This window comes from Campylobacter concisus, from assembly GCF_003048835.2.
GTDB classification, from domain to species: domain Bacteria; phylum Campylobacterota; class Campylobacteria; order Campylobacterales; family Campylobacteraceae; genus Campylobacter_A; species Campylobacter_A concisus_D.
Window position 1 is genome coordinate 1,955,239 of sequence record NZ_CP060705.1, and the last position, 43,275, is coordinate 1,998,513.

The 43,275-nt window shown below is 40.4% G+C and carries 40 protein-coding genes and 2 pseudogenes (1 of these 42 only partly in view); 12 read left to right on the forward strand and 30 right to left on the reverse strand.

Features of this window, described 5'->3' with window-relative positions; all coding sequences use genetic code 11:
- Window positions 1-178, reverse strand: the 5' end (the start) of a protein-coding gene (locus CVT08_RS09865) for a ribonucleoside-diphosphate reductase subunit alpha (protein ID WP_107856313.1). It extends 2,198 nt beyond the left edge of the window; only the first 178 of its 2,376 coding nucleotides appear in the window; it begins with the start codon at window positions 176-178; its stop codon lies beyond the left edge, outside the window.
- Between the two features lie 360 nt (window positions 179-538).
- Window positions 539-1,870, reverse strand: coding sequence for an adenylosuccinate lyase (gene purB / locus CVT08_RS09870; protein ID WP_107856314.1), 1,332 nt, complete (start codon window positions 1,868-1,870; stop codon window positions 539-541).
- A gap of 186 nt (window positions 1,871-2,056) precedes the next feature.
- Here purB and CVT08_RS09875 point away from each other — a divergent pair, with 186 nt between their 5' ends.
- Window positions 2,057-2,980 carry a pseudouridine synthase family protein gene (locus tag CVT08_RS09875; protein WP_107856315.1) on the forward strand — a complete coding sequence of 308 codons (924 nt, stop codon included), beginning with the start codon at window positions 2,057-2,059 and terminating at the stop codon, window positions 2,978-2,980.
- Between the two features lie 295 nt (window positions 2,981-3,275).
- On the opposite strand, the gene rlmN is transcribed toward CVT08_RS09875, so the two are convergent.
- Genes rlmN through CVT08_RS09895 form a run of 4 tightly spaced genes read right to left on the reverse strand, consistent with a single transcriptional unit; the run spans window position 3,276 to window position 9,134 of the window.
- On the reverse strand, window positions 3,276-4,421 hold the full coding sequence (gene rlmN, locus CVT08_RS09880; RefSeq protein WP_103636738.1) for a 23S rRNA (adenine(2503)-C(2))-methyltransferase RlmN: 1,146 nt from the start codon (window positions 4,419-4,421) through the stop codon (window positions 3,276-3,278).
- Window positions 4,418-5,098: a purine-nucleoside phosphorylase gene (locus CVT08_RS09885; protein WP_107856316.1), complete on the reverse strand. Its 681-nt coding sequence runs from the start codon at window positions 5,096-5,098 to the stop codon at window positions 4,418-4,420. Before CVT08_RS09885 ends, rlmN begins: the two co-directional genes overlap by 4 nt.
- Window positions 5,098-5,853: an imidazole glycerol phosphate synthase subunit HisF gene (gene hisF, locus CVT08_RS09890; protein WP_021087091.1), complete on the reverse strand. Its 756-nt coding sequence runs from the start codon at window positions 5,851-5,853 to the stop codon at window positions 5,098-5,100. The genes CVT08_RS09885 and hisF overlap by 1 nt, the downstream gene beginning before the upstream one ends.
- A 2-nt stretch (window positions 5,854-5,855) precedes the next feature.
- The gene (locus CVT08_RS09895) at window positions 5,856-9,134 is read right to left on the reverse strand and encodes a DEAD/DEAH box helicase (RefSeq protein ID WP_107856317.1); all 3,279 of its coding nucleotides are present in this window, start codon (window positions 9,132-9,134) and stop codon (window positions 5,856-5,858) included.
- Window positions 9,135-9,240: 106 nt separating this feature from the next.
- Between CVT08_RS09895 and rsmA the strand changes: the two genes are divergently transcribed.
- From rsmA to CVT08_RS09920, 5 genes are read left to right on the forward strand one after another with little or no spacing between them, the layout of a single operon-like run.
- The gene (gene rsmA / locus CVT08_RS09900; protein ID WP_107856367.1) at window positions 9,241-10,083 is read left to right on the forward strand and encodes a 16S rRNA (adenine(1518)-N(6)/adenine(1519)-N(6))-dimethyltransferase RsmA; all 843 of its coding nucleotides are present in this window, start codon (window positions 9,241-9,243) and stop codon (window positions 10,081-10,083) included.
- Complete coding sequence (locus CVT08_RS09905) at window positions 10,049-12,202, forward strand: ribonuclease J (protein ID WP_230855938.1); 2,154 nt, start codon at window positions 10,049-10,051, stop codon at window positions 12,200-12,202. Before rsmA ends, CVT08_RS09905 begins: the two co-directional genes overlap by 35 nt.
- A 9-nt stretch (window positions 12,203-12,211) precedes the next feature.
- The gene (locus CVT08_RS09910; RefSeq protein ID WP_107856318.1) at window positions 12,212-13,165 is read left to right on the forward strand and encodes a KpsF/GutQ family sugar-phosphate isomerase; all 954 of its coding nucleotides are present in this window, start codon (window positions 12,212-12,214) and stop codon (window positions 13,163-13,165) included.
- A 1-nt stretch (window position 13,166) separates the two neighbouring features.
- Window positions 13,167-13,940 (forward strand): pseudouridine synthase, encoded by a 774-nt coding sequence (locus tag CVT08_RS09915; RefSeq protein WP_009295179.1) that lies wholly within the window; start codon window positions 13,167-13,169, stop codon window positions 13,938-13,940.
- Between the two features lie 58 nt (window positions 13,941-13,998).
- Complete coding sequence (locus CVT08_RS09920) at window positions 13,999-14,829, forward strand: tetratricopeptide repeat protein (protein ID WP_107856319.1); 831 nt, start codon at window positions 13,999-14,001, stop codon at window positions 14,827-14,829.
- 47 nt (window positions 14,830-14,876) lie between these two features.
- Here the strand turns inward: CVT08_RS09920 and CVT08_RS10345 are convergent, their stop codons facing one another.
- Window positions 14,877-14,999, reverse strand: coding sequence for a hypothetical protein (locus tag CVT08_RS10345; RefSeq protein ID WP_265094281.1), 123 nt, complete (start codon window positions 14,997-14,999; stop codon window positions 14,877-14,879).
- A 54-nt stretch (window positions 15,000-15,053) separates the two neighbouring features.
- Here CVT08_RS10345 and CVT08_RS09925 point away from each other — a divergent pair, with 54 nt between their 5' ends.
- On the forward strand, window positions 15,054-15,638 hold the full coding sequence (locus tag CVT08_RS09925) for a tetratricopeptide repeat protein (RefSeq protein ID WP_107856320.1): 585 nt from the start codon (window positions 15,054-15,056) through the stop codon (window positions 15,636-15,638).
- 10 nt (window positions 15,639-15,648) lie between these two features.
- Here the strand turns inward: CVT08_RS09925 and CVT08_RS09930 are convergent, their stop codons facing one another.
- The 17 genes from CVT08_RS09930 to pyrE form a co-directional block, all read right to left on the reverse strand.
- A complete protein-coding gene (locus tag CVT08_RS09930; RefSeq protein ID WP_107856321.1) occupies window positions 15,649-16,158 on the reverse strand; it encodes a hypothetical protein in 510 nt (169 codons plus the stop codon).
- Window positions 16,155-17,108, reverse strand: a complete 954-nt coding sequence (locus tag CVT08_RS09935; protein WP_107856322.1) for a hypothetical protein — start codon at window positions 17,106-17,108, stop codon at window positions 16,155-16,157. Before CVT08_RS09935 ends, CVT08_RS09930 begins: the two co-directional genes overlap by 4 nt.
- On the reverse strand, window positions 17,105-17,773 hold the full coding sequence (locus CVT08_RS09940) for an ABC transporter ATP-binding protein (RefSeq protein WP_107856323.1): 669 nt from the start codon (window positions 17,771-17,773) through the stop codon (window positions 17,105-17,107). The genes CVT08_RS09935 and CVT08_RS09940 overlap by 4 nt, the downstream gene beginning before the upstream one ends.
- Window positions 17,770-18,879, reverse strand: coding sequence for an ABC transporter permease (locus tag CVT08_RS09945; protein ID WP_107856324.1), 1,110 nt, complete (start codon window positions 18,877-18,879; stop codon window positions 17,770-17,772). The genes CVT08_RS09940 and CVT08_RS09945 overlap by 4 nt, the downstream gene beginning before the upstream one ends.
- Window positions 18,869-19,054 carry a hypothetical protein gene (locus CVT08_RS09950; RefSeq protein WP_021092472.1) on the reverse strand — a complete coding sequence of 62 codons (186 nt, stop codon included), beginning with the start codon at window positions 19,052-19,054 and terminating at the stop codon, window positions 18,869-18,871. Before CVT08_RS09950 ends, CVT08_RS09945 begins: the two co-directional genes overlap by 11 nt.
- A gap of 1 nt (window position 19,055) precedes the next feature.
- The gene (locus CVT08_RS09955) at window positions 19,056-19,514 is read right to left on the reverse strand and encodes a nitrous oxide reductase accessory protein NosL (RefSeq protein ID WP_107856325.1); all 459 of its coding nucleotides are present in this window, start codon (window positions 19,512-19,514) and stop codon (window positions 19,056-19,058) included.
- Complete coding sequence (locus CVT08_RS09960) at window positions 19,511-20,053, reverse strand: hypothetical protein (protein ID WP_107856326.1); 543 nt, start codon at window positions 20,051-20,053, stop codon at window positions 19,511-19,513. The genes CVT08_RS09955 and CVT08_RS09960 overlap by 4 nt, the downstream gene beginning before the upstream one ends.
- Entirely contained in the window at window positions 20,053-20,772 is a 720-nt protein-coding gene (locus CVT08_RS09965; RefSeq protein WP_107856327.1) for a tetratricopeptide repeat protein, read from the reverse strand. The genes CVT08_RS09960 and CVT08_RS09965 overlap by 1 nt, the downstream gene beginning before the upstream one ends.
- Before the next feature lie 8 nt (window positions 20,773-20,780).
- Window positions 20,781-23,399, reverse strand: a complete 2,619-nt coding sequence (gene ccsA / locus CVT08_RS09970) for a cytochrome c biogenesis protein (RefSeq protein WP_107856328.1) — start codon at window positions 23,397-23,399, stop codon at window positions 20,781-20,783.
- A gap of 16 nt (window positions 23,400-23,415) precedes the next feature.
- Window positions 23,416-24,345, reverse strand: a complete 930-nt coding sequence (gene nrfD / locus CVT08_RS09975) for an NrfD/PsrC family molybdoenzyme membrane anchor subunit (protein ID WP_107856329.1) — start codon at window positions 24,343-24,345, stop codon at window positions 23,416-23,418.
- Between the two features lies 1 nt (window position 24,346).
- Window positions 24,347-25,018 (reverse strand): 4Fe-4S dicluster domain-containing protein, encoded by a 672-nt coding sequence (locus CVT08_RS09980; protein ID WP_107856330.1) that lies wholly within the window; start codon window positions 25,016-25,018, stop codon window positions 24,347-24,349.
- A gap of 20 nt (window positions 25,019-25,038) precedes the next feature.
- Window positions 25,039-25,797, reverse strand: a complete 759-nt coding sequence (locus CVT08_RS09985) for an FKBP-type peptidyl-prolyl cis-trans isomerase (protein WP_107856331.1) — start codon at window positions 25,795-25,797, stop codon at window positions 25,039-25,041.
- Window positions 25,798-25,842: 45 nt separating this feature from the next.
- Complete coding sequence (locus tag CVT08_RS09990) at window positions 25,843-27,909, reverse strand: cytochrome C (protein WP_107856332.1); 2,067 nt, start codon at window positions 27,907-27,909, stop codon at window positions 25,843-25,845.
- A gap of 95 nt (window positions 27,910-28,004) precedes the next feature.
- Entirely contained in the window at window positions 28,005-29,432 is a 1,428-nt protein-coding gene (locus tag CVT08_RS09995) for a c-type heme family protein (RefSeq protein ID WP_107856333.1), read from the reverse strand.
- A complete protein-coding gene (locus tag CVT08_RS10000) occupies window positions 29,422-30,111 on the reverse strand; it encodes a response regulator transcription factor (protein ID WP_002940643.1) in 690 nt (229 codons plus the stop codon). Before CVT08_RS10000 ends, CVT08_RS09995 begins: the two co-directional genes overlap by 11 nt.
- 168 nt (window positions 30,112-30,279) lie before the next feature.
- On the reverse strand, window positions 30,280-31,992 hold the full coding sequence (locus CVT08_RS10005) for a methyl-accepting chemotaxis protein (protein ID WP_413784346.1): 1,713 nt from the start codon (window positions 31,990-31,992) through the stop codon (window positions 30,280-30,282).
- 198 nt (window positions 31,993-32,190) lie between these two features.
- Complete coding sequence (pyrE, locus tag CVT08_RS10010; protein WP_002940584.1) at window positions 32,191-32,799, reverse strand: orotate phosphoribosyltransferase; 609 nt, start codon at window positions 32,797-32,799, stop codon at window positions 32,191-32,193.
- A 118-nt stretch (window positions 32,800-32,917) separates the two neighbouring features.
- Here pyrE and CVT08_RS10015 point away from each other — a divergent pair, with 118 nt between their 5' ends.
- The 5 genes from CVT08_RS10015 (at window position 32,918) to thyX (ending at window position 38,170) form a co-directional block, all read left to right on the forward strand.
- Window positions 32,918-34,285: a Na+/H+ antiporter NhaC family protein gene (locus CVT08_RS10015; RefSeq protein ID WP_107856335.1), complete on the forward strand. Its 1,368-nt coding sequence runs from the start codon at window positions 32,918-32,920 to the stop codon at window positions 34,283-34,285.
- A gap of 38 nt (window positions 34,286-34,323) precedes the next feature.
- A complete protein-coding gene (locus CVT08_RS10020; protein ID WP_107856368.1) occupies window positions 34,324-34,614 on the forward strand; it encodes a formate dehydrogenase in 291 nt (96 codons plus the stop codon).
- Window positions 34,614-34,886 carry a type II toxin-antitoxin system RelE family toxin gene (locus tag CVT08_RS10025; RefSeq protein ID WP_107856336.1) on the forward strand — a complete coding sequence of 91 codons (273 nt, stop codon included), beginning with the start codon at window positions 34,614-34,616 and terminating at the stop codon, window positions 34,884-34,886. Before CVT08_RS10020 ends, CVT08_RS10025 begins: the two co-directional genes overlap by 1 nt.
- Before the next feature lie 117 nt (window positions 34,887-35,003).
- Window positions 35,004-37,448 (forward strand): flagellar hook protein FlgE, encoded by a 2,445-nt coding sequence (gene flgE / locus CVT08_RS10030; protein ID WP_107856337.1) that lies wholly within the window; start codon window positions 35,004-35,006, stop codon window positions 37,446-37,448.
- Between the two features lie 92 nt (window positions 37,449-37,540).
- Window positions 37,541-38,170 (forward strand): FAD-dependent thymidylate synthase, encoded by a 630-nt coding sequence (gene thyX / locus CVT08_RS10035; RefSeq protein WP_107856338.1) that lies wholly within the window; start codon window positions 37,541-37,543, stop codon window positions 38,168-38,170.
- Window positions 38,171-38,215: 45 nt separating this feature from the next.
- On the opposite strand, the gene CVT08_RS10040 is transcribed toward thyX, so the two are convergent.
- The 6 genes and pseudogenes from CVT08_RS10040 to ruvC all read right to left on the reverse strand — a co-directional run bounded on the left by CVT08_RS10040 (window position 38,216) and on the right by ruvC (window position 43,153).
- Complete coding sequence (locus CVT08_RS10040; protein WP_107856339.1) at window positions 38,216-39,322, reverse strand: DNA adenine methylase; 1,107 nt, start codon at window positions 39,320-39,322, stop codon at window positions 38,216-38,218.
- A gap of 1 nt (window position 39,323) precedes the next feature.
- On the reverse strand, window positions 39,324-39,839 hold the full coding sequence (gene luxS, locus CVT08_RS10045; protein ID WP_107856340.1) for an S-ribosylhomocysteine lyase: 516 nt from the start codon (window positions 39,837-39,839) through the stop codon (window positions 39,324-39,326).
- Window positions 39,840-39,936: 97 nt separating this feature from the next.
- Window positions 39,937-40,308: pseudogene (locus CVT08_RS10535) on the reverse strand (methyl-accepting chemotaxis protein); the annotation flags it as partial.
- Between the two features lie 819 nt (window positions 40,309-41,127).
- Window positions 41,128-41,862: pseudogene (locus tag CVT08_RS10540) on the reverse strand (cache domain-containing protein); the annotation flags it as partial.
- A 105-nt stretch (window positions 41,863-41,967) separates the two neighbouring features.
- Window positions 41,968-42,657, reverse strand: coding sequence for an MOSC domain-containing protein (locus tag CVT08_RS10055; RefSeq protein ID WP_107856342.1), 690 nt, complete (start codon window positions 42,655-42,657; stop codon window positions 41,968-41,970).
- 16 nt (window positions 42,658-42,673) lie between these two features.
- A complete protein-coding gene (gene ruvC / locus CVT08_RS10060; RefSeq protein WP_103567041.1) occupies window positions 42,674-43,153 on the reverse strand; it encodes a crossover junction endodeoxyribonuclease RuvC in 480 nt (159 codons plus the stop codon).
- Between the last annotated feature and the right edge of the window lie 122 nt (window positions 43,154-43,275).

A 43,275-nucleotide genomic window follows, 5' to 3' on the forward strand; every position in this document is an offset into this window, starting at 1 on the left:
TTATAAGAGTTTGCTGAATTTCCTCAGTCGTTATCATATCTCTAAACTGGATTTTCGCATCTACCTCAAGCTCGCTAAGACTTACGTTGCTAAGCCCCAGAACCGCTTCGTTTGTGTATTTTTTGATCTTGCTGATATCAAGCTCTTCTGTTCTGCCATTACGTTTTATAACTTTCAAAAATATCTCTCCGTTTTAAATTTTAATTTGAGATTTTATCCAAAAAGATATAAAAACTCTCTTTGCCAAAAACTACTCATTAAATATAAAATTTACAGCCAAAATGAGAAAGATAAAGGCTTTTAAAACTATCGTTTTTTTAGTCTGAGAGAGCGACGAAGGCGTTAAACATGATAAGCTTTTGTGTTAGCTTTGGCGCCCAAAAGTTAAATGCGCCAACATTGCCGATAAATTTTGCTGATGCTTGTAAAAGCTACTTGAAAAGTGTTGCTACCAGCTGATAAATTTTGCGAGCTAAATTTAATGTGGTTTTGTGTTAGGGTAGTTGCAAGAGGCTAAATTTACCCCTTGCGTTTAAATTTATTTGCCAAAGACTCTAGCAAAAATTTTATCTACATTTTTGGTGTAGTAGTTGTAGTCAAAACACTCTTTGATCTCATCTTTGCTAAGGCTCTTAGTTAGGTCCTCGTCGTTTAGCAAATTTTGTAAAAATAGGCTGTGACCTTGCTCGTCAATCGCTTTTTTGCCCTCTTGCAAGTCCGCCCAGACCTTCATGGCGTTGCGCTGAACGATCTTGTAGGCATCCTCTCTAGAAATTCCACGTTGCGGCAGCTGCAAAAGCACACGTTGCGAGAAGACTAGGCCGCCTGTTAAATTTAAATTTTTCATCATATTTTCTGGATAGACGACTAAATTTGCTATCAAATTTTTGATACGAACCAGCATAAAATCAGCCGTGATAAACATATCTGGCAGGATAAATCTCTCAACTGAGCTGTGGCTGATGTCACGCTCGTGCCAAAGGGCGACGTTTTCAAGAGAAGGCGTGACGTATGAGCGTAGCACCCTGCAAAGGCCTGTGATATTTTCGCTAAGGACTGGATTGCGTTTGTGCGGCATAGCACTTGAGCCCTTTTGTCCTGGGCTAAAGTACTCCTCCGCCTCGTAAACTTCGGTTCTTTGGTAGTGTCTAATGGCAACTGCGATCTTCTCACAAGTAGAAGCCAAGATAGCCATGGCACTCACCACGTGGGCATAGCGGTCGCGCTGGATCACTTGATTTGACGCTGGAGCGGCTTTTAGACCTAGCTCTTCGCATGTTAGCTCTTCAAATTCCATCGGAGCGTGGGCTAAATTTCCCATAGCGCCTGAGAGTTTGCCGTAGCTGATCGTATCTTTTGCGTCTTTGATGAGCTTTAGCGCTCTTGCGATCTCGTCATACCAGATGGCAAGTACGAGGCCAAAAGTTATCGGCTCGCCGTGGATGCCGTGGCTTCTGCCGACCATGAGCGTATGCTTGTGCTCGTTCGCTCTGTTTTTGACCGCTCGCATAAACTCCTCTACGTCGCTGATGATGAGCTCTAGGCTCTCTTTCATCTGAAGTGCGACGGCTGTGTCGATGCAGTCGCTTGAGGTCATGCCGTAGTGTACGAACCTGCTCTCCTCGCCAAGGCTCTCGCTGACGCTTGTTAAAAATGCGATGACATCGTGCTTTGTCGTCTTTTCTATCTCGTCGATACGAGCTATCTCAAATTTAGCGTTTTTGCAAATTTTCTCGCAGTCGCTGTCGCTTATGAAGCCAAGCTTATTCCAAGCTTTAACAGCAGCTTTTTCTACCTTGAGCCAAGCGTCGTATTTTGCTTGTATGCTCCACTTTTCAGCCATCTCTTTGCGTGAGTATCTTTCGACCATTGTTGAACCTTTTATGTTAGTTTGCTTTTGTCCTGAAAGTATAAATTTGGCTTTTTGAGCCAGAAATCACGTCGTGTAATTTCTCTAAATTTAAGTTTTGATTATATAAAATCCGGGCTGAAATGTCGGTTATGCGCTTATAAATTTGGACTTAAGATAGCTCGCTCGTTTTTCAAAGGATCATTTTTGCCCTACGTAAATAAATTTATCATTACTGCAGATCATCAAAAAGCCTACGAAATTTTGCTGAAAAATGGCTTTAACATGAGCCAAACCCAGCGCCTCATCGATAAAGGTAGGCTGATCTGTGGTGGCAGTGTCGTGAGCGAGAAAAATGCCATTTTGTGTGGTGATGTCTTTTTGATCGACTATGAGGCCAAGCCAAAAGGACTAAGGCCGATCTTTGAGTGCGAGAGCTTTGCGGTATTTGACAAGCCAAGTGGCGTGCTGAGCCACCCAAATGGCAGACACTGCGACTACTCGCTAAATGATGAAATTTACACACTTTTTGGGCGAGATGCGAGCGTGGCACATAGGCTAGACTGCGAAACAAGCGGCGTAATAGTCGTTGGCAAAGATAGAAATTCTACGATAAAGCTAAAGAAGATCTTTGAAAACAGAGAGGTTTCTAAAAGTTACGTCGCGATGGTGCAAGGCAAGATCGAGCGAGAATTTACGATCGATGCTAAGATGGATCTTGCAAACAACTACGACGATGTGAAAATGCGAATGCAAATTTGTGAAAATGGAAAAAGTGCGGTGACTAAAATTTTGCCGATAAGATATTTTGACGATATCGATACGACTTTAATTCGAGCTATCCCGCTCACTGGCAGGCAACATCAAATTCGGTTGCATTTGTTTCATGTGAAACACAAGATCATTGGTGAACTACTTTATGGTTTGTCGCGTCCGCAGATCGAGAAAATTTTAGATAAAGAGATGAGCGAGAGTGAACGGATAAATTTAACCGGAGCAAAAAGGCTATTACTTCACTCAGATGAAATTTCATTTAAATTTGATGAAATTTTTTACAAGATAAAAAGCGAATTTGACGCCAAGAGTGAGTTTTATAAATTTGCAAAAGAAGCAAATAATCAAACTATTTAAATTTCAAAAAGTTTTTCTAGCAAAAATAATCTATAAAAATTTTTCCTAATTTTGCTTTTAAATTTGACATAGAATTTCCATTAAAAGATAGAATTAGATTTTTAGTGTCGCCACATTGTGATTTAAATTTTGGCAATCGACTTTGCGTTTTTGTTTTCCACTCACAAAATTTCATGCCAAATTTTTAGAATTTATTTTAAAGTTTTATTTTCCTCTTTCAAAACTTTTAGGATCAGCCCAAGCCCAGCGCTAGCAACCAGCACTATAAAAATTATCTCAGAGATATCAAGAGCTGTCATTTTTTACTCACGTTAGTTTTATCGTTAGTTGGTTTTTCTTCTGTTTTAGCTGCACTCTTATCGCTAACGTTAGCTCTGAATTTAGGATTTTCATTTCGCTGTTTTAGCTGTCCACAAGCAGCACTTATATCAAGTCCTTTGCTCTGTCTGATCGTGCAAGTGACACCATGATCCCTTAGATATTCTTGAAATTTTAGCATGCTAGCAAGCTCAGGCCGTCCAAATTCACTACCTTCATGCGGGTTAAAGTAGATCAAATTTACTTTTGCCTTGATACCATGCAGCAGTTTAACCAGCTTTTTCGCATCACTAACACTATCGTTTAGGTCTTTAATAACAAGGTATTCAAACATCACACGCTTTCTCATATCGATAGGAAATCCCCTAACAGCATCCATAACAGCCTCGATATTATAGGCCTTATTTATTGGCATCAGGCGACTTCTAAGCTCATTAGTAACAGCGTGCAGCGATATAGCCAGCAAGACCCCAAGGTCCATCTCGCCAAGCTTTTTTATCTGACTGCCAAGGCCACTTGTTGATACGGTTTGACGGCGTGGCGATATGGCTAGACCCTCATTAAGAGCTAAAATTTTAATCGCTTTACTAACGTTAGCAAGGTTATCAAGCGGCTCGCCCATACCCATATAAACGACATTTATGCGCCTTTCATATGGTATATTATTCTCTCTTTTTATCCACAAAATTTGCCCCACAATCTCGCCAGCAGTCAAATTTCTAACAAGTCCGCCCTTTGCTGTTAGGCAAAAAGCACAGCCCATTTTACAGCCGACTTGCGAACTAACACAAACAGTGTAACGAGCATGGCGACTAACCTTACCATCCTCGTCGCTAATCTCCTCTTTCATCGGCAGCAAAACGCTCTCTATCTTTAACCCGTCTTTTAACTCAAAAAGATACTTGATCGAGCCGTCGCTACTTTGCTCAAATTTCACACATTTTAAAGGATCGAGATAAAATTTCTCGGCTAGATCCTGGCGCATATCCTTTGGTAAATTTAGCATTTGGCTAAATTCAGTAGCATTTTTTTTATACACCCACTCATAAATTTGCGTCGCTCTAAAAGAGGGAGAGACCAGCTCTTTTAGCTCTTCGATACTAAGATCAAGCAAATTTTTCACATATTTTCCTTTATATATTTTGTTAGTAGCTCTTTGGCCTTTGTGTGATTTTTTATAAAATCAGCATGCGCATTTTCATCACAAAAATTTGTCGCTACGAAAATTCCATAAGCTGGAATTTTAAAAATTTGAGCCACTTTTAGAACAGAAAAAAACTCCATATTTTCTAAAAAATAACCTTTTTTAAACATTTTATGAGCCAAATTTTTGTCTGTCGTTATGAAATTTGATGAATTTGTTTTGATAGTTCCACGTGAAACGATAGAAGAAATTTCACACTCGATAGGCGAATAAGATCTATTTTCTATGCTAGAAATTTCAACATTTGCCCCAACCGAGCTTTCATAAATTTGCAAAATTTCACCATCTTCATAAAGACCTGCCGAGCCAACAAAAACTATCTTTTTTGGCATCTGGTATAAATTTCGCTCAGGATTCTTTGATAAATTTTGGCTCAAATTTTGCAGTTCAGGGTTTGATGAGTTTGCAAATTTAGCCTCGATCTTTGCAAGATAATGTGGGTCAATATTTTTTAAATTTACGCCCTTTTCATCTGCTCCCACGCATGATCTTTTTTGCAAAAACTTTGTCAAATTTATCGCCATATCGACTAGCCCCACACCCATCGGCAAGGCAAAGTCAAAAATTTCATTTTTTCCAGCGGATATAACTAACATCAAAGCCTAACCTCAACGCCGTTTGCTTTGAGATACTCTTTTAGCTTTTTTATCTCTATCTCGCCAAAGTGAAATATCGAAGCAGCAAGGCACGCATCAGCCCCAGCCTCAAAAGCATCTTTAAAATGCTCCATTTTCCCCGCACCACCGCTTGCGATAGTCGGTATAGAAAGCGCGCTAAATATCTTTGTTAGCTCCAAACTAAAGCCCTGCTTGACGCCGTCGTTGTCCATAGACGTTAGTAAAATTTCCCCTGCTCCGCGCGACTCGACCTCTTTTGCCCAAGCAAAGGCATCTTTTTTGGTATCGATCCTGCCGCCATTTATAAAAACACTATAACCATTTTCGATCTTTTTAGCGTCGATCGCCACGACAACACATTGCGAGCCAAATTTCTTAGCCGCTTCGTCGATCAAATTTGGGTCTTTTATCGCCGATGAGTTTAGACTCACCTTGTCGCAGCCTGCATTTAAAAGGCGAGAGATGTCGTCGATCGTGCGTATGCCACCTCCAACGGTTAGCGGTATAAAAAGCTTGCTTGCGACCTTTTTTACGACATCAACAATCGTATCACGGCCAAGGTGAGAGGCTGTGATATCCAAAAAGCAAAGCTCGTCAGCGCCCTCGTCGTTGTATCTTTTAGCTATCTCGACTGGGTCTCCAGCATCTACAAGTCCTACGAAATTTACACCTTTTACGACCCTACCGTCTTTTACGTCGAGGCATGGGATTATGCGTTTTGCGAAATGATTCAAATTTATCCTTTGTCTATCTTTCTGGCTGCTACCTCAAAGTAGGGCAAACTCGCCCAATTTTCTCGGTTTCCAACTATGTAAATAACCTCTTTTGCCCTTGTTAGCGCCACGTTTAGCAGGTTTGGCTTGCTAGCAGCCCACGCCCTAGCGCCCTTTGTCGCACCGCCTAACACAAAGACGATAACATCAGCCTCTTTGCCCTGCATAGTGTGGATAGTGCCAGCACCTTTTAAATTTCTACAAACATCCTTAAATGGCGTTATTATCCTGATGTTATAATTTTGGCTAGCTAGCTCACCTGCCAAGAGTTCTTTAACCACCCGACCTTCGGCTTTGTTGTAGTTGCCTATCCACTCCCCAGAGCTAACGTCTATCCACTTTGTTTGCACGTTAGTGTTTGCAAATTTACTAGCCCCATCTCGCCCAAGTATCATCATATCGTCATATGTAGTCTCGTTTGAGATATCAAACATAGGGTTAGCGCACCTTCTATGCACAATGAGTGGCGAGCCAACCCAGATACTCTCGCCACTACCTTTTATATATGTGCCGATCTTTTGCGCTTTGTCGGCTCTTAGCTGTACTGATGATTTTAGTAGGTTAAACTCATCTTTTGCCTCGCAGTAACTAAGGATTGCGTTATTTAAACTAACAGGTAGTGTTACGACTGGCTCAAGTTGAAGCGGATCGCCGACCACGACAGCCATCTTTGAGCGAAGTAGTGCGCCTAACGCGTTAGTTAAATTTGCCTGCCCTGCTTCATCTATCAAAAGCATGCCTATATCGCCATTTAAAAGGTCTTTAAAGGTGTTATTAAACGAGGCAAAAGTCGAGCTAACAACTGGCATTAGTAAAAATAGCCCCTTGATGATCTCACGTCTATGTTTTGCATCAAGGCCATTTTTCTCTGCCATCTTTTCATCGTTAAAGATAACACTAAGGGCACGCAAATTTGTCCTGACAGCCTCTTTGCAGGCAAATATCGCTGCCTTGTGTAAATTTAGTGCCTCTTTAAAAAGCTCTATCCTAGCCTTAAAAAGCTTTGTCTTGTGAAATTTCTGATCTATGCCAAATTCCATCATAAATGGCATACCCTTTTGCATCTCTTCGTTGCTCTGGCTAAAGCTGCCGTTTAGAAAGGTATCTAGCTCCTCGCTCCTACCAAGTATCTTTTGGCGTCTAGCAAAGTCGCTTTGCAGCCTTTTGTAAAGATTTATCTTAGTATTTAGCTCTGCTGCCCTGCTCTGCTGCCCTGCTATCTCGTTTTTTAGCTCATTTAGCCTTGCCTCGTTTTTCTCTTTGCTCTCGCCATTTTGCCTGCTAGCTTTTAAATTTTGCTCAGCTATCTGGCGGTTTATCTCGCCGACCTTTAGCGCCTCGTCATTATACTTTTCAAAGGCCTCTGTCTTAAAGATTTGCTGAAAGGCAAAAAATGCTGGCTTTTGCGGTAAATTTAAATACTCCTGCAAGGCCTCATTTTGACTAACAAGCCTTGTTAGCTCGCTAAATTCAGCCTTTTTAGCGCTAAGCTCGTCACTAACGCTAGCAAATTCGCTCTCAAGCGGAGATAAAAACTCCTCTATCTGCTTAGCTGAGTTATAGCTCTCTAGTCTTCTATCAACATCAGCTAGCTCACTTTTTAAGCTCTTTAGCTCCTCTTCTTTGATCCTGATCTCACTAAAAAGTAAATTTATCTCGTGAAGTGCAAGGTTAAATTTCTCCTTTGCCACGTCAAAGTCATCTACGCCCTCACCCACTGCAAGGTACTTGCCAAGCCCCATCAAAAAGCCATCTTGCTCCAAAAACTCGCCGTACTCACTTGCGATCTTGTCAAACTGGCTGTGAGTTGGCTCGATCTTTACGCCGTTAATCGCATTAAAAACAAAATTTGACTTGTTTTGCTTTGAGCCAAGCGCCACGCAAAATAGCCCCCAAGCTGGCTTTGAGATAAAGGACTTCTCGCCATATTTACTCTTTTCATCAGCCGAGAGCAGCCTTGTGGCTATAAATTTAAAATAATCAATCTCGTCCTTATAATCCCCTATGCTCTTTAACTGGCTTAGCTCCTTGCTTAAAATCTCAACCGCGCCGTTATTGCAAGAGCTAACGACCATCTCGTAGCCTTGTAGCTCGTCATTTAGCCTAAAATAAAGCGCCTTTTCATCGCTGTCATAAACTGGCTCAAAGATATCATGCCTGCTCATTTGCGCGAGTTTCATCGCCCTAAGCGTCACCACTTCAGCCATCACATCCTTTAAAAGCGTCGTTTTTCCAGTGCCTGGAGCGCCATTTACGCTGTAAATTCCACCATTTCCATCTTTAAATTTCTCAATTATATTGTTTAGAGCCATTTGCTGTGAGAAATTTAAGGCAAAATCACTTGCAAAGGCCGATCTTGGGTAGCGCTCAGCACTAAAAAAGTCCCTAACCGCCCTTTGATTTAGCTCATCTCTAACATCAAGCCGCTCAAATTTATTCTCACCGCCCTCGTCTAAAAACTGATCCGTTAGCTCGTGCGTCCTGCCTGACTCATAAAATTTGATAAGCAAATTTATATCATCTATAAAAAAGCTATTTAAAAGGGTGTCGTTCTCTTTAAAATTTGGATCAGCGATCCTTACTTCAAGCCTGATCACGTCTTTACAAAATGGTGTCTTTAGCGAGCTTTTTAGCTCCTCATGGACTACTTTTACATAGTCGCTAAGCCGCATTTTCTCTTTGTGGATAGAAATTTTATCCTTGATGTGCTCGCACTCTTTGTTAAAGTCATTTTGGCTGATCTCTTTTAGGCGGTTTAGGCGCACCATCGCCCAAAGAGCCGTTGGGATGAAAAGCTCATTTGATGAGTTTGGCGTGAAAAATGAGCTTAGCTCATCATCTAAATTTGCATCTTTTAAAGCAAAATTTTGCTCATTTTTGCAAAATACTAGATCGCCAGAGAGCTTAAGCTTATAACAAAATGCCTTTTCAAAGCTCGTTTGCTCAGACCTCAGCTCATCTAAAATTTGCTCTTTTTCAAATTTCACCTTTGCTAGCTTTGATATCGCAAGAGCGAGCAAGTCAGTCTCAAAAATGCCGCCATAAATCGAAATTTCTACACCATTTTTTAAAAGTGACCTGTCAAATGCTCTTAAAATTTGCATAAATTTCTCATCGAAATTTGCGATCTCAATATCCATTGATTTTTTAAATTTGCTATTTGTCTTTTTTGGCTCGTCTAAGGTTTTTGGCTCTAAATATTGTGATAATAAAAAGTATTTTAAGGTATTTGCCCTACTCAAATTTGCGCCTTATTTTGTTGTTATTTAGCGATTATAGTCCATTTTATATATGATTAAACTAAACTTGTAATCATAGTATAAGTAATCTTTGGCTAATATCGCGGCTATGATAAAGGCAAAAAAGCACTTTGGACAGAATTTTTTACAAGACAAAGCGACACTAGATAAGATCATCCAAGCGATACCCAAGGACGTAGAAAACGTCGTTGAGATTGGGCCTGGCTTAGGTGATTTGACATTTAGACTTTTGCAAATTTACAAGACGACCTCTTTTGAGATAGATTGTGAGCTGTTTCAAATTTTAAAGGTCAAATTTGCAAATGAGATCCAAAATGGACAATTAAAACTTTTTTGTAAAGATGCTTTAGAGCAGTGGCAAGAAGAGGGCGGACTAAGTAGCGAGAACTACTTTTTGGTCGCAAATTTGCCCTATTACGTTGCTACGAAGATGATACTAAATGCGATAGATGACGAAAAATGCCTTGGGCTTATTGTGATGATACAAAAAGAGGTTGCTCTTAAATTTAGTGCAAAGAGCAAGGATAAAGAATTTAGCGCTTTATCGATCCTCGCATCACTGCAAGGCAGGTGTGAGCTTTTGTTTGACGTGGATGCAAAGCTTTTTAATCCACCTCCAAAGGTCACATCTTCAGTCATCAAACTACAAAAAACAAAAAAGATTTTTGGCAAAGACGGGATTTTCAAAGATGCAAAACAATACGAGGCTTTTAAAGCATTTTTAAGAGCCGCGTTTGCTTCGCCAAGAAAGACGCTTTTGAAAAATTTATCCACAAATTTTGACAAAAAGGCGTTAGAAGAAATTTTTGAAGACCTAGGTTTAGCTCAAAATTTACGTCCACACGAGCTAGATGTCGATTCTTATCTAAAAGTATTTGAAAGATTAAAGGAAGATAATGAACGACAAAAACGAAGAGAAAGTTGTAACTAACCAAAGTAAAAACAATAAAAGACGAAGATTTAGACCAAAAAATAAGCCAAAACAAGAGGGCGAAACTACCGAGCAAACCTCACTAGCAAGCAAAAGCGTGATAGATAACTTCTTTGCAGCAGAGCAAGCTGAAAATGAAGCGCACGCCGAGCCAAAGAGTCAAAATCCTCGCCCAAAAAAGCAAAGAAACAACAAAAATCAAAACAAAAATGGCGAAAATAATAAGCCAAAAGAGCAAAAACAGCAAAAAGAAAAGCCAAAACAAGAGCCAAAAGCTGAGGCTAAAAACGAGGCAAAAGAGCAAAAAGAAAAACCTAAAAAGGCTAAAAAACCAAAGAAAAACTTGCCTGCAAAGCTAAATGGCAACGAGCAGTGGCAGCAAGACATCGCAAGCGCGATGGAGGCAAACAAAGCCACTCACGAGCTAAGACTTGAGCCACTAAAATATCTAAATTCAAGCGAGCATAAAATTCGCATAACACCACTTGGCGGTCTTGGCGAGATCGGCGGCAATATGACCGTCTTTGAAACAGAAACCAGCGCCATCATCGTTGATATCGGCATGAGCTTTCCAAGCGAGAGCATGCACGGCGTGGATATCCTCATACCAGACTTTGACTACGTTCGCAAGATAAAAGATAAGATAAAAGGCGTCATCATCACTCACGCACATGAGGATCACATCGGCGCGGTGCCTTACTTTTATAAAGAGTTTAAATTTCCTATCTACGCCACACCGCTTCCGCTTGGCATGATAAATAATAAATTTGAAGAGCACGGCCTAAAGCAAGAGCGCTCACTCTTTCGCTCAGTCGAAAAGAGAAAACCATATCTTATAGGCGACTTTGAAGTCGAGTGGATACATATAACCCACTCTATAATCGACGCCTCAGCACTTGCGATCACGACAAAGGCTGGCACGATCATCCACACAGGCGACTTTAAAATCGACCACACGCCGATAGATGGCTACCCAACAGACCTTGGCAGACTAGCGTATTATGGCGAGCGTGGCGTGCTCTGTCTATTAAGCGATAGCACAAACAGCTATAAAGAGGGCTTTACAAAGAGTGAAAGTAGCGTTGGCAAGACCTTTGACGCGATATTTTCAAAAGCAAAAGGTCGCGTCATTATGAGCACATTTAGCTCAAACATCCACCGCGTCTATCAAGCGATCGAATGGGGGCTAAAATACAACCGCAAAGTCTGTGTCATCGGCAGATCAATGGAGCGAAATTTATACACAGCTATGGAGCTAGGCTACATCAAGCTTGATAAGAAAATTTTCATCGACGCAAACGAGGTTGGTAAATTTAAAGATGACGAAGTACTTATCGTCACTACTGGCTCTCAGGGCGAGACTATGAGCGCGCTTTACCGCATGGCGACAGATGAGCACAAATATATAAAGATAAAGCCAAGCGATCAGATCATAATCAGCTCAAAAGCTATCCCAGGCAACGAAAACAGCGTCTCAACGGTGCTAAATTTCTTACTAAAATCAGGTGCGAGCGTCGCTTACCAAGACTTTAGCGAGATCCACGTCAGCGGTCACGCAGCACAAGAAGAGCAAAAGCTGATGCTTCGCCTGATAAAACCAAAATTTTTCTTGCCAGTGCATGGCGAGTACAACCACATCGCAAAGCACAAAGAGACAGCCATTAGCTGTGGTGTGGATGAGCGAAATATCTATCTAATGAGCGACGGCGATCAGATGGAGGTTTGTCAAAAGTACCTAAAACGTGTAAAAACTGTAAAAACTGGCAAAGTCTTCATAGATAATCAAATAAATAAACAAATTTCAGACGACGTCGTGATCGACAGACAAAATCTCGCTGAAGCAGGTGTCGTCATGATAATCGCTCAAATTTCACGTCACGGCGCAAAGCTCATCAACAAGCCTCGCGTCATCAGTTACGGCCTTGTGGGAGACAAGCAAGACGCTGAGTTTAGAAAAGAGATGGAGGGCGTGCTAGAGCAATACCTAAGCAACGTCAAAGAGGAGCTTTTGAAAGATAGCAGGCTGCTTGAGTCACAAGTGCGTCAAGTGATCAGAAAGCACATATTTAGAAAGGTCAAAAAGTACCCAACTATCGTGCCGATCATCTATCTAATGTAAGGGAAATTTATGCAGACAATGAACCAAATCGCAGCTAGAGTTTTAGAGATAGAAGCAAACGAACTTTTAAGACACGCTAAAAATTTAGCCATAGAAGACGCTGTAAATTTGATATATAACGCAAAGGGCAAGGTCATAGTCACAGGCGTAGGCAAGAGCGGTCATGTGGGCGCAAAGATCGCTGCTACGCTTGCAAGCACTGGCACGCCAAGCTTTTTCTTACACCCAACAGAGGCTATGCACGGCGACCTTGGCATGATAGAAAAGGACGATGTTTTGTTAGCCATTAGCTTTAGTGGCGAGAGCGATGAGCTTATCAAAATTTTGCCTCACGTAAAGCGTTTTGGCGTGAAAATCATCGCAATGGCAAGAAGCATATCAAGCTCGCTTGGTAAATTTAGCGACGCGTTTATCACTACCGACGTAGAGAAAGAGGCCTGCCCACTAAATGCCGCCCCAACAGCATCAACCACGCTAACGTTAGCTCTTGGCGATGCGTTAGCTGTTTGTTTGATGCAAAAGCGCGGCTTTAAAAAAGAGGACTTTGCAAATTTTCATCCAGGTGGCAGCCTTGGCAAAAGGCTATTTTTAAAGGTCAAAGATGTGATGAGAAGCGAAAATTTACCGATAGTTCGCTGGAATGCAACACTAAAAAGTGCGATCGATACGATGACGCATGGCAAGCTTGGCACGGTTCTTATCGTTGATAAAGATGGCGTGCTAAATGCCCTTTTAAGTGACGGCGATCTTAGGCGTGCGCTTATGAGAGAGGACTTTGACTTAGACGAGCCAGCGATGAAATTTGCAACACTGCATCCAAAAGAGATAGATAACAAAGAGATGTTAGCAGTAGATGCGTTAGCCCTCATAGAAAAGTATAAAATTCAGCTTCTAGCCGTCGTAGAAAATGGCGTTCCTGTGGGCGTTTTACACATCCACGACCTTGCAAATTTAGGACTATAAAATGGAAAAAACAAGACTAAACAAATTTATCTCACATAACACAAACTACTCACGCCGTGAGGCAGATGAGCTGATAAAAGCTGGCAAGGTTAGCATAGCAGGGCGTGTGGTTAGCGACCTTGCTACGAGCGTAGACGAAGATGACAAAGTGCGTATAAATGGCCGTTTGATAAAGCTGAAAAAAGAATTTACAGTTATCGTTTATCACAAACAAAAGGGCGAGCTAGTTAGCAAGAAAGATGACCGCGGACGAAAAACGATATATGACACGTTAGATAAGAAATTTGCCAAATTTGTTAGCGTAGGACGCTTAGACTACGCAAGCGAGGGGCTACTTTTACTAACTGACGCCCCAGCGATCGCCACAGCGCTAATGAATAGCGACTTAGAGCGCGAATACTACCTAAAGGTAAAAGGCGAGGTAACAAAAGAGGTGATAGAAGCTATGACAAATGGCTTTTTCGCCAAGGACGCCACCAAAGGCGCTCACGCAAAAACAACTATAAAATCAATGGAATTTAAGCCATTTCTAGCCTACAAAGTCTTTGGCTCAAGTGGCGGCTATACAAAACTAAAGGTCATCATCAACGAGGGTCAAAACAGGGAGCTTCGTCGCTTCTTTGGCTACTTTGACCTTGAAGTGATGGATCTAAAACGTGTTAGTTTTGGGCGTGTTAGCCTTGATATGCTAAAGCCTGGTAAATGGCGCTATTTCGAAAATAGCGAATACGAAGACCTAAGAGACTTTTTAAAGGTTAATAACGTTAGATACTAACATTTTGGCTTGTTTTTCTAACGAAGAGGCAAATTAAATTTATAAAAATGAAGAAGAAATGAAAAAGATTGTTCTTTTATCTGTGATCTTACTTACTACTGGCTTCTCTAAAGATCTTTTTGAGCTTGGGCTTGAAGCTTACGATAAGGGCGAGTTTGATAAAGCCGCCAAGCAATGGCAAAGAGGTTGTAATGATGGAAATATTGATAGTTGCACTAATTTAGGAACTTTATATGAAAACGGTCAAGGTGTGGCGCAGGACTATAATAAAGCAGCCGCCTTGTATAAACACGCTTGTGATAGTAAAGATGCTATTGGTTGCTATAATCTAGGTGGTTTTTATGAAAGAGGGCAAGGAGTAGAGCAAGACTATACCAAAGCTGCCAAACTATACAAAAAAGCTTGTGATGGCAATGTTGCCCAAGCCTACCATAATTTGGGAGTTTTATATATAAACGGTCATGGCGTAGAGAAAGACTATTATAAAGCAGCTCAATTATGGCAAAAAGCTTGCAGTGACAAATATAGCATAAGCTGTTATAATTTAGGGATTTTATACAATATTGGTCAAGGTATAAAACAAGACTATTATAAAGCAGCCGATCTATACAAACAAGCTTGTGATGATGGAGTTAGTGATAGCTGTTCTAGTTTAGGAATTTTATATGAAAACGGTCAAGGCGTAAAACAAGACTACAGCAAATCAGTAGAATTGTATGAAAAAGCTTGCAATAATGGATACAATCGTGGTTGTTTTAATTTAGGAGCTTTTTATCTAAAAGGAAAAGGCGCAAAACAAGACTATCACATAGCAAAAGAATATTTTGGTAAGGCTTGCAAATTAGGGTTTCAATCAGGATGCGATTTTTACAAAAAATTAAACAAATAGCGCCTTAATACTAAAAACAACCCAGTGAGCTCTAATAAATTTATATCTTATTTTATAAAAAGTAGGATCTTTATAGGTTTTATGAGCATTTCTCCGCGTGCTGCGTAGAGCAAGACCTCTTTAAAGTAGTTGTCGTTTATACAATAGGTGTGAAATTTATACACTAACATTAGGCTTGTTTCTCTAACAAAGAGGCAAATTAAATTTATAAAAATGAAGAAAAAATGAAAAAGATTGTTCTTTTATCTCTGATCTTACTTACTACTGGCTTCTCTAAAGATCTTTTTGAGCTTGGGTTTGAAGCTTACAACAAAGGCGAGTTTGATAAAGCCGCCAAACAATGGCAAAAAGCTTGCGACGATAATGTTACTCGAGCTTGTCATAACTTAGGAGTTTTATACGAGGATGCCAAAGGCGTAAAACAAGACTATCGCAAAGCAGCCGAGTTATATAAACGATCATGCTATGGTGGATTTGTTGGTAGCTGCCTAAATTTAGGTGTTTTATATATAAAAGATCGAGGGGTAGAGCAAGACTATAACAAGGCTACCGAGCTATATAAAAAGGCTTGCGACGGCGATATCGCCGAAGCTTGCCATAACTTAGGTGCCTTATATGCGCTAGGCAAAGGCACAAAGAAGGACTATGACTCGGCAAAAAGATACGTTTTTAAAGCTTGCGCTCTAGGTTTCCAAGATGGGTGCGACTACCTTAATAAAATGATTGCCGCAGATGATAATGATGAAAAGATTGAGATCATATTTAAAACTATGATTAAAACGATCAATCATCTAAAACAAATCGACTAACTTCGTAAATTTATATCTTATTTTCTGAAAGTAGGATGTTTATATATGGATTTAGCAGTGTTTCGCCACGTGCTGCGTAGAGCAAGACCTCTTTAAAGTAGTTGTCGTTTATGCCGTAAGTGTGAAACTCATACGCCCCTATGCCGTATCCCATCGGCGTGATATCGATCCTCGAGTACCAAGCATCTTGCGCTAGGATGTAGCGGTTTGTATCTCTTGAATAGACATATAGCTTGATCTTATCTTTGCTCTTTTGCGCCATATACCAGATGAAAGAATTTGTGATGTCGTTAAAGAAGTAGATGTCGCCATTGGGCATGATCGCCTGGGCTGTGTCGTTGTTATCAGCTATGAGCGTTCTGCTCTCATAACATATAAATTTATTTGGAGTAAGCTGTTCTATGGGCTCAGACTTACCGTTATTTAGTACTAAAATTTTATCGTCGCTTATATCGGCATTATAGGCGAGCACGGCTAAGACTAGAGCCAACAAACAAAGAGAAAAAATTTGCTTTATCAAAATAAAAATCCTCTTAACAAATAGTATTTGAGCACGTAAAGCGAGCAGATCAGCACGCAAACACTTAGCCAGATCGATGAAAATTTAAGCTTGTGCGAGTAGTTTGTCTTTGTGATGATCTCCACAAGATATGGCATAAGGCCGTAAAAAATGCCCAAAAATAAACTGCCCCAGATGAGGTAGCCAACGTAATAATAGTCGCTTCTTAGCATGCAGTATGGGCACTTGTGATTTGGCTGCTCATAAACGTAAAGACCAAAAAAGTAGGTGATAGCGTAGTAGCTAAGCACTAAAAATAGCAAATTTGCCACAAAGCTTGCCATGCTTTGCTTTAAGAAATTTAGCGCCAAAATGACAAAAAATAGCACGAAAAAGGCACTCACTAAGCCAAAATTTGTATAGCCAAATGGCAGCTTTGGAGCTTGAAAAGTGACAGAACAGCAAAAGACTGGCACTTTTAGTGGGATATTATAAAAAAACGAAATTTCTATGCCAAGCTCGAGCAGTATCATCACAAAAAGGCAGATAAAAATGGCATATTTTTTCTTTAGATATGGGAAATTTAGAGCCTGCAAGTCGAGCCTATTTATAACTAGCCAGATACCAAGTCCAAAGATGAGTAAAATTTTAGTGAGCATCAAGATGCCACCAAATTTATTTGAGCCGATCACACCAGCCGAGCACATAGCCCCTGGCACGATGTCAGAGAGCTCGTTTAGACAAAGTGCAAAAAATATAAACAAAACGATCTTTGTGCAGACGCTAAAGAGCAAGATCGTATTTACAAGGTAGTTTTGCTTCTCAAGTGAGTATTGAAGCGATGTTAGTGCGTTATAGTCCCACGATTTCACGATCCTGACGACATAAAATAGCGAAATACTCATCAAAACTAACAGCACAAACTCCGCTAACAAAAAGGCGATAACGGCGTTTGATAAAAATACACTCATACTATCTCTCCATTTTGCAGGCTAACAACTCTATCTGTGGCGCTTAGCTCGTCAAAAATGCTATCGTGAGTGGCAACTATAACGCTTTTTTTAAGCGCCTTAAATGACTCTAGTAAGCCTAAAAACGCACGTGCGTTATCTCTATCTAAATTTGCCGTTGGCTCATCAGCCAAAATGATATCCGCATCCATTGATAAAGCCCTAGCCACCGCACATCTTTGGCGCTCGCCGCCGCTTAAATTTGATACGTTTTCATCTCTTTTGTGAGCGATGTTTGCAAGCTCAAGAGCCCTTTTTATCATCTCTTCACGCACGTTCGCCTTGAAATTTGTTAGAGCAAACGGAGCTAACAAATTTTCATAGACGCTTAAACCCTCTATGAGGTTAAAATTTTGAAAAACAAGCCCAAGCCTTTTGTGCCTAAACTCGGAGCAAAATGCGTCAGGCAGCTTTGCTATGTTAGTGCCGTCTATCAAAATTTCCCCGCTAGTTGGCTTTTGAAGTAGGGCGATGAGCGAGAGTAGGGTGCTTTTGCCACTTCCGCTAACGCCTTTTAGTATGACTAACTCGCCGTTATTAACATCTAAATTTATATTTTTTAGAGCACAAAACTCGTTTTGTTTGCCTTGGTTATAGACTAGGCTAACGCCTCTAATGTTTATCATTTTAGCCCCTCATTTATGTCGCCACACGCCACACGCCACGACGGGATAAGCACAAATGCCAAAAATGGTATGACGCCAAAGACGAAGATCAAAAAGAGCTTATCAAACTCCAAAATAGGCGTGAAATTTGTAAAATTTAAAAGCTCATCGCCTAAAAATATCCCCTTTAAAAACGGCGCATTTAGCACAAATACAAAGAGATAAGCTAACATAACGCCAAGCAAAAATGCGCTAACGCTAACAATGAAATTTTGTATAAATTTTAAAAAAATGATCTCTTTTATACTAAAGCCGATACTTCGCAAAATAGCTATCTCACGCTTTTTACTGCCGTAAGCAAGTGAAATTTGGTTTTTAAGTAGCACGAAAAATATTAGCATAACACTAACATAAATACTCATAAAAATTCCACCCTTATAGTAGTAAAGGTGCCTAATGTTTGCCACCTCGTCTTCTATGCTAATGGCAAATGAGTTTGGATATAAATTCTCTATCTTTAATGCCACTTGGCTGATCTCGTCGCTATTTGGCACATCGACATAGAGCTTTGTGTATTCTTCATCTTTTAAATTTAAGATAGCTCTTAGCGTTTTTGGGTGCAAAAATATCGCGTTATTTGTGATAAGTCCGCTTTGTTTTGGCATGGTTTTTACTATCTTTACTGGTATCATGCGCTCTTCTGTTAAGAAGTTAAAGCTCTCATCGTAGTAAAGCTCATTCATAGCCGCCTTTACGCCCTCGCCAACGATCATCTCGTCTTCTTTTAGGCTATCATCCTCATATAGATGAAACCAGACGCGCTTTTGCACAAAATAATACTCCCCATCAACCACGCCCCTAACGTCAGCCACGCCATCGATCTTTGAGATGTCGTAGATGTAGCCAGGGTGCATGAGATCGTTTTTGCCAGCACGAAATGCGCTAACTACGATGCTTGAGCGATCTTTTACCAAGCTTATGAGATCATGCTGGATCGAGCCAGAGATGAAAAGCACCGAGCTTAGCACGAAGATAATGAGCGCAAATAGACAAAAGCTAAAAAGGTGGTCTTTTTTGTCTTTAAAGAGCAGGACCACAGCGTAGTTTATGAAATTTCTACTTATCATAGACAAAGCCTTTTTGCTCTTTTAGGCTAAAGCTAGAAGCTAAATTTGCCCTTGTTATCTTTGAAATTTCTCTTAGCTCATCTTGCTTTGCTTTGCGGTCAAAGCTAAGGTAGTGCGCTGCCAAAAGCGTGTAAGAGAGTCCAAAAAATAACGCCAAAAATGCTAGAAATTTCACTTTATTTACCGATAAATGTCTTTATCTCGTCAAATTTTATGACACCTTTGCCAGCGTGATCTTTCATAAAGCTATTTGCCTTTGCTTCGTCTTTAAATGGGATAAACTCCTCGCCCATCGGTCCAAAAACGTTTGAGCCATGAACGTAAAACGCCTCTTTTGCATCAAGCTTTTCAAGCGTGTAATAATCACTCACATAAGCCTCTTTCGCCACCTCATCAGCGAAGTAAAATTGCGCCATATCTTTTACGCCGTCAAAGTAATAGTCCTTGCCACCAGCCTTTATAAGCGTCGCCCACTGCTTGTTTTTTATAGGCATGCCACACACCGCACATCTTGCGTCCTTTGGCAGCTCGATGCGCTCTTTTGCCCCTTTATAGGCGTTTATGTTTGCCTCACTAGTCAAATTTCCAGCCCACAAGGCAAAAACCGCACTAAGCAACAAAGCTATAAATTTCATCTTATCTCCTTTAATCTCTCTTTTTCTAACTCGCCCTTTTCATAGAGCTTTTTTAACATCTCATCATCAAAGTCTATCTCGTAGTAGCCCTTTACAAACTCACTAAATTTAGCAAACTCATCAAAAGCATATCCAAGCAGCCAGCGTCCGCCGTTATTGCCACCGACTAAATTTTGATGCTCCGTCCCGTCATACCAGATAAAAAAGGTCGTTTGCTCTATCTCATCTGGCAAGAAGTAAGAGCGAAATTTAGCAGCTTCGTCACTATAAATTTGCTCTACTACGCTTTTATCAGAACCAGCACTTAGCGAATTTAGCTCATTTTCGTGATCAAACCCTCTAACCAGCACCGCCTCGCGCGTAAATATCACGTCTAGTAGATCGCCCTGCCCGTTATCTACTACGTATCTTAGGCTATTTTCATCCTCTTTTTTAGAAATGAGCCTTAGATAATCTTCTCCTGGCTCTAAAAAAGCACTATCAAGTAGATAAAGTGCCTCTAGGCTTGCCTCTTTATTGCCCCAGTTTTTAAAGCTCATCAATTCTTTCCTAAAATTTCTAAATTCTCGCACGCCTCTTTTAAGCCATTTTTGCAGCTTTTAGTGAAAATTTCACGTGCTTTTTCCACGTCTTCTTTCACGCCTTTGCCCTCAGCTAGCATGATAGCGTAGTTGTTGCAGCCTTTTTCATAGGCGTATATGCACGCTTGCTCGTAAAGCTTTGTCGCTTTTGTAAGGTTTTGATCAACCCCTTGTCCATAAACATATAAAAAGCCAAGATTGTCACATCCTATACCAGCTTCGTTTGCGCAAGCCATCTCGTAGTTTGCTTTGGCTTTTGCGTAGTCTTTCTCGACGCCTTCGCCCTGAGCGTATAGGTAGCCAAGGTTGCTACAACCCATGCCGTCCCCTGCCTTGCAGGCCTTTTCATAGAGCTCTTTTGCCTTTTTTAGATCTTTTTCTACGCCAGTGCCATTTGCATAAAGCAAGCCAAGGTTGCTGCAAGCCATAGAGAAATTTTGATCGCAAGCCTTTTCATAAAGCATTGCCGCCTTTGCCTCGTCCTTTTTGACGTTGCCATCACCCCTGCTGTAAAGCACAGCTAGGTTGTAGCAGCCTGATGCCTTTTTCTCTTTGTCACAAGCATATTCATAAATTTGCGCTAGTTTGTTGTGATCATCTTTTGCGTTTAAAGCCTCTTTTATGTAGCCAGCATTTAAAACGCACAAACTAGCAGCCAGTAAAATCAAACTCTTCATCATATCTCCTAAACTACTTTTATATCTCTGCCGCGGTAGGCTAGGGCGATCAGCAAGGCAAGAGCCGCTAAGATCAAATATATTACCCCTGAGATGCCAAAGCTCTCACCATTTGCGTATGAGTGAAGTCCGCTAAGATAAAAATTTACTCCAAAATATGTAAAAAGCACCGAAGCAAATGATAGCACGCTAGCTGTTAAAAAGGCAAAAACGCCCCTAAGCTTTGGTATAAATCTTAAATGAAGCACTATGGCATAGACGATGATCGTGATGTATGACCAGCTCTCTTTGCTGTCCCAGCCCCAGTATCTGCCCCAGCTCTCATTCGCCCAGACGCCGCCTAAGAAATTTCCGATCGTTAGCAAGCTAAGTCCTATGATGAGGCTTAGCTCGTCGGTGGCGGCAAGGTATCTTATCTGTTCGCTAAGCTTTTGCTCATTTTTGTCATTTTTTAGAGCCATTAATATAAGCCCCACAAGCCCAAGCACAAAGCCAAAGCCTAAAAAGCCGTAGCTTGCTGTGATGACGCTTACATGCACGCTGAGCCAAAATGACTTTAAAACTGGGACTAAATTTGTTATCTGTGGGTTTATAAAATTTAGATGAGCAACGAGCAAGCTAACACTTGCAAAGAGCGAAGCAGCGCCTAGTGCGAAGCTTTGATGCTTAAAAAATAGCACTCCAGCTAGCACGCTTATAAGCGAGATATAGACTAAACTCTCATAAGCATCACTCCAAGGTGCGTGACCTGAGATGTAAGCGCGTAGGGCTAAATTTAGAGCATGCACCACAAATGCAGTGAAAAACGCAAGGCTAAGCGCTCTTTCAAATCTAAATTTCCTCCCAAAAAAGAGCTTATAAAAGCCAAGGGCGAGCGAAGCAAGAGCTAGGATCATGTAAAAATAGATAAGAAATTTAAATATCTCCATTTGGTTATAAAGCACTTCAATGCTGGCCTTTGCCTCGCTTGGCGCAAGAGAGCCTAGAGTGCTTCTTTGATAGCTTGAAATTTGCTCCAAACTCTTATCAGCCCCTGCGCACTCGCCACTTTTTACGCAAAGGCTTAAATTTTCTATGTAAGCTCCTAAAACGCTTTTAAACTCGTTTAAAATTTCATCTTTGCTAAAGGCTTCATTTACGCCTAGCCACGTGATCGCGTCATTATTTTTAGCTGGGATAAATTTTAAAATTTCGCCCTTTAGCGCAAGGTATAAGACATTTAGCCTCTCATCAAATTTAATGACGTCGTTATCAAATTTATCTCTTTTTGAGGCGGATTTTTCATTGGCAGCCTCTACAAATTTAGCCAGCTTATACTCGCCATTTTCGTTAAAAACGTCATTAAAGCTAGCAAATTTCTCACTAACGCCAAGAAGCTCGCCCACACGCTCGCTCGTGATCTTTACTATCCTTTTATCCATCCACTCTTGTGGCGAGATGGCAAAAGAGAGCATCAGCTCATCGCTACTAAGCCCAAAAAGCGTCGTTTTGGTTGAAATTTTGCTTATTACTGCTCTTGTGTAAGAGCCAGCTGGTGCGATCCTGCTATCAGTTTGAACTAAAATTTTGGCAAATTTATCTGCATGAGCTTTAAAATTTATGGCTTCATCGCTTGCGAAATTTGGCATGGCATTTAGTAAAAGCAGGGCTAAAAATGCAAACTGAGTGCCTTTTATGAAGTTACAAAGTCTAAAAAAACGGCTCTTTTTGCTAAATAAATTTCCCACAAAGCCAAGGCAAAGTAGAAAATATCCGATGTAAGTTGGCACTTTACCAGGATCAAAGCTGATCTCAAAGGCGCTTCCAAGCTCGTCAGCGTCGTATGATGATTGAAAAATTTTATAGCCCATGATGCTTAGTGGGTGATTTAGTGAAATTTCATGCTCGCTGCCTGCAATGCTTACTTTGCTCGTGTAAGATGATGGGCTATTTAGCCCTGCGTAGCGCTCTAGGATAAATTTATCAAGCCTTAGTGTAAATGGTAAATTTATCGCCCTTGAGCTAAAGTAAAATTTAGCCTCTTGCCCATCAAAGCTTAAAATGCTTGGCTCAAGATCATATCCAGCTCCGCCTTTTAGCTTGGCGCTCTTGCTCTTTTCATTAGCAAAGCCAGCCTCTATGGTAAGCGTGGCCGGAGCGTTTTTCTCATCTTTTTTGTAGCCAGTTATCTTTATCTCAAATTCTTTGCCATTTATATCTTTTTTAAAGCCAAAGTCGTTTTTGCCAAGCAGGCTAAGTTTTAGTGGATATTCAAAGCTTTCATTTGAAATTTGCACTCTCAAATATGGCTTTGTGCTTTGCATATAGTTGCCGCTCTCGCCCACTCTAAGATGCAATACACCCTCTTCGCCAAAGTATCTTGTAAGCGCAGCACCGATGAAGATCAGAATAAAAGCAAGATGTATCAAAAATGCGCCAAATTTCTTATACATCTTGGTTTTTACGATGCTAATGGCTAAGCAAATGGCACAAACTGCCATGACGCACTCGTACCAGAGCGCTTCATAAACAAGCACTCTAGCCGTCTGTGTGTCATAAAAATTTTCCAAAAAGGTCGCCACCCCTGCACCAAAAGCAAGGATAAATAATAATATTAAAGACAAGCGATAAACGTTTAAAATTTTCATCACCTGCCCTTAAGCCTTAAATGCTATAAGTCTGTCCTGCATAAAGTATAAAAACCCTAAGCAATAAAACGCCAACGACTGCTGCAAACGAGCCAAGGTAGAAGCTAAATTTCATCTTGCCAAGTGCAAAATTTAAAACAAGAGGCAAGACAAAGCCAACTAAAACAACCCCAAGCCAAAAGAATTTAGCCCAAACGCCACTATAAAATGCAACTGCCGCGCCTTGCTGATAGCTTGAGCCAAGCAAAAGTGAGACAAAAAGCATTAAAATGAGTAAAATTTCAGTGCATAAGACGTAAAACTCCACGCCATGAAGCGAGCTAAGGTCGCTTGAGTGCGGATCTTCTTTGAAAAATAGTGCCGCTATCAAGCTGCTACCACTTATGCCAGCACTAAGCCCTGAAGCTATGAAAAGCGCTGGTAAAACAGCGGTGTTTAAAAGTGGAAATCTAATGAGCACCGAGATCAAAAAGCCTGTATATGCGCAAATGATAACCGCAAAAAGCAGGCAAAGCGCGCTTAAGAGCGGATAAAGTGGCGATAAAATTTTCATCACGCCATCAAAAAAGCCACAAAATGACTTTAGCTCCGCATTAAAGGCGTATAGACACATCAAAAAGCTAAGCGGTATAAACACGCAAAGCGCGGCTACACCGATAGACATAACCGATGTGAAGTTGTAATTAATCAAAATTTTCCAAAACAAAAGTGGCTTTTCAAGGTCAGCTATCAAGCAAACCATGCCAAGCATGATGCTAACAAAGGCTAGAAGCGAAGCAGCCTTAAAAAATGGACTAAAGCCATCTTGTCTTTTGTAACGCTTTAGAACTATGGCAGCTATTAGCGCTCCGCCACTCATGCCAGCTAGCAAAAGATAAACAGCGATCGGCCAGCCCCACTCAACTGCGTGCGAAAATGTCGCAGTGAAATTTAATGCACCATCCATCTTACACCCCCGCTTTTACTTTAGGAATATATCTAAGGCTTGGTTTTGTGCCAAGTTCTGCTCTTAGCCTTATGCTGTCTTTGACAGCTAGTAATTGGCTAATGTGCGAGCTCTCATCGTTTAAATCGCCAAATACCAAAGCCTCATATCTGCACGCCTCGACGCAGGCTGGATCTTTTTTATCCTTTAAATTTGTATCTATGCAGAAGTTACAGCTTTGGGCTGAGTGACTAAACTTATCGATATATCTCACGTCGTAAGGACAGGCTACGATGCAGTATTTACAGGCGATGCAGTCATCTATGTTTGTAGTTTGGATGCCAGTTTTTATGTCCTTGTGACAGGCTTTTGTTGGGCAAACAGCCACGCAAGGCGCATCCTCACACTGCTGACAAGATATTCTTACATATCTTTTATCAAGCAAATTTTTTGGATCAGTCTTATCCTCTACAAAAAGTCTCATCTGTCCTTTTGGGACTAAATTTACCTCCCTGCATGCCACTTCGCAGTCCGTGCAACCAACGCATTTATTTTGGTCAAATATCATGCCAAAATGTGGTTTTTTCGCACTCTCTTCACTCTTAAAAGCAAAACCACTACTTGCCACGCTAGCACCAGCAGCCACAACTGCCATGCGTTTGAAAAAGGCTCTTCTGCTATTTTGATTTTGCATTTTTTAACTCCATTTATGCCTTAATGAGGCTTTTTAATGCCCTCATTTTGCTCTTTTTCATGAATTTTTCTTGCCGCCTCAGCTAGTTCGCCAGGCTTTAAGACCTTAATAAGCTCTATCTCAAAAACGATAGTCTCGCCTCCAGGTATCCCCTCTATGCCGCTATCGCCGTATGCAAGCTCAGGCGGGATGACAAATTTAAACTTCTCGCCCTCTTTCATAAGCATCAGTCCCTCTTCAAGTCCAGGGATCAAATTTAGCATCGAAAGATGAGCTGGAGCCTCTTTTGTCTCGTCAAAGACCTTGCCATCAACAAAGCTTGCTTTATAATTTACTATGATGATGCTCTCAGGCTTTGGAGTAGCTCCTTTTGAGCTACCTTTTATGATCTCATATTGTAAATTTGATTTTGTTGTTTTTACATTTTTGTTTTTTGCATTTTTTTCCATATAGGCTTTGCCTTGGGCCAAATTCTCTTTTAGCTTGGCAGCCTCTTTTTCTTTTACTATCTTGTCTAAATTTTCAGCTCTTTTGTTTAGTAGCTTTGCTATCTCATCATCACTTAGTTTTAACTCGTTCTTTAGCGCATCGCTAAAGCCTTTTATCACCGCATCAGCGTCATAGCCAACACCTAGTTGCTTTTGATCTAGCAGTCCTTTTAAAACATATCCGCCGCTTGTTGCACCTATGGCGTAAGAGTCGTTTGTATCGACATTTGCTAAGAGGCTAGCCACGCTTAGGCTAAGAAGTAGCGAACATTTTAAAAACGCATTTTTCATTTCGAACCCTTAAAATTTAAAGGGGCTAAAACTAGCCCCTAAATGCTATAAATTTTTGTTTAGAATTCTCTGAGCTTCTTTTATATACTCTTTAGATGCATCTAGTCTTTGTTTAGTAAATTTAAATCCGTGCATACCCCACGAACCATCTTTTTCGACCATATCGATGATCTCTTGAGCGTTTTGGACAAGCTCATAAACTCTTGCTTTATCACTTGGATCTAGCTTTTTAGTCTCTAGTAGTGAGTAAATTCCCTCGATACCTATTTTGACCTCTGAGAATTCATTCTTAACTGGAGTTTGCCATCCCATAACCTCATCATAAACTTGTTTTTGGTTTTTAAAATGAAGTGTTGGTTTTAGCTCAGATAGCACTGGGCTATGGCAGCCTTTATTATCTTTCATATCTTTATCAGCCCAAGATGTTCTAGCACATGCCCACATCAAATCAACATAGTTGTGGCCATTTTTATCTCTCTCAAAGTGCCAATCTTTAGCATCTCTTGGACCTTTAGCAGCGTCGCCTGGGACAAGAGATTTCTCTTTTGGATCGACCATGATCTTCCAGATATGAGAGCGTCTTTGAGTATCAAAGCCAGCGTTGTCTTGGAACTGAACAGCGTAGAAATTCTCGCAGCTCATCATAAATGGCATGTGACAAGATGCACAAGTGTTGTTTTTGTGAGTATCTGCTTTTGATGCGATATATGCTTGAGTCTCGTGACAATCTTTACAATCTTTTTTGATCTTTGGTTTAGTGTAGAACGCACTTAGATAGCCTTGATCTGGGTTGTAGTTCATACCAGTTACACTCTTATCACCTACAACGTTACCTGTGTTGTCGTGTGGATCGTGGCAAGTGACGCATCTCATACCTTTATCGTAGTGAGCGGTAAAGTATGATTGTGAGCCTTCTGAGCCACATCCTGGTCCCATTGATTTAAATTTAGAGCTTAGTGAGAGATCTAGCTTGCCGTTGTTTAATGGGTTAGCACGCATTAAGTCTGGGCTAAAGTTAAATCTTTGGTGACAGCGTTCGCAGTTTGATGTTCTAAAATTTGTAGCTCCATCAAGGTGACCGCCAGCTCCGTGGCACTCCTCACAGCTTACGCCTTTTGAGATAGTGTGTTTTTGAAGCTCTTTAGCATTACCAAGTGCTGCGTAAAATTCTGCTTTTGACTTAAAGTCAAATTTAACTGGGTGGCAAACCTCACAATATGATGAGTTTGCTTGGAAAAACATCGACTTTTTATGTTTTGCGGCGTATGAGGCAAGACCTCTGACATATCCGCCATTATCGCCGTACTCTTCAAGAGTGCCAGGAAATTCTGGGACGAGCTCTTTTATCTTTTTAACAGTTGCGTCGTCTAAATTTAACGCCCATGTTCTTTGCCATTGGTTACCGCCAGCTACGATCTGGCCTGTGCCATCTCTTAGCAAACCGCCCTCAACGTAGTAAGTACCACGAAGTAGCCATGCATCGACGTAGCCCATCTTAGTTCTTAAGTGACCAACGGTTGCATAGATGACATCTGGAGTGATACCTTTTGGAAGGATAGAAGCGGTATCTTTGTCAAATACTGGCTCAGTTAGGTTGTTATTAATCTCTGGGTGCTCGCCAGGGAAGCGCATAGTAGTTGCGTGGCGAGATCTGCTCCAGACCTCATACTGAGCTGGGTGACACTCACCGCACTTTTCTGGACCTACAAATTTATTAGGAAACTGAAGCGATGAGGTGGCTGGAATTCTATACATCATAGAGCTATAGCCCTTACCGCCATCTCTTTTACTAAGCTTTGACATATCAAAGCCATGTCCCTCGGCAAGCCACTCTAAGCCGCGGTCATGAACGACCATTTTGCCGACGGTTTTGCCACCATACTTTGTAAAAATAGGGTGGTTTTTAAATAGCCAGTTATACATCTCTTGCTCTTCTACGACGTAGTCTTGCAAGGAGACAACACCTCTACTTTGCAGTGTGCCTTTAGGATTTGCGATAACATCACGTGCTTTATCGGACATCTGCATATTATGCTCTTCGCAACAGGCTTGTGAAGCAAAGATACTAACACCCATGAGTAAGCCTGCTAAGGCTTTGTGTAAGTTTCTCACGTCTCCTCCTTTGAATTTTTATCCTAAAATCAAAATGATTTCATACTGATAATCTTAACACCAAAAAAGGGCAGAAAAGGGGGAAAATTAACAAATTATAAATTTTCGAAACTAATTGTAAATGCAACGTGGTTTTCATCTACATTTTTAGCAAAGATTATGGCGTTATTTTTGCGAGCGATTAGCTGGCTCATATATAGCCCAAGCCCACTACCACTCTCTTTTGTGCTAAAGTGTGGCTCAAAAATGACCTTTAAAAATGAATTTTTTATCGCTCCTGCGTTATTTTGCACGCATAAATTCTTGCGATTATCTTTTAAAAAGGTGCTTATCTTTATCACTCTTGGCTTTGTGTAGCTTTGTTTAAATGCGTCTTTGGCATTATTTATGATGTTTATTAGAATTTGGATTATCTCATTGAAATTTGCAAACAGTTCAAAATTTTCTCTCACCTCTAACTGCACTTCAATCTGATACTTTTTAAGCGTTGCGTTTAAAATTTTTATCGTTTGATTTATCACTTCAAGCACCTTAAATTCTTTTCTCAAGGTGTTTGGACTAAAGAAATTTTTAAAGTCATCAACGGTTTCTGACATGAAATTTATCTGCTTGCTCGTTTCCTCTATAAATTCATAAATTTTCGCCTCATCAAGCTTTTTTCTCTCCTGATAAAGCTCTAAATTTATCAAAGCTGAGCTTATCTGTGCTAGTGGCTGCTTCCACTGGTGCGAGATATTGCCTATCATCTCGCCCATCGAGGCTAGGCGGCTTTGATGTATCATCAGCTGCTCAGTCTGCTTTTTACTCTCTTCGCCACGCCTATGCATCTTATAAACAAGTAGTAAAAATAGCCCAAATATAAGCGTTATGGCGCTCATTATGACGATAACCTCTTGCAAGTGGTATGTAAAAATGGCGCGAATTGGTATCTTAAACGAGATCATTGCAACCGTTTCGTTCACATCTGGGATCTCTATGCCCTCTATGCCGTATTTTTCTAGCATTTGTTGTGGGGCATTTGCACTGCTATGACAGGCTAGACAGCTTGGACTTTGGTTTTTTATAGGCAGACCCACAAAGAGCTGTGATCCATTTTCATCTTTTATTATCTTTACAAATTCTTGAAATTTATTCTCTTTAAAGCCGTGCAAGACGCCAGCTTCAAATTCATTTGGCTCGTGGGCTTTATTTAGCGGAGCGATGGCAACTAGCTTGTAGTCAAATTCAAGGTTGTATTTTTTCTTTTGGATGTTGTAAATTTCACGGCTTATATATGAAGATGACAAAAGTCTCTCGTCAAAAAAGTCCTCTTTTAAGATACCCTGCTCTTTTAACTGCTCGATTAGTGGGCGCTGAACTCCAGCGATGTACTCTCTTACTGAATTTATGCCCTCCAAAACATAATACGCCTCTTTTTTGGCATCTTTCATCGCAAGATCGTTGTAAAAATTTAAAACAAGCGCTGAGACTAGCAGATAGACAAAGATAAAAGCACCGACTATTAGCTGAAATTTATATCTCACAAAGATAGCCCACGCCGTATAAATTTTTGATCACATCTTTGCCAAGCTTTCTTCTAAGCTCTTTTACGATCGTTTTTATCGCCTCTTTTGTCGGCTGCTCGTAGTCCCAGATGTAGTCAAAAATTTGCTCATAAGTGATAGTTTGGTTTTTATTGTTTAAAAAGTACTCCAAAAGCTTGCTCTCGCTCTTGCTTAGATGAGAAATTTCGCCATTTACATAAAGCGCTTTTTTGCCAAAATCATACTCAAGCTCATCATTTAGCCTGATAGTTGGTGTGCGTCCAACTAGCTCAAAAGCCACATCTTCAAGCGCTTTAACAAAAGATTTTTTATCGTATGGTTTTGCAAGATATCTTGTGATCTTTAGCTCAACCGCGCGCCACAGATACTCTTGCTCGACGTGGCTTGAAAGGATCACGATAGGGATTTTTTGATTGATAGCTCTTACTTTTTTAGCGATCTCAAGACCATCGATATTTGGCACGCTGATATCAAGCACTAGCACGTCATACGCCCCGCTCATAGCAAGCTCAAGCGCATCAAAGCCGTCTGTAACGCCTTTAACCTCTGCGAAAAAGAGCTCCAGCGAGGCGCAGATATTTCGCAAAATCGCCTCTTCATCCTCTAAGCAAAGGACCTTTTTGTTTGATAAAACATCTAAAATATCATACTCTTGCATACGTCATCTCATCTCTTAAGCCAAAAAGCCGACTTAAATAACACAAAATAAAAATTATTTCATAAATTTACATCATGATCGTAAGCTTAAAGTAAAAAATCAGCTTGCTACTTAAGTGATTATATTAAAGGATAAAGTTAAATTTAGCCAAAGATTTGGCTAAATTTATCAGGTTCTAAATTTTGAAAGGCTAGTGTTTAGATTATCAGTCATCTTTGAAAGATGAGCAGCTGCTAGTGAGATTTCATCCATGCTTTTTGAGTTTTGTTTTGAAATTTCATCGATATTTACGATGCCTTTTATCAGCTCTTCGACCTTATTTCCAGTCTCTATATAATCCCTCGTAGAGGTCTCATTTAAGCTAACAGTCTCGTTCATTAGCTGATTCATATTTTCTATTTTTTCATTTATCTGGGCTGATTTTTTGCAAAGCTCACCAGCTTTTTTAGCGTTATCGCCGATGGTTTGACTTGAGTTTGAGATCGCTTCAACGATTAAATTTATAGTCGCATTTATCTCGCTTAGGCTATTTTGCGTGCGTTCAGCTAGCTGTCTAACCTCATCAGCCACGACTGCAAAGCCACGTCCATGCTCTCCCGCACGCGCTGCTTCTATGGCAGCATTTAGGGCAAGTAAATTTGTCTGATCAGCGATGTCATCGATGATATTTAAGACATCTTTTACATTTTTAGCTTGATCAGCTAGGCTTTTCATCGAGCTAGCGAGTGAAATTTCGCTATTTGCAGCCTCATCTACATTTTTGCTAAGCCCCAAAACATCGTTTGAAACCTCATTTATATATAGACAGGTTCTTTCAAGATTTTCTTTGCTCTTCTTAGCCTCTTCAAATGAGCTTTTTATCTCCTCTGACATGGTTTTTGCCATGTTTGTCGTATCTGTGACGATTAGTGACGATTTGTTGGTTAAATTTGTAGTTTGAGCTGAGGTTGAAGAGAGCTGCTCAGCGATAGAAGAGTTCTCATGTGCTAGGCCTTTAACGCTTTCTATAACAGATCTTAGCTCGCTTGTTAGGTCGTTTATAGAGCTTTTGATGTTTGAAATTTCATCTTTGCCACTAACTTCAAGCTTTTTAGTAAGATCGCCTCTGCCACTTTTTATCTCATCTGACATCTCGGTTAAATTTGCAACGATATTTTTTATAGGTTTGATGATCGCTCTACTTAAGATAAATAGCACGACAGCTATCAAAACAACCGTGATCAGGGCGCAAGCAATGATAAAAGTTTTTGTATTTTGGCTATTTTGCTCGTTTAGCACGACCTTTGTCTTTTCTATCTCATCTGCCAAGTCATCGACATATACGCCGCTTCCTAGCATCCACTTATATGGCTCAAAATTTGCAGCATAGCCAAGCTTCTCCACTGGCTCCTCGCCCTCTTTTTTCGCCCAGCCAAATGTGACAAAGCCGCCACCTTGTTTAGCCTTTTCGATGAGCTCTTTTATGAGAAGTAGCCCTTTTGGATCTTTTAAGCCGATTAAATTTTTACCCACAAGCGATGGCTTTTCAGGGTGCATCAAAACAACGCCATTGTAGTCGTAGATGAAGATATAGCCAGTCTTGTCGCTAAAGAATTTTAGCTTTGAGACGACTCTAAAAATTTCTTTTTTTATCTCATCGTCGCTTAGCCCTTTTTCTTTGCCGCCATTATAAATTTCACGCATCATTTGATTGATCGTCTCGACGTCATCTTTTAAATTTTCTTTTCTGGCATTTACCAGCTCGTCGTAGGACTTATGGGTGAAAAACTGAGTTAGATCGCTTGAAAATTTGCTATTTAAAAAGATGAGCAAACAGCTGACAAGCAAAACTGAGAAAACAAAAGTGAGAATTATCTTTGTAGATATTTTCATAGCACACATCCTTGCATTTTGGGATCTCCTAAAAATTTACGTGCCATTTTATACATTCAAATCTTAATTATAAATTAACTTTTGAAATTTAAGAAAAAAAGAATAAATTTGATGAGAGAATTTACTCAAAGCCCAAAATAACGAATAAGTTACAAATATTATTATCTTAAGCTTTGAGTGTAAAAAATACGTAAAATTTAGTAGCCTTTAGTTGCCTCTGCTTCCAGGCTTAATAGCCTTGCTACCACTCTTACAAAGCGGACAGTGCTCTGGCTCGTAAATTTCAAATTCAAAATTTCCCAAAGCAAAAAATGGCTTGTCGCTTGGCAGTTTTGCATTTGCCTTAGCTTCATTGCCTAAATTTGCAACCTTGCAAAAGCCACGGTTTGCAAGTGCTGCAAAGCCAACTACCTCGCCACCAAGGCTCTCTATCACGTGCGCTGCCTCAAGTGCTGAGCCACCAGTTGTGATGATGTCCTCGCAAACGATAAATTTCTCGCCCTTTTTCACTTCAAAGCCGCGCCTTAGGCTCATCACTCTATCAACGCGCTCTGTAAATATAAAACGCTTTTTCGCCGCGCGAGCTAGCTCATATCCAGCTAAAATTCCACCAAGTGCAGGAGAACAAACGCTATCAAATTTAATGCCAAATTTCTCTATCACACGCGCTAGCTCATCTGCTAGCTTTGCTGCAAGAGCAGGGTCTTCAAGCACCTTTGCACTTTGCAGATAAAACTGCGAATGGTTACCACTACTTAGCAAAAAGTGCCCCTCTAAATACGCCCCAGCGTCCTTATAAATTTTCTCTAAATCCATCGCTTTTTCCTTTTAAAATTTGCCAAAAATCTTAACACATACCCACTTAAGCCACTCTTTTTAAAATTTAATAAGCCCCACGCTTGTATAATTCTTCCAACATACAAAAAGGACACACATGCTTCTCTTTAACCCTGTTGTTTTTAGCATTTTGGTGATGACAGTGCTATGTTTGCTGCGCTTTAACATCCTGCTTTCTATCCTCATCTCAGCCCTTGTCGCTGGTGTCATGTATAAGCATGGTTTTAGCGGATTTGAAAGCGGTTTGGCAAGCGGTTTTGAGAGCTTTTTTTCGGCTCTAAAAGAGACCACGCAAAGCCTCATAAGTGGCATGCAAGGCAACCTTGAGACCTCGCTAAGCTACATTTTATTAGGCGCTCTTGCAGCTGCCATCGCAAATACAAATTTAACAGCCATCTTGATAAATGCAATGAGTAAATTTCTTAGCTCAAATAAGGTGATATTCACGCTAACCATCGCATTTATCGCTTGTTTGTCTCAAAACTTGATCCCAGTTCATATAGCCTTCATACCTATCTTGATCCCGCCACTTCTTGCCCTTATGAATAAGATGGGTATAGATAGACGTGCGGTGGCTTGCGCTCTTACATTTGGTCTGCAAGCGCCTTATGTAAGCCTTAGCGTTGGCTTTGGTCTGCTTTTTCACAATATCCTTAAAAAAGAGCTAGCAAACAACGGCATAAACACAACCATCTCGGATATCTCATCGGTAATGTGGATCGGCGGTGCGTCGATGTTAGTTGGCCTTATCGTCGCTATCTTTGTCTATGGCAGAAAACGCGTTTATAAAACATCTAAATTTGAAAAGGCCGAGCTTGATGAGATCGAGCGCGCAAAAGGCCTTGAGATGACTAAAAAAGAGTGGGCGGTCTTAGCTGGTGCGGTTGTCGCCTTTGTCGTGCAAATTTACACTTCGCTCTTGCCACTTGGCGCGCTACTTGGACTTTTGGTCATGGTCGTTTTTGGAGGCATCGAATATAAAAAAGTAGATAAGATCATGGATAATGGCCTTGCTATGATGGGCTTTATCGCATTTATCATGCTTGTTGCTGCGGGATATGGCACCATTTTAAGAGAGAGTGGCGGTATAGACGAGCTTGTAAAATACGCCAGCTTGGTCTCTGGCGGCAAGATAGGCGGAGCATTTTTGATGCTACTTATCGGACTTTTAGTCACGATGGGTATAGGCACTAGCTTTGGCACTATACCTATCTTAGCCTCTATCTACGTGCCACTTTGTCTTAGCCTTGGCTTTGGCGTGCCAGCTATCATCTTGCTAGTTGGTATAGCTGCAGCTCTGGGCGACGCTGGAAGCCCAGCAAGCGACAGCACACTTGGGCCAACGAGCGGTCTAAATGCTGATGGTGAGCACAACCACATATATGATACTTGCGTGCCTACATTTATATTTTTTAACATCCCACTAATCATCGGTGGCATCGTAGGAGCCATGATACTTGGATAAATGTGTTAAAATCATTAAAAAATTTAAAGGAAAATGCGATGCAAACAAATATTGACTATGCAAAATATGAGACTATGACACGTAAAGCATTGTTTAATTCTCTTGAAAAAGAAGAAAAAAAACTAAATTCATTGCAAGATACTTTAAAAAAACAATCAGAACTAATCCTTTATCTTAAAAAAAAGATAAAAAGCAAACTGGATGAGCCAAAAGATTATGAACTTTTAAAGTCTCCAAGCATAAAAAAACTCGATATGGAATTTAAAAAACTCTCAAAAGCAGAGCAAGAAGCACTAATAGCTGAAGTTAAAACCGAAATGGGCGTTTAGTGTATAAAATAGTCATTAAACGCTCTGCTGACAAACAACTAGATAAAATTTCAAAAGGTGATCTAAGAGCAGCTCTAAAAATACACACCTTTCTAAAAGAGCTTGAAAAAGTAGAAAATCCTTTTGCGACAAATAACGCAGAAAAGATGCAGGGCTATGATAATCGCTGGCGTTGGAGAGTTGGCATACATTACCGCATAATAGGGCTTAAGCAAGATGAAATTTTAACTATTGAGATAATAGAAATTTCATCACGAGAAAAAGCATACTAAAAAATACGATCACACAAAAATTTTCAAATTTTTCTCTTTTTGCCGATATAAATTTTGGAACATCTTTTGCTTTAGAAAGATCATAAAAAATTTTAAAACGAGAAAAAGGATAAGCTCATGATGAGATCACTTTGGTCTGGTGTTTCAGGCCTACAAGCCCACCAGATAGCCATGGACGTAGAAGGCAACAATATCGCAAACGTCAATACCTATGGTTTTAAATACAACCGCGCAAATTTTGCTGATATACTAAGCCAAACTCCAAGAGTAGCTACCGCTCCACAAGGTCAGCTAGGCGGTCAAAACGCTATGCAAATAGGTCTAGGAACGACCATAAACTCAACTACAAGAATTTTCTCACAAGGCACACTAACAGACACTACTAAGCAAACCGACCTTGCTCTTCAGGGAAATGGCTTTTTTGTCGTCTCTCCAGATGGCGGAACGACAAGATACTATACAAGAAACGGCGACTTTGTTCGTGATAAGGCTGGTAACTTCGTAAACAACAGCGGATACATCGTTCAAGGCTGGACTAGAGATGATGAGACTGGCACTATCGACTCAACAGGCCCTATAAGCAACATCGTCATCAAAGAAGGTCTTACAACTCCAGCAAGAGCGACAACAGAAGTTAAAATAAAAGGCAACCTCGACTCAGGTAACAGCATCGGTCAAAGAAGCACGCCTATATACGCTCTTGATTCAGTTGCTGGCGGACGTGACTACAATAACGATGGAATTTTAAATGCCAACGAAGTTCATAACGAAAACGATACAAACAACGATGAATTTTATACAAACTCAAGAAACGAGCAAATTTTAACAGAGCGTGGTGTCGATCTTGGCGTTACATTTGACGAGCTTGGAAACGGTCTTGCTCTAAGAGATGGTCAAGGTATCTGGGTAAGCTACGCAAATGCTAAGACTGAGAAATTTTCAGTAGGTAGCGCTCTAGCACAAAACATAGGTCAGATCAACCCACCAGCTACACTTGATATAACACTAAATGGACAAAATATCAAAACTCAAGCTGGCACAATGACAAGCATCAGTGACGTTGCAGCTGCTATCAACGCTCAGTACAACAAAACTGGTGTTAGAGCTGAAATTTCAGAGGGTAACAAACTAACGCTTATAAACAGAAACAACTCAGGTACAACCGAAGAGACAAAAAACATCCACCTAACAGTAAATGCTGGAAACACAGTTGGCGGTCTAGCTAGTAAAGATATCATAACAGCTTATCAATATGTCTATACAAGCTCACAAACAACAGCTGTTCACCCAAATAACGACAAAATCGCAAGACAAATAACAACAACAGAAGATCTTCGTGCAGCTATGCAAGAGGATGCTAGAAACCACGTTGATTATAACGGCGATGGTCAAATAAGAGCAAACTCTGACGCACTTGATGCAGCAAAACTTGCAACTGCCGCTCACAAGGTAGCCCCTGGTACAGGTGGTGCAGCTATAACAAATCCAGCCTATGCACTAGCATATAACAACGCTTATGCAGCAGCAGCTGGCACACCTGATCAAAAACACGCAGCAGGTGTTGCTGCACTTCAAGCAGCAGCTGGAGATGATACAAACGACGGCGTAAAGATCACTGTAAATAAACTAGGTCAATTTCAACTAGAAAACCCTACAAACGAAATGGCTGATCAAGCACTTTATATGACCACAACTGGTCTTACAAAACCAGCTCAAGGCACAAACAACGCAGCAGTAAATGAAAACGTTCGCTTTACAAATATCATGAAAGCACTTGATGGCGCACTAAGCCCAGGTCAAGCCCTAAGAGCGAGCGGTAAGATGATGATGTCAAGCCACGGCTCAACGGCTGAAATTTTTGACTCACTTGGCTCAAAACACACAGTTAGTATCAAATGGGCAAAAGTAGGCACTACAACAGATGGTGGAACTGAGTGGAATATGATCATCCAAGTGCCAGAGCCTGCTAAGATAAACTACACAGGTGAGGGTCCAGATAACGTCGTAACTGGTTCATTGAGATTTAACTCAAATGGCTCACTTGCTAGCTTTCACCCAGCTACGATAACATTTTCAGCTAACAATGGCTCACAAAGTGGTCAAAATGTTAGTTTGAATTTTGGTTTGGGAACTGATTTTAACGGACTAACAAGCTTTGATAAAGACTCTTCAACTGAGTCTATCTCACAAGATGGCTACACAGGTGGCACACTAAATGACCTAAAGATCGACGAAACTGGTACGATTATCGGTGCATTTACAAACGGCCAAAGCTTTGGTCTAGCTCAAGTTGCACTTGCTAGCTTTACAAACAACGAGGGTCTTCAAAGTGAGGGCGGAAACGTCTTTTCACAAACAGCAAACTCAGGCGAAGCAGTCATAGGCGCAGCAGGCACTGGCGATAAAGGAACGATCGCGGCTTCAAAACTAGAAGCTAGTAACGTCGATCTAAGCCGTGCGCTAACAGATCTTATCGTCATCCAAAGAGGCTTTCAAGCAAACTCAAAAACTATCACAACAAGTGACGAGATGCTAAACACACTTCTTCAACTAAAACAATAATCATAAAGGGGGCGCTCGCTCCCTTTTAAATTTACAAATAAAATCAGCCTTCTTTTTGTAAAATGCTAAAAAATTTCACAAAAAGAGAAAATATGCAAGTAACACTTCTAAATCACACTCCACTAAATATCTGCTCTCACGCGATCCGCACATGCTGGCAAAGCTTTGACAAAGGCGACAATGGCGGCGAAAAAGACGTCGAGCTGATAGATAGGGTGGGTAATAAATTTAAACATGCATCAACGCTGGAGCATCTTTACTACAACTTCTACATCCAAGGCATCTCGCGCGCACTACTTCAAGAGCTAGCTCGCCACCGCATAGCGAGCCTAAGCGTCAAATCAACCCGCTACACGCTAAAAGAGCTAAAAAAAGAGGATAAATTTGAAGTAGGGCAGTTTGAGCGTGCGTCTAAATTTATCGTGCTAACAAATGACGAAGTGGTCGATAACGCAAGCATAAAAGCGCTTGAAAATTTACGTGAAATTTTAGCCTCAACTACAAAAAGCCTTGATATAGTTAAATACTGCTTACCAGAGTGCTATAAAACCGAGCTTACATGGAGCATAAACGCTAGAAGCTTGCAAAATTTCATCTCTCTAAGAAGCTCAAAGTCAGCCCTTTGGGAGATAAGAAATTTAGCAAATGCTATCTACGACGCCCTACCAAATGAGCATAAATTTATCTTTGAAAAATGCTTGCCAGAGGATGAGCAAAACTAACAATTACGTTAGTGAAATTTAGAAGTGATAAAATGAGCGCTAAATTTACTTTTGTAAAACGTAGAGAAGTTCGTCTACGTGGATGTTTCTAGCTTTTAAATTTCTGCTGCCGCGGTAGGCATTATACTTTTGGCGAAGTAGATGAACTTTGCCCATTTTATTTAGGTTTTTGTCAAATTCATCTTGGTTTATAAAGCCCTCTGAGTTAAACGAGATAAGCACAAATTTAGCCCTTAAATTTGCTATGAGTTCAAAAAATGCCTCGCTTGCTGACGATTTTTTATTAAAAACTGATCTGTTCCAGTCCTTTGAGATACCTGAAACCTTTGAAATTTTATTTGGCTCAGTGTAGCTTGCGATGAGATTTAGCATGAAGTAGTTTGAGCCGTATGGGTGCTGGTTATAAGGTGGATCAAGATAGACTAGATCAAGCCCATCAAGCTCTTTTGCTAGCAAATTTGCATCCTTTTGATAGACCTCAAATGGCACGCTAAAATTTGAAAAGATGGGTTTTGTCAAATTTATATCAGAAGTGATCCTTGAGATGGCATTTTGCCCATGTCCGCCAAACTGACCGATACCCTCTTTATTTTTATGAAAACCTTTAAAAATTCCACTCGTATTTGCATGCACGCTTGCATTATAAAGTAGCGGTGCTATGAAAAATTTTCTCATTTCAGCCGGCAATATCTCATCTATGAGCCTTCTTGCAGTGTCAATGAATTTGGCATTTTTCTTTGTGTAAAAGACCCGCTCGCCAAAAGCGATATTTTCATCATCTTGTGGAGCATAAAGCCTTGTTATAAAGCCCTCAGAAAGGTTTTCTTCTATCTCTTTTTCAAGCTTTTTTTGCCAGAAATTTATCTCATCTTTTAGCTCGTTTGTGGCGTTTTGCAGGTAGCATGAGTTTGTGATGAAGCTATAAAGCTCCAAGTCGTTGGCGACTAGAAATTCGCTATTTTGTTTTAAAAACCTAGCCACCACGCCGCTTCCACTAAAGAGGTCACAGCAGCTAAGCTTCTCTTTTTTAAGCTCGTCTTTTGCGTATTTTACGCCTCGCTCGATAAAGCCTAAAAGAGAGCGTTTGTTACCAAGATAGGTTAAAATTTGCTCTTTTAGATAGGCTTGATTTTCTTGTTTAGCTGGCTTCAAATCAGTGCTTTTTTAGTCCCATAGCATCAACGTCAAGCTTGATCTCTTCGTTGTTTATGATGACTAGACCCTGATCTAGAATTTTCTTTGCTATTGCGTGCGCTTCATCAAGTGAGTGCATTTTATATGTACCGCATTGAAATTTATTTAGCTCTGGAATTTGATCTTGAGTTTTGACCTCTAAGATATCCTTCATCGAAGCAAGCCATGCCTTTTTTACAGATTCTTCGCTAGGTGTGCCTATCACGCTCATATAAAAGCCAGTCCTGCAACCCATCGGCGAGATATCTATGATCTCCACGCCGTTGCCATTTAGATGGTTTCTCATAAAGCCAGCAAATAGGTGCTCTAAAGTATGAGTGCCCTTTTCTGGCAAAATTTCTTCATTTGGCTTGCAAAATCTCAAGTCAAAAACGCTGATATCATCGCTTTTTGGGGTCTTCATACTCTTTGCTAGTCTTACTCCTGGGGCTTTCATCTTCACATGATCTACGCAAAAACTATCAAGTAGTGGCATATATTCTCCTTTAAATTTTTGGTAATTTTAGCGTAAAAAAGATTTAAAATTTAAAGGCCCACGTAAATTTACATGAGCCTAGTAGTATTTTTAGGTATTAAAATTTATTTTTTCTAACGTCTGTTAGTATGACCTTCGCCATGCCGTCTATCTCGCTAGTTACGTCGTTTGTACTGCTAACAACGCTTCTATTTTCTTTTGTGACGTTATCTATTTGGGCAACACTTCTATTTATCATATTTATGCCCTCAGCTTGCTCTTTTATAGATTCGCTCATCTCGTTTATTGATTGAGCCAATACATTTGTATTTGCCTCGATCTCTCCTAGAGATTTTTGTGTGCGTTCAGCTAGTTTTCTAACCTCATCAGCCACGACTGCAAAGCCACGACCGTGTTCTCCAGCGCGAGCCGCTTCTATGGCGGCATTTAGAGCAAGTAAATTTGTCTGATCAGCGATGTCACGGATGATGACGATGATGTTTTTAATCTCTTCGCTTTGTCTTATGACGTCCCCTGTCTTTTGTGAGATAGCATTCATAGAGCTTGACATCTGCTCAACCGCAGCTGCGCTCTCTTGGATAGAGTCAGCTTGTTTGCTCGCCCCATCAGTTAAATTTCTCATAGACTCAGCAAGCATCGTTGCTTTTTCTTCTAAAATTTGAGCTTGATTTAGGTTGCTATTTAGCATAGCGCTTATAGCGTCACCTGCGTTATTTATACCAACTATCATGGCTTTTAGATCAGCCTCAATGTCATCTCTTAGCTCGATCTTAGCGGTGTAGTCGTTATTTGAGTAGGCTTTTAGGATATTTATGACGCTGCCTAAATTTTGACTGATAGAGCTAAAGAAGGTATTTAGCAGATCTTTTAGCTTGATAAGCGATGGGTTGTTTGGATTCTCACTTAGTTTGACGCCTAAATTTCCTCTTATCATGTTATTTGCAGCTACATTTAGCTCTTCAAGCATGGTGTTATCTTTTTTGATGCCAGCTATGACTTTGTCGATATTTTTATTTATCTCTTCACTCATCACGCCAAATTCATCAGTCGTGTGGATATCTAGCTTGCTTGGAGCGGTGCTGCTCTCATAAGTGATAAATTTAAATGTATCAGAAAGCTTCTCTTGGATAACGCTGATAGGCTTAAGCGAGCGTTTTAGTAGCACGAAAACAATGGCTGAGAGTATGACTATGAAAAGCACTGCAAGCATTAGCTGAGCTTTTAAGATAGGCATAGTGTGGTTTGAAAATGTATCTGCACCTATGGCAACAGTTGCAAGCCAGCCATCATCGTTGATAGGTAAAATTTTAGCCGTTACATCTTGGTTTTTAGAGTTTTTATATGAGATCAGACCATTTTCGTCAAATTCTTTATTGTTATATTTTTCTGAGACGACCTTTGTAGCTGGCAAGATAGTGCCAACCTCTGAAGCTACGTCAGAAAAGAGCATAGTGCCATCTTTTTTCATAATATAAGCATATCCACCATCGCCAGTATCGCCTATCTCGATGATCTTGTCGCTAACTTTCTTTACATCCACATCTATGCCAGCAACGCCAACAAATTTACCATTTTTAGTAACTGGAGCTGTGAAAGTTACAACAAGATCGTTTGTAGAAGTGACCCTTGGCTCGGTATAAATTTCTTTATTTTTCTCTTTTGTGCTCTTATACCAGCCTCTAGTTCTTGGGTCGTAGTTATCAGCTACGGTTGTTCTTTTACCATCTGATTGGAAGAAGTGTCCATCCTCATCTCCGTAATAAACATAGCTCACCGCAGAGTTTGCAACCTTTTTTTCTGATAAGACAAAGTTCATTATCTCATCGCCACTTTGAGCGCTCTCAACGACTGATGAAATTTTCTTGATATGCTCTAAATTTTCATCAAAAAAAGTGTTTGCAACACTCTTTATATCTTTAAGGACTTGATCCTCTTTGCCACTGACAAGCTCAACGATCTTGTCCTTTGAAGTAAAATAACTAACCGCCGAGATAGCACAAAACGAGATGATGAGTAAAATCATCAAGGCTAGTGCTATCTTATTTGTGATAGAACGAAACACCTCTGCTCCTTTAAATTTTGTTTGAAATCCATTTGCAAAACAAAATCGGAGCAAAAGTATAAATGTTTATAGTGTTCTCATAAATTCGGTGCTATAAATTCCCTCGATGCGTCTTTTCATATCATCGTGCCAGCCATTTGTAAGAGTGGTGAGGGCGTTAAATTTTTCTAGTAAATTTAAATTTTCACTTGGTGCGTAAAATAGCCTATTTATCTCTAAAATGCTCATATGAACGGGGTCACTCTCCACAACCTCTATCACGTCGCCTGCTTTGCATGAGCCTGGCGTAAGGACGCGGTAGTACCAGCCAGTAAGGCCTGTTTTGAAGATGTGAGTAGCCATATTTTCATTGCCCCATCTTTTTGAGAGCTTAAAGCATGGCTTTCTAGGCTGTGAGACTTGAAGCACAAGCGAGCCCACCTTGTGGATATCGCCCACATAAACGCAGCTCTCATCAAGCCCATCAACGCATAAATTCTCCCCCATCGCCCCATAAGCCATATTTTTTAATCCTAAAAATTTCTCCCACTCGGCGTAGTTTGCAAACGAATTTGCAAAAACAGCCTTTTCAGGGCCGCCGTGGTGCTTCGTATCAGCGACGCTATCGCCCTCAAAGCCAAGCTCATTTGCGAAAATTTCGCCATTTTTAGCTACTTTAAAAATAGCTGAGCTCCAAGGTAAATTTAGCTTATCAGTTGCATTTTGCGAGCCATAGTTTTTCACATCTCCGATTAGTAAAGCTTTTAGTGTTGCCATATTTTTCCTATCAAATTTAGTTTATTCTTAAATTATTCGCGTGAGTTAGTGCGATCGCGATCGCATCGGTAATATCAAGCGGTTTTATCTCTTTGTTTATGCCTAAAATTTTCTTCACCATAAATGCCACTTGCTCTTTGTCAGCCTTTGCCTTGCCAGTGACCGTCTTTTTCACCTGAAGCGGCGTATACTCGGCAAAATCGCCATGAAGCTGCAAAATTTTAAGACTAAGCGCCCCGCGAAACTGAGCTAGCTTTAAGACCGTTTTTGGGTTGTAGGCAAAGAAGATGTCCTCTATCGCGACCTCGTCAAATTTATGATTTTTAAAGATGAGGTCAAGCCCCTCGCAAAGCTCTGTTATTTGGTATTGAAGCGTGTTTGGCTTTATCTTTATAAGCCCAGCTTCAAGAAGAGTAGTTTTAAATTTGCTCTTTTCAAGTATCGCGTAACCGCAATTTTTCGTGCCTGGATCTATTCCTAAAATTTTCATCACAATCTTTTCAATACTTTTTCACGACTTTTTCACGCCGTGAAAAAGTTTGTCAGAGTTTAACAAAGGTTTTATTAAATTTAAGATAAAATCGCTAATAAAATTCATTAAATAAAAAGGGTTGAAAT

Bases quoted from the DNA above. Each gene is read 5' to 3' on its own strand.
- purB (WP_107856314.1), bottom strand. From the start codon at position 1,870: ATGGTCGAAAGATACTCACGCAAAGAGATGGCTGAAAAGTGGAGCATA.
- CVT08_RS09885 (WP_107856316.1), bottom strand. From the start codon at position 5,098: ATGTTAGTTATATCCGCTGGAAAAAATGAAATTTTTGACTTTGCCTTG.
- rsmA (WP_107856367.1), top strand. From the start codon at position 9,241: ATGATAAAGGCAAAAAAGCACTTTGGACAGAATTTTTTACAAGACAAA.
- CVT08_RS09905 (WP_230855938.1), top strand. From the start codon at position 10,049: ATGAACGACAAAAACGAAGAGAAAGTTGTAACTAACCAAAGTAAAAAC.
- CVT08_RS09910 (WP_107856318.1), top strand. From the start codon at position 12,212: ATGCAGACAATGAACCAAATCGCAGCTAGAGTTTTAGAGATAGAAGCA.
- CVT08_RS09915 (WP_009295179.1), top strand. From the start codon at position 13,167: ATGGAAAAAACAAGACTAAACAAATTTATCTCACATAACACAAACTAC.
- CVT08_RS09920 (WP_107856319.1), top strand. From the start codon at position 13,999: ATGAAAAAGATTGTTCTTTTATCTGTGATCTTACTTACTACTGGCTTC.
- CVT08_RS10345 (WP_265094281.1), bottom strand. From the start codon at position 14,999: ATGTTAGTGTATAAATTTCACACCTATTGTATAAACGACAACTACTTT.
- CVT08_RS09925 (WP_107856320.1), top strand. From the start codon at position 15,054: ATGAAAAAGATTGTTCTTTTATCTCTGATCTTACTTACTACTGGCTTC.
- CVT08_RS09935 (WP_107856322.1), bottom strand. From the start codon at position 17,108: ATGAGTGTATTTTTATCAAACGCCGTTATCGCCTTTTTGTTAGCGGAG.
- CVT08_RS09940 (WP_107856323.1), bottom strand. From the start codon at position 17,773: ATGATAAACATTAGAGGCGTTAGCCTAGTCTATAACCAAGGCAAACAA.
- CVT08_RS09945 (WP_107856324.1), bottom strand. From the start codon at position 18,879: ATGATAAGTAGAAATTTCATAAACTACGCTGTGGTCCTGCTCTTTAAA.
- CVT08_RS09955 (WP_107856325.1), bottom strand. From the start codon at position 19,514: ATGAAATTTATAGCTTTGTTGCTTAGTGCGGTTTTTGCCTTGTGGGCT.
- CVT08_RS09960 (WP_107856326.1), bottom strand. From the start codon at position 20,053: ATGAGCTTTAAAAACTGGGGCAATAAAGAGGCAAGCCTAGAGGCACTT.
- CVT08_RS09965 (WP_107856327.1), bottom strand. From the start codon at position 20,772: ATGAAGAGTTTGATTTTACTGGCTGCTAGTTTGTGCGTTTTAAATGCT.
- ccsA (WP_107856328.1), bottom strand. From the start codon at position 23,399: ATGAAAATTTTAAACGTTTATCGCTTGTCTTTAATATTATTATTTATC.
- nrfD (WP_107856329.1), bottom strand. From the start codon at position 24,345: ATGGATGGTGCATTAAATTTCACTGCGACATTTTCGCACGCAGTTGAG.
- CVT08_RS09980 (WP_107856330.1), bottom strand. From the start codon at position 25,018: ATGCAAAATCAAAATAGCAGAAGAGCCTTTTTCAAACGCATGGCAGTT.
- CVT08_RS09985 (WP_107856331.1), bottom strand. From the start codon at position 25,797: ATGAAAAATGCGTTTTTAAAATGTTCGCTACTTCTTAGCCTAAGCGTG.
- CVT08_RS10000 (WP_002940643.1), bottom strand. From the start codon at position 30,111: ATGCAAGAGTATGATATTTTAGATGTTTTATCAAACAAAAAGGTCCTT.
- CVT08_RS10005 (WP_413784346.1), bottom strand. From the start codon at position 31,992: ATGTGTGCTATGAAAATATCTACAAAGATAATTCTCACTTTTGTTTTC.
- pyrE (WP_002940584.1), bottom strand. From the start codon at position 32,799: ATGGATTTAGAGAAAATTTATAAGGACGCTGGGGCGTATTTAGAGGGG.
- CVT08_RS10015 (WP_107856335.1), top strand. From the start codon at position 32,918: ATGCTTCTCTTTAACCCTGTTGTTTTTAGCATTTTGGTGATGACAGTG.
- CVT08_RS10020 (WP_107856368.1), top strand. From the start codon at position 34,324: ATGCAAACAAATATTGACTATGCAAAATATGAGACTATGACACGTAAA.
- flgE (WP_107856337.1), top strand. From the start codon at position 35,004: ATGATGAGATCACTTTGGTCTGGTGTTTCAGGCCTACAAGCCCACCAG.
- thyX (WP_107856338.1), top strand. From the start codon at position 37,541: ATGCAAGTAACACTTCTAAATCACACTCCACTAAATATCTGCTCTCAC.
- luxS (WP_107856340.1), bottom strand. From the start codon at position 39,839: ATGCCACTACTTGATAGTTTTTGCGTAGATCATGTGAAGATGAAAGCC.
- CVT08_RS10055 (WP_107856342.1), bottom strand. From the start codon at position 42,657: ATGGCAACACTAAAAGCTTTACTAATCGGAGATGTGAAAAACTATGGC.